A 56,379-nucleotide genomic window follows, 5' to 3' on the forward strand; every position below is an offset into this window, starting at 1 on the left:
GTCAGGATGGCGGGCATCGCGTCGAACGAGGCGAACTGGCCCAGCGCCATCGCCGCCAGGACGCCGCCCAGGACGATGCGGAGGATCACCGGATCACCCTTCTGCGGAGCTTCAGCAGCGCGCCGATGGGACCGCTGCCACGGGCCAGGCGAACGTAGACGTCGGCCAGCGCCGCATGCCAGGGTCCGTCGGCGTAGGTGGGGTAGGGGTGCACGGTGCGGGCGTAGTCCGAGGGCGTCCAGCCCAGGCGCACCGCCGACGCCAGATGGGCGATGGTCTCCCCGGCCCTCGGCGACACCACCGTCGCCCCGACGATCTTCCCGCGCGGGCCCAGCACCAGGGTGGTGAATCCCTCGGTGCGGCCGTCGGCGACCGCCCGGTCGACCCGGTCGTTCTCCAGCGTGTGGACGCGTGCGCTGTCGCCGTACTTTTCGCGCGCCTCGTCGGCGGTGAGGCCGACGCGGGCGATCTCGGGGTCGGTGTACGTCACCCAGGGCACCGCACGGTAGTCGATGGGCCGGCGTACGCCGAGGAGAGCGTCGGCGGCGACCGCTCCGCCCTGCGCGCCGCCCAGGTGGGTGAACGCAGAACGGCCGGTGACGTCACCGGCGGCGTAGATCCGGTGGTTGCTGGTGCGCAGCCGCTCGTCGGTGCGGACATGGCCGGTGTCGGTCAGCTCCACACCGGCCGCCTCCAGGCCGAGGCCCCGGATGTTGGCGCGGCGCCCCGTGACGGCCAGCAGCGCGTCGTACGGGAGAGGGCCACCGGGCCCGTGGACGGCATCGGCGTCGACATTCTCGGCGCGGTAGCCCGTCAGCACGGTGACACCCTCGGTCTCCAGCCGCTCCCGCAACACCTCCGCTGCCCGGGGTTCCTCGCGGGGCACCAGGCGGTCCATCGCCTCCACGAGGGTGACCTGCGAGCCGAGCCGGGCGAACGCCTGGCCCAGCTCGCAGCCGATGGGACCACCGCCCAGCACCACCAGGCGGCGCGGGAGTTCGGCCAGCTCCCAGACGCTGTCGCTGGTCAGCGGGTCGGCCGCGGCCAGGCCGGGGACCGGCACCAGGGCCGGCGAGGAACCCGTGGCGATGAGCGCGTACCGGAAGGAGACCTCCTGCTCGCCCGCGGTCAGGGTTCCCGGGCCGGTGAAGGACGCCGCGCCGTAGGTGACGTCGACTCCGTACGGGGCGAGTGCCTCCGCCGAGTCGTGCGGTTCGATCGCGCCGATCGCCCGTTTCACCTCGGCCATGGCCGCCGTCAGGTCGGCCGGACCGGTCACCGGTGGGAGGCCGTAGGCAGCGGCGCGGCGGGCCGCCTGGACGTCGGCGGCGACGTGCAGCAGCGCCTTGCTCGGTACGCACCCCGTCCACAGGCAGTCTCCGCCCAGCCGGTCCCGTTCGACGAGCAGCGTGCGGGCGCCGAAGCGCCCGGCGGTGCGGGCCGCGGTCAGGCCGGCGCTGCCGCCGCCGATGACCAGCAGGTCGTACCTGTTCATGGTGCGGGCTCTCTCCAGTCGGTGGGCCGCCGTGGGACGGGCGGCGCGCGGTCGTGGGACGTGAGGGAAACCCGCCGGCACAGCCGGGTCCTTCCCTTTCACAGCCCCACGATCACGGTCACGATGACCGTCCCGCGTGATCCGTGCGTGTCCGGCGTGTCCGAAACGGAATGGCGGACCGGCCCGGCAGGGTTCCCGACGGAAAGCACAGGGGCGAGCAGTCCCCATGGGCGGGAGGATCGGATGAGGGGCGAAGGCTGGATGGACGAACCGGACTGGCGGCGCTACGTCGCCGCCTACCACCAGGCGCACCCCGGTATCACCGAGCAGTTCTTCTCCCTGGCCGATGCTTCCCCCTACGCCTGGCTGGCCGAACCACTGCGCGGTATCGAGGGCACGGTCCTCGACCTGGCCTGCGGCTCGGCGCCCACCCGTCAGGAGCTGCCGGCCGCCGACTGGGTCGGGATCGACCTGTCGGCGGCAGAACTGGCCGAAGCGGCCCGCCGGGGCCGCGGCCCGCTCGTCCGAGCCGGCGCGGACGCGCTCCCGGCCGCCTCCGCGAGCGCCGGGGCGGTCTGCGCGGCGATGTGCCTGCCGGTCGTCACCCCCCTGCCGCAGGTCCTCGGGGAGATCCGGCGTGTGCTGCGGCCCGGAGGGATGCTCGCGGCGCTGGTGCCCTCCCAGTCCGGGCTCTCCCCGTCCGGCATGCTCGGCTGGCTCCGGGTGATGGCAGCCCTGCGCTCCCTACGCCAGCCGTGGCCCAACCCGCAGGCCCGCGACGGGCTGGCCGCTGTGCTGCGCACGGCGGGCTTCCGCGTCCGCTGCGACGAGCGACGTGTCTTCACCCTCGCCATCGACTCGGCCGACGCGGCGGCCCTGCTGGCCGATGCCCTGTATCTGCCCGGTCTGACACCGGACCGCTCCCAGGCTGCCAAGCGTTCCCTGGCACGGTGGGCGGCCCCGGGGCGACGCCTGGAGTTGCCGCTGCGCCGCGTGGTGGCCGACCTTCCCGCCGAACCACCGTCACAGGAGCCCACATGAAGCACCAGGCAACCCCCTCCTCCGCTACCGAGCCCACGCCGCCCGACATCGGCCCGGGTTCCGATGCGGGCCCGGACGGGGTGGCGCGGAGGTCGGCGCGCGCGGCGTGGCTGCGGCTGGCCTTCCTCGTGGTCCTGCTGGTGGCGTTCGGGGCCTGGGTGGCGCTGGGAGGCGGGGACCTGTTGCGCGAGGTACGCCAGTGGGTCGACTCGCTCGGCATGTGGGGGCCGGTCGTCTTCGCGGTCTGCTATGCCCTGGCCGTGACGGCGCTGCTGCCCGGCTCCGTACTGACCGCCTCCGCGGGGGCGCTGTTCGGGCTGCCGCTGGGGGTGGCGGCCGTGCTCGTGGGAGCCACGGCGGGTGCGGTCCTGTCGTTCGGCCTCGCCCGCTGGCTGGGGCGTCCGGTCGTGGCCCGCTATGCCGGGTCGGGGCGGCTGTCCCGGCTGGACGCCTACCTGACACGCCGCGGGTTCGCGGCCGTGCTGCTCGTGCGGCTGGTGCCGCTGTTCCCCTTCTCGGTGATCAACTACGGGGCGGGGGTGGCCGGTGTCCGCTTCTCCTCCTATGTCACAGCCACGGCCCTGGGCATCATCCCGGGCACCGTCGTCTACACCGGGCTCGGCGGTTCCCTGGGCGACCCCGGCTCCCTCGGGCTGTGGATCGCGCTGAGTGCTCTGCTGGTGCTGAGCGCGGGCGGCTGGTGGGCGGCACGGCTGGTCCGCTCCCGCAGCGTCGAGGCCGACGCGATGCCGGTAGCCGGTGACGGCCCTGGGGACGCCGACGACGAACGTCTCGTGAGGGAGGAAGTCCGTACCGGTGTGGAGGAAGCCCACCGCGTTTCGGAGCGCGATGGGCGGCATCGGTCCTGCACACCGGTGGTTGATCGCCGCTGATCTGAGACCCGACCGGATTACGGCACAGCGGAGGGGGAATGACGACCGCCGCACAGCGGGTTCCCGTCGCGGCCCCGGTGAACCACCGGCCGGAGCAGGCGAGATCACTCATCAGGGAGAGACATGGCGACGATCGACGTATCCCCGGAGCAGCAGACGCCCCGCTCGTCCGTGGCGGAATCGGTCAGGGACTACTACGGAAAGGTGCTTGCCTCCTCCGCGGACCTGAAGACCTCGGCCTGCTGCACGGACACGGCACCGCCGCCCCACATCGCCGCGGCCCTCGCGCAGGTGCACGACGAGGTCATGGAGCGTTTCTATGGCTGCGGTTCGCCCATCCCGCCCGCACTCGACGGGGCCACTGTGCTCGACCTGGGCTGCGGCAGCGGGCGGGACGTCTACGTGCTGTCCCAACTGGTCGGCCCCACCGGCCGGGTGATCGGCGTCGACATGACCGAGGAACAGCTGGCCGTAGCACGCCGCCACCAGGACTGGCACGCCGAACGGTTCGGCCAAGCCAACACCGACTTCCGCCACGGCTACATCGAAGACCTGGCCACGGCCGGCATCCCGGACGCCTCCGTGGACGTGGTGGTCTCCAACTGCGTCCTGAACCTGTCGCCGGACAAACCGCGCGTCTTCGCCGAGATCTTCCGCGTCCTGGGGCCCGGCGGCGAGCTGTACTTCTCCGACATCTTCACCGACCGCCGCCTGCCCACCCCCCTCCTCGGCGATCCCGTCCTCGTCGGCGAATGCCTCGCCGGCGCCCTGTACACCGAGGACTTCCGCCGCATCCTTCAACGCGCCGGCTGCCCGGATGCCCGCACCGTCACCGCCTCCCCGGTGGAGATCAGCGACCCGGACATCGAGCGGAAGATCGGCTTCGCCGCCTTCACCTCCCGCACCGTCCGCGCCTTCAAGCTCCCCTTGGAGGACCGCTGCGAGGACTACGGCCAGGTCGCCGTCTACCGCGGCACCATCGCCGAGCACCCGCACGCCTTCGACCTCGACGACCACCACCGCTTCCCCACCGGTAAGCCGATGCTCGTCTGCGGCAACACCGCCGACATGCTCGCCGCCACCCGCTACGCGGCCCACTTCACCGTCACCGGCGACAAGAGCCACCACTTCGGCCTGTTCCCCTGCGATCCCGTGGACGGCGCAGCCGCGCCGACCATGGGCTCACCGTCGGGCTGCTGCTGACCAGCACGCCCGACCGCCAGGGTTCGCGCGGGATCGGTGTCCTTCAACGGCGGGCCCGGTCCCGGCCCGGCGGCGTGGTGAGGTGATGAGCGAAGCGCCGTACCCGGGCCGACGCGAGGGACGGGGGCGTCCGCTGGGGATGGTGCCGCAGGGATGCCTTGACCAGCCGCAGCAGTTGCAGACTGCCGCTGCACGCCCAGCAGCAGGCGATGTGGGCGGCCACCCGCACGCGGTGCGCGCCGGTGAGCTGCCCGTCGACGTACGCTTCCACGTCACCGCGCAGCCGCACATGCCGTATCTTCTCCCGGCACTCGGCCCACACTCGCCCCGGCCCGGGAACGCGCTGCCATTTCATACAGCGGAAACCCCTCTCGCCACACGCAGCATTCCAGCCCGCGCACAAGCTCCTCACCCCGCCACTGACCGCAGTGGCGCCCGGGACCGGGAAGCAGAAGGATGAAGAGGATGGAATGCGGATCCGGGGAGAAGGGGTTTCCACGGTGTGGAAGACGAAGTGACAGCGCCGCCTGACCCCGCGGACCTTCGGGGTCAGGCGTTCGCCGCCTATGTGCTGCCGGAGGTGGCGGTACTGCTGCGGGTGGCGATGACGCTGACCGCGCAGCCGGCGGATGCCGAGGACCTCGTGCAGGACACCCTTCTGCGCGCCTACCGGGCCGTGGACCGCTTCGACGGGAAGCACCCGCGCGCGTGGCTGCTGACGATCATGCGGCGGGCCGAGATCAACCGCCACCGCCGCCGCCGTCCCCACCTCCTGGACGACCCGGACACCGATCTGGACCGGCTCAGCACCACGGGCCCCAGCGGGTCGGCGGAAGAGATCGTGGTGGGTGAGGCGTTCGACGAGGTGGTGGACGAGGCCCTGTGCGCGCTGCCGGACAAGCACCGCCAGGTGGTGCAGCTGGTGGACATCGACGGCCTCACCTACGCCGAGGCCGCCCACCTGCTCGACGTGCCCGAAGGCACCGTGATGAGCCGGCTGCACCGGGCACGCAAACGGATACGGGCACGACTGGCCACGGCCGGACTGGCACCGAAACGAGGTGTGATGTGAAGAGGCGCCCATGGTGGCGGCGTGCAGCGGCCGAGCGCCGAATGAACTGCATGCAGGTCGCCCGAGTGCTGCAGTCCTACCTCGACGGCGAAACCGACGAGGTTACCGCACGCCGGGTCTCGGCACACCTGGAGGACTGCCGCCGCTGCGGCCTGGAGGCGTCCGTCTACCAGGAGATCCACAACGCGCTAACCCGCCGCACGGAGCCCGACAGCCAAGCGGTGGAGCGCTTGCAGGAGTTCGGCGCATCGCTCCTGCACGACCCGCCGACCGGAGACGACGACACGGAACACGGCACCACGGCTCCGACAGGTGGCTAGTGGTTATGAACGGTGTCAGTCGGCCCCGCCCGTGCGGCCCGTCGCCGCGGCGACGCCGCCTGGCACGTGGTCTTCGCAGTACGGCGTCCAGCCCGTGTCCTCGCGCACCGCCCAGCCCTCCCCGGGCCGCAGGTAGTGCGCACACGTGCTGCAGGCCGCCCCGAACCGCGAGCGCACCACGGTCCGCTCGCCCGGCGCCCGGCTCATCGACGCGTCCATTCGTACCCGTCGTCCCCGCCGAGCAGGTCGCCGACATCCTCACCGACCTCGTCCAGGTCCAAATCCTGCGGCATTTCGGCCTCGGTCTCGTCCATACCCCCCATGATGCCCGCGCGGATCGCCCCCTCGCGGTGAACTCGCCGAGTAGGACCCGGCGGGGTCAGCGGGGCGCTACTTTCGGAGGATGCTGACGCCCCCGACGACTCGCTACGGTGAGCTGCGGAATCCAGGCACAACAACGGCCCTGACCGGGCCTCAGCTGTTCAAAATTGGGCCATGGTCCAATTTGGGCCTACTGGTGGCCGCATCACCCCAGGTCAGGGATATCCGGTGATTTTGCGGCCGTTGCTACCGGGACCCGGAAGCCCTTGTCGCGCAGGTTCGCCATCATCGGGTCACCGTTGACGCGTTCCGAGCTCGTCGGGCCACTCGGTGGGCTCGACCATGTTCTGCTGCCCGACAGTGAGCACGGACATCAGCACGCCCTTGGCGACCTGTTGCTGCAAGGCCTCGCGCATCCCGCCCAAGCGCGGGGTGATACCGGCCGCCTCGGCGATCGCGTTTTCCGCGTCCGTCGCGAGGTAGGGGTGGGCGGGGGCGGACAGCGCCATCATCAGGTTCAGCGCCTCGTGGCCGAGCCTGTCGCACATCAGGTTCCACGTCTCGCGGTCCCGGCCGCCCCCCTTGTAGTAGTCGACGGCCAGGGTGATGCCCTCCATCAGCTTCGCCACCTTCACGGAGACCTCGGCCAGGAGCCTCTGGATCTGGGCGTCATTCAGGTCGGGCAGCGGGGGCCGCTGGGGAATCTGCATGGCCGCGACGCTGCCGACCCGCGGGACGTCCCCGCCCAGGCTTCCGAGAATCAGAGCGTTGTGGTGAACCGCTCTGCTGATCGATGAACTGCGCGTTTCTCCATTCGGTGGTGTGTGGACTGCTTCTTCCGGGCAGCCAGCTGACGATTGGTCGGTTTGGTGGTGGAGGTGTCGTTCGTGCCGTCGGTGATCGCGTTGCTGGAGCGTCGTGAGGCTCGGGCCCGGGAGGAGCTGAACGCTTGGCAGGAGTTGCTGCGTGAGGCCCAGGAACAGGTCGGCGTCCATCAGGAGCGGGTGGAGCGTGCGCGGATCGGCTGTGAGGAGGTCCTGCGTGCGCTGGCGGAGGAGGCCGAGGCCGGCATCGTGGAGCCGCTGACCGCGGCGGTGCCTGCTGTGTGCGCGCCGGCGCTGCCATCGGCGCCGGAAGTGCCGCAGGAGTTGGAGGTAGCGCGGGTCGAGGTGTCGGAGCCGACGGCGTCGGCCTTGCGGTGGGACTACGATCCGCGTCCGCCGGTGTGGCGGCCGGGTCTGGGCGTGGAGGCGCTGGCCGGGGTGTACCGGCAGGTCTTCGACGTGGTCGCGGGTGCGGGTGGCCCGGTGGCGGTCAAGGCGTTGACGCTTGCGTTGGGGCGGGACGCGGAGCGGTTGAACGAGATTGAGAAGGTCCGTCACCGTGCCTACGCTTTGCAGGCGCGGGGCTGGCTGAGGCGGGTGCCGGGCGGGTTGTTCATCCCCGCGCAGGGCCTGGTGCCGCCAGCCGGTGGGGGCGGAACTCGGGCCAGTGCGCGCGCTGGCGGGCCATCCGCCGCACGAGGGTGATCGTGGCGGCCCACCACACCATCTGCACGTGGTGGTCCTCGCGGCGCTCGTGGTCGCGGTTCAGCCGCCGGGAGCGCGACAGCCAGCCCAAGGTCCGCTCCATACGCCAACCACACTGCACTTATGGATAGTCAAAGCAGTGGTCAGGAAACGATAATCGGACGAGAGGGCTTGCGGCGGTTGGCTGCTGTGGCCGAGAGGCTGATGGCCCGCGCGAGTGGCGGAGGGAGCGTGCCGTCATGGCCGACGACAGTGACAACGGCCCCAGATAGAAGTGCTGCTGAGCTCGGACACGTTGGTGTGGAACAGCTTACCGGTGGTGAATCGGCTGGCTGCGGTGCGGCAGTTGGTGCTGTTGGCGAGTCGTGCGATGGATAGCGCGGCGGCGAGTGAGCGGGGTCAGCGATGACGGCGCTGATGCCCTGGGAGCGGGTCGGAAGCAAGGTTCGAGATCGTCACCTGCAGCGACTCGCGGTGATCTACGTCCGGCAGTCCACCCGCCAGCAGGTCCTGGAGCATCAGGAGTCGACGCGGTTGCAGTATGCCCTGGTGGACCGTGCGGTCGCGCTGGGCTGGGAGGCGGGCCGGGTCCTGGTGATCGACGAGGACCTGGGCAGGTCCGGGTCCAGTGCGGTGGCCCGTACAGGATTCCAACGGCTGGTCACCGAGATCGGCCTGGACCACGTCGGCCTCGTGTTGGGCATCGAGATGTCCCGCCTGGCCCGTTCCGGCAAGGACTGGTACCAGTTGCTCGAGCTGTGCGCCCTGTCCGGGGCGGTCCTGGCCGACACCGACGGGGTCTACGATCCTGCTGACTACAACGATCGGTTGCTGCTGGGGCTCAAGGGCACGATGAGCGAAGCCGAGCTGCACCTAATCAAGCAGCGCATGTGGAGCGGGCGCCTGAACAAGGCCCGTCGCGGTGAGTTGGCGTTCGCACTGCCCAGTGGCTACGTCCGCCGCCCGTCGGGTGAGGCGGTCCTGGACCCCGACGAACAGGTGCAGACCGTCGTGCGCCTCGTCTTCGCCCAGTTCGAACGCCTCGGCACCTTGCACGGCGTCCTTCGCTACCTCGTCGACCACGACATCCAGGTAGGCATTCGGCTGCGCGAGGGCCCGGACAAGGGCACCCTGGAATGGCGCAGGCCGAACAGGATGACGCTGCAGAACATGCTGCACAATCCTGCCTACGCCGGCATCTACGCCTACGGTCGGCGCAGGGTCGACCCGCGTCGCCAGGACCCGGCCCACCCCAGCACCGGCCGGGTCGTCCAGACCCAGGACGAGTGGTACGTGATGGTCCCAGACGTTCTGCCCCCCTACATCAGCATCGACCGGTTCAAGGCCAACGAGGCGAGGTTGGCGGCCAACCGCGCCCGCGCCGATGCCATGGGCTCGGCGAGGACCGGAACCGCACTGCTCGGCGGGCTGGCGCGCTGCGGGCGCTGCGGCAGGCGGATGAGCGTGCGCTATCACGTCCAGCACGGCGAGAGCCTGGCCGAGTACGTGTGCTGCCGGGATGTGACCAACTACGGGAGCGGCAGCGCCTGCCAGCTCATCAACGCCGCCTGCCTGGACGACTTCGTCGCGGGCCAGGTCCTCGCAGCCCTGGCGCCCGCCGCCGTGGAAGTCTCCCTACGAGCCGCCGACCACGTCCTGGCCGAGCGGGCCGATCTGGAACGGCTGTGGTCGCAACGACTGGAACGAGCCTCGATCACCGCCGAGCGGGCCCGCCGCAGCCACCACCTGGCCGAACCCGAGAACCGCCTGGTCGTCCGACACTTGGAAAAGGAGTGGGAGCAGGCCCTGGCCGCCCAGCAGCGGTTGAGCGAGGAGCACGACCGCTTCACCCGCACCAGCCCCAGCACCCTGACCGCGGCCGAGCGGGCAACTGTCACCGCCCTCGCCAGCGATATCGAGGGACTGTGGAACGCGCAGACCACCACGGCCACGGACCGCAAGGAGATCGTCCGCGCGGTCATCGACAAGGTCGTCGTCACCGTGCTCGGCACCAGCGAACAGGTCCAGGTCACCATCGCCTGGGCCGGCGGGACCAGCACTCCAGCGGACATCGTCCGCCCCGTCCAGCGCCTGGAGCAGCTCAGTTACTACCCGCAACTGACCGCCCGGATCCGTGAACTGGCAGGACAGAACATGGGAGCCGACGGCATCGCCGCGCGATTGGAGGCCGAAGGCTTCCGACCGGCCAAGGGCGGCAGGCGAATCTCAGCGGCCACGATCCGCGACCTCATGCGCCGTCTCGACTGCCTGGCAGGCCGCACCCACAAGCGCCGCCCCGCACCACCCGGCGAGGAGCCCGGGCCGCACGAGTGGTGGCTGAACCAGCTCGCAGTCGAACTGGAGATGACCATCTCCACTCTCTACGCCTGGATCCACCGCGGCTGGATCACCGTCCGCAAGGAGAGTTGCTGGCCCCACCGGCTCATAGCCCACGCCGACCAGCAAGAACTCGCTGAACTACGCGAACGCCGCACCCGCCCGCCGGGCTGGTACAGCCGACGCCTGTGGACGGACGACGCCAGCACCACGACCGTTGACACTCCATGAGTGCACTGTGCTTGACACATCTCCACCACCCAGCGGCGCGCCAGCACCTTGAACCCCCTGGTCCCGTCAGCGCGTTTGACTACCTCCACGTCCACCCCGTGCGCCGCGAACGCGGCGGCCAGCTCCGGGCCCTGGTAGGCGGAGTCCACCCAGACGAGTTCGAGGAGTCGTCCGGGCTCGGCCATGAACGCTTCGAGCAGCCCGGGGGCGGCCTTGGAGTCGTGCACGTTGGCGGGGGTGACGGTGACCTCCAGCAGCAGTCCGCCGGTGTCGGTCAGGATGTGCCGCTTGCGGCCGTCCCGGGATTTGCCGCCGTCGTAGCCGCGTGAGGCGGCCGGGCAGGTCTCCGAGCCGTCCACGGACTGGGAGTCGATGATGCCCGCGCTCGGCTCAGGCGCTCGTCCCTGCCGCTCACGCTCGGTGCGGCGCAGGCGCTGGTGGAGCTCGCGGATGTAGCCGTGGCGCCGCCAGCGGCGGAAGAAGTCGTAGACCGCGCGCCAGAAGGGGAAGTCCGCCGGCAGATTGCGCCACTTGACGCCGTTGTCGACCAGGTACCGCACGGCATCGACCATGCTCCGGTGGCAGTGCGCCTCCGGGCGTCCGCCCCTTCCCTCCAGCCAGGCGGGCATCGGCATCGCGACGCGGACCACCGCCCATTCCGCGTCCGTCATGTCGCTGTCGTAGTACGGCGCGCGGTGCCCGCCGGAGATCGCCCCGTACAAGTGCACGTAGCAGTCACAGCCCCGGGTGAGCGCAGTGGACTCCCCGGCACCACAAGTGCTCAACTGGTCAGGCAACGGGCTCCCTTGGCCTGCAGTGGTCTCGACAACCGACTGTCTACCAAGAGGCCCGTTGCTTCATGCCCGAGCAGTTCCGGGCACTCGCGTGCGAACCCTCACCCTCCCCACCGGCAGTCCTAGAACGCCGGACGGTTCACCACAACGCTCTTAGTCAGCAGCCGCGTCACCCGGAAGCCGACCGCTCCCGCCCCCGTGACCGAGCTGCACTCCCTGTACCGCCGTGTCCGTCCCCGCCCTCGTCGGGGACGGACACGGCACCATCCCCGCCTCCGGGAGCCTCCGTGCCCAGCAGCGCCACCACCGAGCAAGCCGCCGCGGTGAAGCCGCCCGCTCCTGCCGACCGTGCCACCGCCCGCGCGGAACGAATCGCCGCCAGCGACGCCGCCTTCCGCGACCTCATCGCCGAACACCGGTTCTCCCCCAGGCACAGGCGGTGCAGCCAGGGCTGCCCGTACTGGCCCTGCGACCCGCTGTGGCGCGCGGCCGCCGTATGCGACGCCGCGCTGGCGCAGCGGTGAGCGCCGCCGACGGCTGGGGACACCGGCAGCACCCGCTGCTGGGCCGCCAGGTCGAGGACGTGGCCACCGGCAAGCTCGGCACGCTGCGCGCCGTGGTGGACACCGACGTGCCCACCCACACCGGACGCCCCCGCACGGTGACGCTCGCGTTCGTGGCACCGCACGGCGGCGGCCAGGAATGGACGACCAGCCCCACCAACGTCCGAGAGGTCCCCTCATGACCACGGTCCCCACCGACCCGCGCCACGACCACGCGCTCCCGCTGCGCCATCCCGGGACCAGCGTCCACCGCCCACGCCGGCCCGCCTACCTCTGCGCCGACGCTGTCGAGCCGTCGGGCACCACCCTCTACTACCCCGACCGCTCCCGCGCCGCCGCCAGGGCCCAGGTCCTGGCGCAACTGGCCCAGGGCCGACGGCTGACCGCCGACCGGCGCGCAGGCCGCGAGCCACGGTGGTGACCCGCGGACAGCAGCCGGAGGTGGGCGACCTGGTCCAGAACGCCGACGGCCACCAGCGGGTAGTCACCGACATCCGACGCGGGCAATGGGTGCTGCGCAGCGTCCACGGCAGCCGTGAGGACCCGCCCGTGCCGCCCGACAGTCTGACCCTGGTGGCACGCCGGGGCGACTGGCGCTGAACCGCACTCCCCTGCTCCAGGCCGGCATCCGCCCGGACCTGTGATCAATCCGGAGTCTCTCCCCGGAGGTGCTGATGTCGAATCTCCACTCACCTGCTCCCGTCAGCCGGTTCGTGCGCCGCCCGTACATCGAACGCTGCGCCCGGTACGAGATCGCGGGCGACCGGCTGTCCACCGGCGGCCTTTGCGACCGCGACTCGGTCGCCGACGTCGGGGCCGGCCACACCGAGCTGGACGTGTGCCTGCGCCTTGGGCACGGCTGGCGCGGCCGGTACGTGCCGGTGGACCGTTGGACCGGACCGGTCGACCTGGAGCACTGGGTGCCTCCGGTGCGCTGGGACTGGTTCGCGTGCCTGGAGGTCCTGGAACACCTGCGCGACCCGCTGCGGCTCCTGGAGGCGATGCTCAACACCGCGGTGAAGGGCGTCGTGGTCACCACCCCCAACCCGGCCGTGGTCGACGTGCTGGCGATGGACCCCACCCACGTCACGCCGATCAGCCGCGAGCAGCTGGCCCAGGCCGGGCTCTACACCAGCCTGCACAACCTCTACGGCGCCGATCAGGACGGCATCTGCGGTGTCTGGTACCGCGAGGGCCTGCACCTGGTCGAGCGGGACGTCGTCCCCGTCTACGCAGGAGAGTCATGATCAAAGAGGGACAGTACACGTTCATCGACGGCCGCGACCAGGTCCTCCCTTACCTGGGGAAGTACGCCGCGAAGCGGGCGGACGTGTTCGAGGTGATCCGGCGTCGGTGGGAGGCGGCCGGCCTGGAGCAGGCGCCGTACCGGCCGCTGCGGATCGAGCTGGAGCTGACCAGCAAGTGCAACGACTCCTGCCCCTCGTGTGGGATGGGCGCGCTGCCGCTGAACAAGGGCATCACCCTGGGCCCGGAGCGGCGGGCCCGGATGGTCGACCAGTTCGACCAGGTCGGCCTGCCCGCAACCGCGATCACCGGCGGGGAGCCGTTCGTGGCCCTGCACGCGCTCCTGCCGCTGATGCGGGCGCTGCGGGAGCGGCACATCGACATCTCCAAGCTCACCACCAACGGCCTGTGGGGCGCCCAGCGGCGGTGCCAGCGCACGTTCGACCGGCTCGAGCAGGCCGGGCTGCTGGACAACGAGCTGTTCGTACCGCTGCTGATGGTCTCCATCGGCGAGCAGACCACCCCGCTGGACTACATCGCCCGGATCCTGCACGAAGCGGTCACCCGCTACAGCGACCACGAGCTGAATATCGCGGTCTCCAGCCTGACCGACCCCACCGACCGCAACCACAAGGTGTACGAGCTGATCGCCCTCTACGAGCGCGCCTACGGCGAATTCCCCCACGAGCGGGTCCACTCCACCATGCGGGTCTACCTCGACAACGAGCGCCTTCCCGAGCAGAAGGAGGTCCAGCGCCCCGGCCACACGACGGTGGAGCGGTGGATGAACGCCTGCTACGACTGCTTCGCGCCCACCGTGGGCACCTACATCCTGCCCACCGCGCTGCTCAAGGAAGACGGGCGGATCTACGCCTGTGCCGCGTTCAACGTCCCCGAGAAGCTGGCGTTCGGGAACCTGTGGACCACGGACCTGCGCAACATTCTGACCCGCACCAACCAGGACGCCTACGTGCGCAAGGTCCGCGCCGGCGGCGGCCTCAAAGCCCTGCACAGTGTCGTGCCCAAGCAGTTCACCACGGGCACGACCTGCGACAGCTTCTGCGGCTCCTGCAGCCTGCTGATCGACCAGTTCGACCACGCCACCGACCGCCCCGCCCCCGCTGCCGGGCTCCTGATACCCGCCGACACCCTGCTCAGCCGCCCGGCGGGTGCGTGATGGACACCCACAAGGTTCTGCGCGCCAACTTGGCGCGGCTGACCACCGTGCCGCTCGACACCGTCGGGGACGATATGAGAGCGGCCCACCTCGAACACCACCTCGGCATCGACAGCCTGGCCCTCCTCCAACTGGTCACCGCCCTGGAACACGACCTGGGCATCGTGATCCCGGACGAGGACACCGGGCAGTTCACCACCGTCGCCGACGTCCAGGACGCCCTGGACCGGCACACCCGCACCCCGAACGGAAAGGTCACCACCCCGTGAGCGAGCGACACCTGAAGCCCGGAGGCCGCGGCTTCCTCATGGTCAACGCACACCCCAACGGCGCTGCTGCCACCGTCGACCAGCTGTGGCAGCAGCTCCCCGACCGCACCGCCGACGGGCGCCGCCCGGTGGTGCTGGTCATCGGATTCAGCGCCGGCTACGGCCTGGCCGCGACCCTGGCCGCCGCCCGCCGCGGCGCGGTCGGCGTCGGCGTCGCCTTCGAGGCCCCCGAACTCCCGCGCCGCACCGCCTCCGCCGGCTGGTACCGCACCGCGCGGACCGCCGAGCTCACCGGCGGCCAGTGGACCTTCCTGAACACCGACGCCTTCGCCGACAGCGCCAAGGCCGACGTCGTCAAACTGCTCACCGAGCAGTACGGCCAGGTCGACCACCTGATCTACAGCATCGCCGCACCCCGGCGCACCGACCCCGCAACCGGGCAGATCCACCACTCCGTCATCCAGCCCCTGGACGGCCTCTACACCGCCAAGTCCCTGGAGTTCACCGACGACGGCCCCGCCATCGGCTCCTCCACCCTCCAGCCGGCCACCGACCAGGAACGCCAGGAGACCGTCAAGGTCATGGGCGGTGAGGACTGGAAGCGCTGGGTCGACGCCCTGGACCAGGCCCACCTGCTCGCCGACAACTTCACCACCGCCGCCCTGACCTACGTCGGCTCCGAGCTGACCGCCGGGATCTACCGGGCCGGGACCATCGGCGCCGCCAAGGAGCACCTGGAAGCCACCGCCCGCGAACTGGACACCCAGCTCGACGGGCCCCGCCGGGCGTACACCGTCGTCGCCGGCGCGGCTGTCACCCAGGCCTCCACCGCCATCCCCAGCATCGCCCTGTACACCAGCCTGCTGCACCGCGTCCTGGGCAAGGACGGCTTCCACTCCACCACCCGGCAGATGACCGCACTGTGGCAGCAGCTGACCGGCGAACAGCCCCTGGACCTGGACGAGACCGGCCGCATCCGCCTGGACGGCTGGGAACTCGCCACCGACGTCCAGGACAAGGTCCGCGCCCTGTGGCAGCAGGTCACCACCGAAAACGTCACCACCAGCGCCGACACCACCTGGTTCCGCCAGCAGGTCGGCCAGCTCTACGGCTGGAACGTCCCCGGCATCGACTACACCGCGACCAGCGAGACCACCGTGCCGTGGCCCGGTAGCGCCAGATAATCCGCTCGAACCCTCAAGACCCCGGCCCCGGCCCCGCCTCTCCCCCGTGAGGCGCACCGGGGCCAGCCTGCGCCCAGCGAGCAAGTGCGCCACCGCGGATGTTCGTGATCGGACCCGGGCAGCTCGGGCGGTACGGGACGATCGGCTCATGGTGACCATCGGGATCAGGATCCAGTTCTTCGAGAAGCCCGCCCAGACGCCGTTCGAGTCCTCGCAGGGCTACCTGGGAGAGGTCTACAAGGAGGAGAGCTACACCGCGCCGTCGGTGCCGGGGATCGGCGAGTCGGTCGGGATCGTCAGCATTACCGTGGGCCCCGAGGGCGTCAACGACCTCTCGCCGCTTTCCCCTGGCCGGCTGTTTTTGCGCGTTCAGGATATCGAGCACTACCCGGAGCCGATCGGTTCCACCCGGCCGCCCAGGAGCATCGTGGTCCTTCACACCAAGATCGGCTACACCGGTGCCCAACTCGAGCGCTTCGTGCGCAACTACAGAGACGCAGGCTGGACGTGGAAGCCCAGCAGCCCCGACCTGCAAGAGGCCTGGAACACGGTCCGCACCCACTGACCAGCCCACCAACCCCTGGGAGGCGCAGCATGGACGCCAGCCGCTCCCCCGCAGTACTGCGCCGCTACGGCCCCAGCGACGTCCCGGCCCTGCTGGACACCCTGGTCGAGGTGTGGGCCGACGCCCACGCCGGACACCGCGACGTCGCCGAAGCCGACCTCACCCCCGAAGCCCTGCATCAGCAACTCACCGCGCACGCGAAGCGGCCCGGCTTCACCCTGATCGCCGCCTACGACGCCGGAGTCCTGGTCGGCTTCGGCTACGCCTTCCCCTGCACCCCCGCCTACTGGTTCGGCACCGAGCTGCTCCCGCAGATCCCGGAGGCGGCCCGCTCCACCGAGCACCTGGTGGGCCTGTGCGAACTCGCGGTCCGCCCCAGCTGGCAGGACCGGGGCATCGGCTCACGCCTGCACCACGCCCTGGTCGAAGCCCTCGCCTCCCGCTACATCAGCCTGCTGGCCATGCCCGGCAACGCCGACAGCCAACGCCTGTACCGGCGGACGGGGTGTCGGTGAGGGGGGTCGGGAGGATGCCGTCGTTGATCAGTGCAGTGACGAGGCGGTCGAAGGTGGCCGGATCCAGGGGTTCTTCGGGCATGCCGCATTGGGCCAGGGCCCTCCAGGTGGCGTCGGAATGGATGGGCGGGTGTTGGTAGCGGGGGCCGGCGGTGAGCATATAGGCGGCCATGTCGCCCAGCCCGGCTAGGGGTGCGACCTGAGGATCGTCGCTGTGTTCCAGGACGGACTGCCACCAGTGCTCGACCGGGGCGGGTTGCAGGTGGTAGCCGGCTCTGGGCAGTGCGGCGAAGACGTCAGTGAGCGGCAGTTGGGTGGGGCGTACCAGGTGGAACGTTCGTCCGGGAGCGTCGGGGTGTCGGCTCAGTTCTACGATGGCGCGGGCGACGGTGTCCACCGCGTCGGCGGGTACTGTGCCGGCCCCGGTCGGCATGGTGCCCAGCGCGACCGCGGCGCGCAGGAGTGGCACGAGCAGGTCGGCGTCGGAGGTGCGGCCGGTGCGGGAATGGCCGTGGACCACGCCGGGGCGCACGACGGTGGTCTGCAGTCCGTGCCCGTGGGCGGCGCGGACGGCTTCCTCGGCTTCGGCTTTGCTGCGCGGGTAGCCGACGTGGGGCAGGACGTGGTGGCAGGGGGGTGTGGTCTCGTCGAGGGGCCGGTCGGTGGGGATGGTGCTGGGGGCGATGGCGGCCAGGGTGGAGACGTGGATGAAGCGCACCGGCCGCCGCGAGGTGCCGGTGATGTGTTGGGCGAAGGCGATCAGGGAGCGCGTGCCGCCGACATTGGCGGGGGCGAGTTTGCGGTAGGGGCCGGTGAGGTGGACCGATGCACCGCAGTGGTGGACGGTGTCGATGGTGGCTGCGAGGTCGGCTCGGTCCCGGTCGGAGAGTCCCAGGTCGGGTGCCAGTAGGTTGCCGCGCACGGCGATGAGCCGCTCCTGGGGGTAGGGGTGACCGGTCAGCGGCAGCATGCGGCTGCGCAGACGGGCGGCGGCATGCTCCGGGCCGGCCGCTCGGACCAGGCAGTACAGCGTGGCGGTGGTGTGCGTCAGCAGGGCCAGGGCAATTTCTGCGCCCAGGCTGCCGGTCGCGCCGGTCAACAGTACGGACCGGGGGTCGGTACCCGGGGCGTGGGTCAGGATGCTGGTCACCGCTGGTTCCCTTCTACTGGGCCGCCGCCGGGGTCGCGCGCATCGGCGGTGTGGGGCCGAGCAGGACGCTGTGCTGGAGGGTTCCGGTGGGGGCGAGGCCACTGGTCATGGGCGGGTTGGCGCGGGCGCCGCCCTGTCTATCTCGCGGTGGTGCGGGTGCGGGTCTGGTGCTTGTTCCAGTAGAGCGGTGCCGGGTGCCGGTGGGCCCGGTCGGGCCCGGTCGGTGGTGTGGAAAGTTGGGCACGCGTTGAACGGGACGCTGCTTGTGGCGTGACGGCGCGGGCAGGCTGCCCGTTCGGACCGGGGGTGCGACCGTGGTCTCGGCGAGGGGGCCGGATCAGGCATCCGGGGCGGATCGCGGCGTGGTGGCATGGGAAAAACGCGGTGTGCCGCGGCTGGCCGGTTACCGGGCCGGCCGGGCGCCGGCGGCGCGTTGCAGGGTGGCGCGGCGGCGGGGTTGCGGTGGTGGGGGCGCAGGCGGGCGCGCAGGGTGGTCAGGGCGGTGTCGGCGCGCCGGGAGTTGAGGTGGGGGTAGTCGTCGAGGAACAGGTGCCAGGTGGCGGCGGCTTGGTCGAGGTGTCCGTGGTCGAGGTGGAGTTCGGCCAGGGTGGCGGTGGTCAGGGCGCGCGAGCGGCGTTCGGTGAGGGGGCGGTTGCGGATGGAGGCGGCCAGGACGGTGATGGCGGCGGCCCGGTCGCCCAGGGCCCGCAGGACGGTGGCTTGTTGGTGGGCCAGGGAGGCGGGGTGGTAGGCGCCGATCGGGCTGTCGGACACGGGGATGCGATCTAGTTGCCGTTCGGCGGTGTTCAAGTGGGCCAGGGCGGCGTGGCGGTCGCCTGCGGCCGCGGCACCGACGGCGGCCTGCCCCTGCAGGAAGGCACGAGTGGCGGCCGGGAGTGCGCGGGGGGCTCCTTCCAGTGCGGTCTCGGCCAGGGTCTGGGCGCGTTGGTGGTGGCCCAGGGCGTGGGCCTGGACGGACAGGGCCCGCAGGGTCACCGCGTAGGCGGTAGGGTCGTGGTTCTCCACCGCGAGTTGCAGGGCGGTGTGGTAGTACGCCTGAGCGCGGTCGTTGTGGTTCTGGTCGAAGTTCATGAAGGCGCACAGGTAGGCCAGTTCGGTGGCCGCGGTGAACAGGGCCCGGCGGGCGGTTTCGGTGCGCGCGGTGCGCAGGTGCGGGGCGATGGCGCCGCCGAGGTAGCCGGTGGCCGCCGCCAGCGCGTGACCGCCGCCGAAGGCGGCGTCGCAGTCGGAGAACACCCGGATCATCGCGGTAGCGGTCGTGGCGGCAGGTGTCCCGGACGGCTCGGCGGCCCGGGCGGTAGGCGGTGGCAGGGGCGCGGCCCTGCCCCAGGCCGGCAGCGCCAGAGCAAGGACGCTGTAGACCCCGCCCTGCAGCGCGCTGCGTCTTTCGGTGTTCAGGTCCACCAGCCGCGTCACCGCGTCCATCTCCCATAGGCTCGTCCCCGGGGGTAGATGCTTCGCCTGGCCGGGGAAGAAGTCCAGGGGCGACACCGGCCCTCCCAGCCGGCGGGTCAGTGCTTCGGCGATCAGAGCGGGAACCGGCGGGCGGGGTCGTGTGCCCGCCATCCAGTGCCCGACCGCGGTGCGGTCGTAGTGCAATGTCTGGCCGGTCTCGGCGCCGATCGTGTTGACCGCGGCGGCGAGGTCCGCCCCGCTCCACCCGGCCTGGGCCACAAGCGCCCGCAGCCTTTCGTTGGGCTGCCGTACCTGCGCCATCGCTCTCCTCCACCCCGGGAGCACAACACCAGGAGGCGACGGGGAGTCGCTCCTTTTGCAGTAACCGGCGGCCTGCGGCCGGTGTCAAGAGTCGCTGCCCACGGCGGTCCGGGGTCGGTCGCCCCGGGGGGCCGACCCTTCGTGTTGGCGCCGGGGCCGGTGCGTCGGGCCGTGGCTGATGAGGCATCCGCCGGGGCCGGTGGCACTCCGGGGCGGCTTTCCACGCTCCGGCGACTTTCCACGCTCCGCCGAGACTCGGGGGCTTCTGCCGACGGGCTGAGCTCGCGCCTACTTGGTGGTGGGGCAGCTGCCCCGAGCGTCCGTCGCACAGCGAGGAGCGCAATCGCCCGCCCGGTCGACACACAACCGGCCGCCGCCGCGTACGGGTGGCCGGTGCCGGCCCGGAAGGAGTCCAAGATGCCCCGCACCATGTCGCTGACCGCCGTGCACCAGGTGTCCGATGAGCTGATCCCCGCTGCGGAGTCGAATCCCGACTGCCGGGTGCTCCTGTCGGGCGGCCCCGCCGCGATCGCCACCTACTGGCTGCTGACGGACGGTGCCCGGCCCGGCCACGGTGACCGGGTGACCGTCACCCACTTGGGCCGTCGGCACCATTTCGAGTTCACCGGCGGCACCGCGGGAACCCTGCCGGTCTTCAACTGGATCTACGTCACCGCCGTCGCCGAGTAGGACGGCATCCCCGCCGGGCATCCCGATCCCGCTGCGCTGGTCCCATTCGTGAGGGAGTCGACCGTGCATGCACCATCCACATCCACCGAGCCGGAAGTGACGGGTACTCATCTTGCCGTGGGCTTTCCCGGGCAGGGCTCCCAGGGCCCCTGCATGGGCGTGCCCTGGTACCGCCACCGCGCCTGGAACCTGGTCAAGGACGCCGAGGAGCACCTGGGCCGCCCGCTGGCCCCGATGCTGCTGGACCCGACCGCGCCCCCGCGCGGGGCCACCGAGACGCAGCTGGCGGTCGTGGTGGTCTCGATGATGGCCTGGTCGCAACTGGAGCGGGAGGTCGCGCCGACAGTACTGGCCGGGCACTCGTTGGGCCTGATCCCGGCCCTGTTCGCGGCGAAGGTGCTGACCGCGAAGGACGCGGTGACCGTCGCGGCCCTGCGCGCGCTGGTCACCGAACACGCCTGCGGCCGGCACCCCGGGGGCATGGCTGCGGTGCTGATGCCGGTCGCCGACGCCGAGGCGGCCTGCGCGGACCACCAGTGCTGGGTGGCCAACGACAACGCCCCCCAGCAGGCCGTCATCTCCGGCACCCGCGAGGGGCTGCACGCGGCGATGGCCGCAGCCCACCGGTTCGGGGCCGCGGACGTCATCGAACTCGAGATCGCCGGCGCGTTCCACAGCCCGCTGATGCGCGAGGCCGCTACCCGGTTCCACGAGCTCCTGCAGGGTGTCGCCTTCACCCCGGCTCGCGCGACGATCGTGCACAACGCCGTCGCCCACCCGCCGGGCAGTGCCACCGACTGGCGCGCGGTGGTGGCCGCCGACCTGGTCACCCCGGTGCGGTGGCGCGAAACCCAACTGCTGCTGGCCCGCTGCGGCCTGACCACCTTCGTCGAAGCCGGCTACGGGCGCACCCTGACCGGCATCGCCAAACGCACCCTGGGGCAGATCCGGCTGGTCAACGCCACCGGCCCCGGACCCGTCGCCGCGCTGGCCCGCACGGTCACCGGCCCTGAACCGCTGGTGTCGCGATGAGCCGCCCGGTGGCGCTGGTGACCGGTGGCTCACGCGGCATCGGAGCCGCGATCGCCCGCCAGCTGGCCGCAGCTGGGCACCCGGTCGCGGTCGCCCACCGCGACAGTGCGGTGCAGGCCAAGCAACTCGCCGACGAGATCGCGGACCAGGGGGGTACCTGTCTGGTCGTGCGCGCCGACATCAGCGACCCGGCCGACATCGAGGCACTGTTCACCACCGTCCGCAAGGAACTGGGGCCGGTCACGGTGCTGGTGAACAACGCCGGGATGCTGCGCGACCGGCTCCTGATAGACATGGACGAAGCCGACTGGGACATCTCCTTGCGGACCAACCTGACCGGCCCGTTCCACTGCACCCGGCTCGCGGTACCGGACATGCTCACCGCCCGGTGGGGGCGGATCGTGAACGTCGCCTCGGTCGCCGCGGTGACCGGCCCGGCCGGACAGGCCAACTACGCCGCCGCGAAAGCCGGGCTGCTCGGGCTGACCCGCAGCACCGCCCGCGAACTGGCCACCCGCGGCGTCACCTGCAACGCGGTCCTGCCTGGGCTGGTCGACACCGCGATCATCGCGCACCTGGACGCTCCGCGACGCGACCAACTGCGCCACCAGATTCCCCTGGGCCGTCTCGGTACTCCCGAGCAGGTCGCCTCGATGGTGACCTACCTGTGCTCCGACCTCGCCGGGTACGTCACCGGAGCGATCATCCCCGTCGACGGCGGCATGTCGATGGGCCACTGACCCACCCCACCGCAGCCACCGAACGCCCCTACCCGCTGACCCCCATGCAAGGAGAACCCCGTGGACATCGAAGCGACCCGCACCCTCGTGTACGGCCTGATCGCCAAGATCCTCAGCACCCCGCCGGAAGAGATCACCCCCGACGCGCGCCTGCGCGAGGACCTGGACGCCGACTCCCTGGACTTCGCCGAACTGACCGTGGCGCTGTCCGAGCACGGCATCCACCTGGACAAGGCCCACGTCCGCGAGAGCGTCACCGTCGAGGCCCTGGTCACCCTCGCCGGTGCGGCATGAGCCGCCCACCGATCCCCGGGCAGGGCCCGACCGTCAACGGCAAGGACCATGCCGGGCGTTGGCGCGTCGCCATCACCGGCATGGGAGTCAAGACCCCCGCCGGCTGCGACCTGACCACCTTCGCCGACACGGTCTTCGCCGGACGGCCCGCCGCCGCCAAGGTCACCCGTTTCGACGCGAGCACCCTGCCCACCCGCATCGCCTGCGAAGTCCTCGGCTTCGACCCGACCCCCTACGCCACAGGCAAGGCATTGCGGCGGATGGACCGGTTCACGCAGATGGGCCTGGCCGCAGCACTGGACGCCTACACCGATGCGGGCAACCCCGCCATCGACCCGGAACGGGCCGGGATCGCTTTCGGTACCTGCATCGCGGGCATCGACATCTGCTACGACATGGTCAAAGTCGCGGAGCACTCGGGACCCCAGTTCGTCTCCCCGTTCTTCGGGTCGATGCAGATGCCCAGCGCGCCCGTCGCCTACATCGGCCTGGAACTGGGCTGGCACGGCCCCAGCATCACGGTGTCCTCCGCCTGCGCGACAGGCGCGGACGCGCTCGCCACCGGCGCGCAGATGATCCGCGAGGGACGGGCCGACCTGGTTCTGGCCGGGGCCTCGGACACCGGCGGTGTCAGCCCGCTGCACATGGGCTCCTTCTGCGCCTCCGGCGCGCTGTCGACCCGCAACCACGACCCCGCCACCGCCTCGCGCCCCTTCGACGCGGACCGCGACGGCTACGTCATGGGCGAGGGAGCCGCGTTCCTGGTCCTGGAACGCTACGACCGCGCCATCGCGCGCGGCGCACGCGTCTACGGCGAGATCAGCGGATACGCGCGCACCTCCGACAGCCACCACATCACCGCCCCCCACCCCAGCGGCCGCTGGACCGCCCTGTGCATGACCTCGGCGATCACCGACGCCGGCCTCGTCCCTGCCGACATCACACAGGTCAACTGCCACGCCACCGCGACCCCGCTGGGCGACGCCGCCGAGGCACAGGCCCTGCTCACCGCGTTCGACAGGACGCCACCACCGGTCACCGGGTCCAAGGGGGTATTCGGGCACCTGATCGGTGCCGCCGGCGCGGCCGAGGCCGTCGTCGCGGTGCTCAGTGCCGGGCGCGGCCAGGTCCCGCCCACCGCCGGCTTCCAGCAACTCGGCGCGGACTGCGCGGGAATCGACGTCGTCGCCGGTGCCGCTCGTCCCGTCGGTATGGGCCCGGTGCTGACCAACTCCTTCGGCGTCGGCGGCCAGAACGCCGCCCTGGTCATCACACCCCCCGCCCCTGGGCAGACGTGATGAGCGAGGCGGACGCGGTGTTTGCAGGTCGGACGGTGGTGGTGACCGGTGGTGGTCATGGGTTGGGGGCGGTGATCGGGAGGCGTTCGCTGTCGCGGGCGCGCAGGTGGTGCTGACGTGGTGGCGCTCACGGGAGCGCGCCGAGCAGACCCGGGACGACCTCGCCGCACGCGGCCACAAGATCCACCTGATTCGCACCAATGTCGCGGACCGCGACAGCGTCCGCGACCTGTTCGCCACCGTCGCCGACCACCACCAGCGCCTGGACGTCCTGGTCAACAACGCCGCCTCCGGCGCATTCACGCTCCTGGCCGACCTGCGCGACAAGGACCTCGACCGCGCCATCGACACCGACTACAAAGGCACCTGGTGGTGCAGCCAAGCCGCCCTCCCCCTCCTCGCAGCCACCGGCGGCAACATCATCAACATCACCGCCCCCACCGGCACCACCTCCTACCTGGGCGGGATCGCCCCGGCCAAGGCGGCGGTGGAATCCCTCACCCGCTACTTCGCCGCCGAATACGGCCCCAGCGGAGTGCGGGCCAACTGCCTGGCCCCCGGACTCCTGACCGGGGAGCGCGCCCGCACATTGCCCGACTTCGACCGCAGAGAGGCGGCCACCGGGCTTGCCACACCACTGCGGGGGATCGGCGACCCCGCCGACGTCGCCTCCGCCGCCCTGTTCCTCGCCTCGCCCTCCGCCCGCTGGATCACCGGTCAGACCCTGGCCGTCGACGGCGGCTACGGCATTCGCCCCGACCACCCCCAGCCCGGAGACACCTCATGAACCAGCCGACGTTTGCGGGCAAGACCGTGGTGGTGACCGGTGGTGGTCATGGGTTGGGGGCGGTGATCGGGGAGGCGTTCGCTGTCGCGGGCGCGCAGGTGGTGCTGACGTGGTGGCGCTCACGGGAGCGCGCCGAGCAGACCCGGGACGACCTCGCCGCACGCGGCCACAAGATCCACCTGATTCGCACCAATGTCGCGGACCGCGACAGCGTCCGCGACCTGTTCGCCACCGTCGCCGACCACCACCAGCGCCTGGACGTCCTGGTCAACAACGCCGCCTCCGGCGCATTCACGCTCCTGGCCGACCTGCGCGACAAGGACCTCGACCGCGCCATCGACACCGACTACAAAGGCACCTGGTGGTGCAGCCAAGCCGCCCTCCCCCTCCTCGCAGCCACCGGCGGCAACATCATCAACATCACCATCTCCGTTCCAGTCAACCCCTACGGTGCGGTCGAGGGACCCGCCAAGGCGGCAGTGGAGGCCCTGACCCGCTACTTCGCCGCCGAATACGGCCCCAGCGGAGTGCGGGCCAACTGCCTGGCCCCCGGACTCCTGACCGGCGAACGCGCCCGCAGCTTTCCCCACTTCGACCAGTTGGAAGCCACTCTCGCCACCGCGACCCCGCTCGGCGCCATCGGCGACCCCGTCGACGTCGCCTCCGCCGCCCTGTTCCTCGCCTCGCCCTCCGCCCGCTGGATCACCGGCCAGACCCTCACCGTCGACGGCGGGTACGCCCTGTGCGCCAACGGCTTCACCCCCGGAGTCATGCCGTGACCAACCAGACCTTCACCGACAAAGTCGTCCTGATCACCGGCGGCGGACACGGCATCGGCGCCGTTACCGCAGCCCAGTTCGCCGCCGCAGGCGCGCACGTCGTCCTTGGCTGCTTCCGCGACCCCGCGGCCGCCGAAGCCACCCTCAAGACACTGCCCGAACACAGTGCCGAGATCATCCAGGCCGATGTGCGCGACCGCGAAGCCGTCCACGACATGTTCGCCACCGTCCGCGCCCGGCACGGCCGCCTCGACATCCTGGTCAACAACGCCGCCTCAGGGGTCTTCCGCCCGGTCCCGGAACTGACGCCCCGCAACTGGGAACGCGCAATGGACACCAACTTCAAAGGCACCCTGTGGTGCACCGAAGCCGCCGTCCCCCTGATGACCGGCGAACACCCCGCCGTCGTCAACCTCTCCTCCGTCGGCGTCGCCATGGTGCTTCCCTACTACGGCGCCGCCGGCGCGTCCAAAGCCGCCATCGAGAACCTCACCCGCTACCACGCCGCCCACTACGGCCCCCTCGGCATCCGGGTCAACACCGCCAGCAGCGGCCTCATCGCAGGCGACAACGACACCGCCCACCTGCCCCGCCAAGTCCTGGAAGCCGCCACCGCACTGACCCCCATGGGCCGCCTCGGCCGCGCCGACGAACTCGCCGCCCTGGTCCTGTTCCTCGCCTCACCCGCCGCCAGCTGGATCACCGGCCAGACCATCTGCGCCGACGGCGGCATGACCACCGGCTACCTCGCCGCCGCCACCAGCACACTGGAAGCCGCGACCTTGCGACAGAGCGCGACCGCACACCGCTGAACCCGGACGGCACGCGTATCGACACCGCTCACAGATCCTCGGCCGTCAGCCCCGGTCCCGTCGCACCGCTCGCCGCCTCCCGGGGATCCCCGCCACGGGGCCGAACGACGACAGATGCGTCCACCCCAGCCCGCACAGGCCCCGGATCATTGGGATGCCCCGCGAGGTTCCAAGCGCTGGAGTGGACCCGGCGCTCCACCACCGCGATCGGTCCCAGCCCCGCCAAGGCAGCCGTCAGTTCCCGCGCGGCGGACAGCAGCCCCGCGACCGAGGCGGTCACCCCCACTGCCGCAGCATCCTTGAGCCAGTGCGCCCGGACGTCCTCCGCCGTGGCCGCGAAGCGCACCGGCAAGCCCAACGCCCCGTAGCGCGCGTCACGTTGCGCCGCCGGGTCCCGGCCAGCCACCAGCAGCACGTCACTGACAGTGGCCACCGCCGACACCGAGGCCCAGTAGTCATCCGCAGCATGGCACAACGTCCCCGGATGCTGAGGAACCAACCCCGGGAACCGCGCCCGCAGCGCGGCCACCACCGCCCCCGAGTCCTGCACCGCGAGCCCTGGAGCCGCGACCACCGCCACCCGCCGCGCATCGGGCACCCGCACCGAAGCCACCTCCGCGACCCCACCCACCACCACAGCGGCCGCCGCACCGTCCGCCAGCCACTCGGACACCGCCCCGCCATAGCCGGCCCGAGAGGCGATCAGGACCGTGTCACCACGCTCCGCGAACCTGCGCACCTCGGCTCTCGCTGCCGCAGCCGCCGCACACGCATCCCCCGCCGCAGCCTCACCCCCGGCTTCCGGCCGGGCCAGGCAGCACGACCGGGCCTCGCTCAGCGCCAGCCGCCGGGTCCGCAGCGCCTCCGCCCAGTCCGACACCTCCTGTGCGGCCGCCCGACCGGCAGCACTGTCATCCGGCGAGGTCACTACCGCCAACCCCCACGCGTCACCGGCACGATCGATGTAAGTGACACCCCGCAATTCACCCACCCCCTCCCCAACCCGGCCCAGCGCCTCATAGCGCACGGCAAGACCGCGCCGACGCAGCCCACCCCCCAAAACCGCGGCCGAGGCACAGGCCACCCGACCGCGCACAGGATGGACGTAGGAGGTCGCCACCACCGCCTCACCGCGGCGGACGGGCACATGCGTAGCGAACAGTTCCTGTAGCCGAGTGCGGTTCATACCCCCAATGTGCCGCCCGCGCGCACTAACACCGGGCTGCACACGCGCACGAACACGAGGTCGGTGGACGCGGGTCCATGCCGCCGGCCGCGCGTCGGCGCGACCCGGCCTTAGCTTGACGTTTGACCTCAGCAAGATCATTTCTTGTCGGGATTTGCTGTTCGGCTGACAACGAGAACGGCCGCCCGTGATCCTTCGGAGTGTCGAGCTTCGAAGTCCCACAGAACGGCCGTTGTGATGAGTGTGCTGGATGGGGTCGACTGCGTCGACCAGTTGGGCGTGTTATCCGGGTTTCGACGGGAACTGTACGACTGCCTGGACGCACGTGGTGACACGTTGTTCGAGCTGGTCGATGCCCTGCTGTGCACGGAGGGTCCGGTCAAGACACTGGTCGAGTTGTCGCTGGCACCTGAGCACCGGCGCGGCCACGGAGCCTTGTACGACGCGTTGAACTGCGGGGTCCTGAACCTGCGGCGGCTGCGCTCGGCGCTGGCCGCGCTCCCGCTTCCCCGGGCGGCCGACGGTCGGATCGTGCTCGCGGTGGACGTCAGCAGTCGCGGAACTGCAGGCGGCGCCCGTCGCCGGGGTGCAGGGCCTGGTGCCAGGTGTCGTGGTTCGGGTGGTGGGAGTTGGCCAGGGTGAACTGCCGCAGGGGTCCGAAGTGGGCCTCGATCGGGTCGGCCCAGGACGCGTTGGTCGGAGTGAAGCACAGCTCGACCTGGTGCTTTTTCGCCCAGGCCCGGATCTTGGCGCCCTTGTGGGCGGACAGATTGTCCATGATCACATATATCGGTGCGCCGTCGCTCTGAGCGGCGCGGATCGACTTGAGTGCGGCCAGGGAGTTCGTGGCGCTCTTGCGGCGGCGGTTGACGCCCCACAGCGTGTCGTCGCCCACCGAGTAGCAGCCGTGGAAGTAGGTCACCCCGTGGGTGCGGTGGTAGGTGGCCGGCAGGCGGTCCGGGTGGCCGGACAGCGCCCAGCTGGATCCGGCGGTGGGGCGGATGCCGAGCGGTCCGAACTCGTCGAACGCGAAGACGCGCTCGGGTGCGTGCTCCAGCAGGTACTCGATCCGGTCCAGCTTGGTGTCGTAGCCGGGGTCGGTGGACTCCTTCCAGGTGCTGGTGCGCTGGAAGGTGACGCCGCGTCGCGCCAGCAGGCCTCGCAGGGCCTCGCGTCGCAGGCCTATGGTCCGGCCCGGGACGGTGGGCAGGTAGTCCGCGAGCTTGCGCAACGACCAGTGGGTGAAGGGCTGGCCCAGGCGGGTCGGTCGGGTGGTGGCCGTCTTGACGACGAAGTCCTCGTCCTCAGGGCAGAGCTGGCGGGGACGGCCTCCCGCCCACTGAGGGTCCAGTGAGGCCAGGCCGATCTCGTTGAACCGGTGGATGACGTCGCGCACCGTGTCCTCGTCGGCCGCCACGAGCTGGGCGATGACCGGGACCCGTTTGCCTCCGGCCGAGGCCAGCAGCATCATCGCGCGGCGGTAGCGCACCGTGTTCATGGTGCCGCGCCGCACGATCTGCTGCAGCTTCTGGCCCTCCTGGTCGGATAACCGACGCACCCTGACTGGCTCTGCCACCATGCCTCCACGAGACCGAAACGGATGAAGCCCAACAGTCCACCGTCCCACACCCCACCGACACGGCGAAGTCACCCGGTCAACGCACTAGACCTGGGCTTCGGCACCACGGCGCCCGGATTCTCCGCCGAGGGACTGGTCTACCGTCGCGACGGCACCGCGGTGAAGGCGCTGCACCCGCGCAGCACCCACCTGCCGATCGGCGCACCGGTGCGTGGCGGCGCGCAGTTCGTGTACTACGTCGAGGCCGCCGCCAATCCGGTGGTCATGCATACCGGCCCCGGCACCCTCAGCTTCGGGCCGACGCCACTGGGCGACCGCGCCGCCTGGCTGCACGACCCCGACGCCTCCCCCAGCGAGCCGCTCTACCGGCTGCGCCGGATGGACCTGGCGGTCTTCGATGCCACCGTGTTCGAGTTGATCCAGGACCTGGACGTGCTGGGCCAGTTGATGCACGAGCTCCCGGCCGGTACCACTCGCCGCTGGCAGCTCCTGCAGGCCGTGGAACATGCCCTGGACGCGGTGGACCTGCAGGATGTCAGCGGCACGGCCGCCGCCGCACGCGCGACGCTGGCCCCTGCCCTGGCCGCGCCCGCGAGTGCCCGGGCCCACCGGATCTCCGCGATCGGCCACGCTCACATCGACTCCGCCTGGCTGTGGCCGCTACGCGAGAGCGTGCGCAAGGTCGCCCGAACCATCTCCAACGTCACCCAGCTGATGGACGACCACCCCAACTTCAAGTTTGCCATGTCCCAGGCACAGCAACTGGCCTGGCTCAAGCAGCATCGCCCCGAGGTCTACGCCCGGGTCCAGGAGAAAGTGGCAACGGGGCAGTTCCTGCCCACCGGGAGCCTGTGGGTGGAACCGGACACCAACATCACCGGCGGGGAGTCACTGGCGCGCCAGTTCGTCCACGGCAAGCGCTTTTACCTGGAGGAGTTCGGCATTGAGACCGACGACATGTGGCTGCCAGATACTTTTGGCTACAACGCCGCACTACCCCAGGTGATGAAGCTGGCCGGGGTGCGCTGGTTCCTGACCCAGAAGATCTCCTGGAACACCACCAACAAGTTCCCGCACCACACCTTCTGGTGGGAGGGCATCGACGGCACCAGTATCTTTAGCCACTTCCCGCCGGTCGACACCTACAACAGCGAGCTGTCCGGCGCCGAAATCGCGCACAGCGAGCGCAACTTCCAGGACAAGGCCCGCACCAACCGCTCGATGGTCCCCTTCGGCTACGGCGACGGCGGCGGCGGGCCCACCCGCGAGATGCTGGCCCGCGCCGCCCGGCTGGCCGACCTGGAGGGTTCCGCGAAGGTCGTCGTCGAGTCGCCGGGCGAGTTCTTCACCGCCGCGCACGCCGACTACCCGGACGCCCCGGTCTGGGTCGGCGAGCTGTACCTGGAGTTCCACCGCGGCACACTGACCAGCCAGCTGGCGACCAAGCAGGGCAACCGGCGCAGCGAGCACCTGCTGCGCGAGGCCGAACTGTGGTCGGCCACCGCCGCGGCGAACCTCGGCGCGAACCGCCCCGGTGCGCCCTACCCTTACGAGGCGCTGGACCGGCTGTGGAAGACCGTGCTGCTGCACCAGTTCCACGACATCCTTCCGGGCACCTCCATCGCCTGGGTGCACCGCGAGGCCGAGGAGACCTATGCCGCGGTGATCGGCGAGCTGGAGCAGCTCGTCGACGACGCCCAACGCGCACTGGCCGGCCCCCCCGGCGCAGACGGGTCTACCATCGTCTTCAACGCCGCCCCGCACACCCGCGGCGGCGTCCCGGCGATGGGCGCCGCACCCCGGTGCCAGGGGCCGTCCGCGACCCGTCCCGCACGCATGGGCGGCGGATTCGTCCTGGACAACGGGCTGGTCCGTGTCGTGGTCGACGACCGCGGCCTGATCACCTCGGCCTATGACCTCACAGCCGACCGGGAGGCACTCGTCCCCGGCTCCCCGGCCAACCTGCTGCAGCTGCACCAGGACTTCCCCAACGAGTGGGACGCCTGGGATATCGACGCCTTCTACCGCAATACGGTGCGCGACCTCACCGAGGTCCAGACGGTGCAGGCAACGGACACCGCCGTACGGATCGTGCGGACCTTCGGCTCTTCCCGGATCGAGCAGACGCTGACCCTGGACCAGGGCGCCCGACGGCTCGACATCGACACCCTGATCGACTGGCACGAACGCGAGAAGCTACTCAAGGCCGCCTTCCCCCTGGACGTGCGGGCCGCCCACTCCACCGCAGAAATCCCCTTCGGCCACGTGGAGCGCCCGACCCACACCAATACCAGCTGGGACGCGGCCAAGTTCGAAGTCTGCGCCCACCGCTTCCTGCACGTCGGCGAACCCGGCTGGGGCGCCGCGCTGGTCAACGACTCCACCTACGGCCATGACGTCACCCGCGACACCCGCCCGGACGGCGGCACGACCACCACCGTGCGGCTCTCGCTACTGCGCGCCTCGCGCTTCCCCGACCCTGAGGCGGACCAGGGCCGGCACCGGCTGCGCTACGGGCTGCTGATCGGCGTGGACGTGCCCGAGGCGATCGAAGAGGGGTACCGCCTCAACCTCGCAGAGCGGATCGTGCCCGGCACCGCCTCCGTCGCGCCACTTGTCTCCGTCGATCACGCCGCGGTTCTGGTGTCGGCCGTCAAACTCGCCGACGACCGTTCCGGTGACATCATCGTCCGCCTCTACGAATCCCACGGCGGAAGGGTCCGGGCAACGCTGACGCCCAGCTTCGCAGCGGCCGCCGTCGTAGCCACCGACCTGCTCGAACGCCCCCTGGCGGACGTCAGCAGCCATACCGTGGAGAACGCGCAGATTCAGCTGTCGCTACGGCCCTTCCAGATCCTGACTCTGCGCCTCACCCCGGCCGCTGCCGCAACAGCAAGGCCACCGCGAACATGAGCAAGAACCCCAGCAGACTGTGCACGCCGCTCCGACGTGACGTGACCGGGCCGCTGCCGCTGACCGCGCCGGCATACGGGCCCGCACCGCCCACCGAAGTTCCGGTAAGTATCTTCACGCTGGGGGCCACCTGGAACGACCAGAACGGTAACACTGTGCAACCCACCGCCTAGGCATCGTGCAGTTCGGCGGGACCCGGGTCGGCTTCGGCGTGGAGTAGAACGGGAGAACTCAGCCGGTGCCGCAATCCGCCCTGCTTCACCTCCCCGACCTGCACACCTGGAGCTACCGGAGCAGCGCCATGGCCATCCGAAGGTGCACAATGCCTCGGCCCGGACCTGTGTGATGGATATGCACATCCCTTTATTTCTTCCGTACCGTGACCGCCGGTCCACACCGAATGGTGTGGGCCGGCGGACCTTTGACCCACCGTCCCCTCATGGGACTTGGTCTACGAGGTGGGCACGGTCCACTTCTGGTTGGCGCCGCCGTCACAGGTCCAGATGTCGAGCTGGGTGCCGTTGGTGGTGTTGAAGCCCGGGTCATCCAGGCACTTACCGGTCGCCGGGTTCACCAGGGTGCCGTTGGTGCGCTGCCACTGCTGGTTGGCGCCGCCGTTGCAGGTCCACAGCTCCACCAGGGAGCCGTTCGCCGTTCCACCGCCGGTGATGTCCAGGCAGAGCCCACTGGCCTTGAGAGTGCCGCCGGTGACAGTCCACTTCTGGGCCGAGGTGCCGTTGCAGTCCCACAGGTCGGCCTTGCTGCCGGCCGTAGTGGAGGCGCCGTTGTCGTCCAGGCATTTGGCACCGTTCACGCCCGAGGTGACCGGACCGGCCGGCGACGGGTTGACGACCGAGCCCGGCGGGGCCGCGACCAGCGCGTCCTCGCCGCCGGCCGTGGTGCTGTAGGTCACGGCCGTGACCGGACCGGCCCACACCAGGCCGAAGTTCCCGGAGCCGTCGGTGTCGTGGGCCACGATCGAGTTGCCCTGGGCTGCCAGGAAGCTGTCGAAGGCGGTGGTCTTGGCGGTCTCGGCGAACGCCCGCAGGTCGCGGACGAAGATGCCCTTGAACGCCGGGGCGTCGGCCCCGCAGCTCGACGGCTCGCACGGATCGTACAAAATGCCGTTCTTCGTCAGCCTGGAGGTCGCCGCCGTGGCGATCGAGGTCGCCGTGGTAAGCAGACCGGTGCTGCCGGTCGCCCTGTAGAGCTCGGTCAGCCCGGCCAGGATCACGCCCTGGTTGTAGGTCCAGGTGGTCTCGTTGTTGTTCGCGCAGGAGCTGGTGAGACCGTCGTTGACCAGGTGCGAGCTGTTGATCATGCCGCTGCCGTTGAACCAGGACCACTCGGCATTGGCCCAGCCCAGGTAGGTGGTGTCACCCGGGATGCGGTTATGCAGTCCGGCCGTGACCTGCAGGAACAGCTCGTTGGGGATGGCGTTCTTGTAGTTCCTGGCGTTGCTCCAGTACACGCCGCCGCCGCAGGTGGAGTCCCAGTAGCTGTGCATGTAGTCGGCGTCGTTCCTGGCCATCTGCAGGTAGGAGGCGTTGCCGGTGATGTCGTAGGCCTGGATCCAGGCCAGGGCCCACCAGCCGGTGTCGTCGACGTAGTCGTTGGTGAAGTTGTTCTGCTTGTTGTCGTTGAACGTCGTCGCGTAGGTCGACTGGTACTGGGTGTCACCGGTGGTCTGCTGGTAGGTCAAGATCGTGCTCAGCGCCACCGCCGACGTCCACCAGCCGTCGCCGATCAGGCCGGTCTTGGCGTCGTAGGACTTCATCAGGGCCGCGGCCCCGGCAGAGGCGGGGGTCGTGGCGGCCTTAGCGGTACCGGTCACCCCCGCCATCAGCCCGAGCCCGAGGGCAACGGTGGCCGCGGCGGCGACCAGCCGCCGCAGGACAGGCCTGCGTGTTTCGGTGCGCTTCATGTGCTGGGTACCGTCCACTTCTAGTTGATTCCGCCGCTGCAGGTCCAGATCAGCAAGGGGTGCGGTAGGCGGTGCTGCTGCCCGGGATGCCGAGGCTCTGCCCCGATGCCGGGTTGACGTGTGGTTAGCAAGCGCTGCTACAGCTGGGCGGCGCCCGGCGCGGAGTCGCACCGCACCCCTCGCCCCGTGCTTCAGGCCGACAGGGACCACGTCGGCAGGGACTTGGTGCGCCAGGTGGCATTGGCCACCCCGGCCAGCGAGCCGTACCAGGCGAACACCGCGGTGGCCAGGCCGGCCCAGCCTCCTGCCTGGGTGATCCCGGCATGTTCGCCCAGAGCGCCGATCGTGAGCAGCAGGAAGGTCACGGACAGCGCCGCGAACACTGCGAGGACAACGGCGTTGACTCCGGTCGCGACCACCGTCATGTACACCGTGAAGATCGTCCAGGCCAGTAGGAACAGGCCGGTCGCCTGATGGGCGTGCGCGGGCGGCAGTTTCGGGGCGACGAACTGCACATACGCCGCGAAGGACAGCCAGAACGAGCCGTACGAGGTGAAGGCCAGCGCGCCGAAGGTGTTGTTCCGGCGGAACTCCCACATTCCGGCGAGGAACTGTGCTGCTCCGCCATACCAGAGCGCGAGCGGTAGGACTACCGCCTCCAGTGCCTTGTCGCCGACGATCCCGGCGTTGAAGCAGGACAGCACGAAGGTGGTGAGGGCGAAGGCGCCCAGGCCGAGCGGGCCGGGATCGGCGATCGCCGGTGCGGAGGGTTCAACAGGACTCGAAGTCGTGGGCATGTATATGTTCCAATCCTGGTTCTGGTTCCTAGAGCGGTGCAGGGGTCCGGATGGGGTCGCTTCCCGGTCGCGAGATCGGCCAGGGCGCTGTTGTTGAAACGCCGGTGACCTTGATGATTCTGGGCCGGTCGACCAGGGCGCGGTGGTGCCTGCCTGTGCGGCCGCGTTCAGCGTGTGCTTGGCGCTTGCCGTGGTGCTGGACGCTATCTCCTTGACCGGTACCGACGCTTCGAGAGCGGATGCCGCTGCGACCGACCCGAGGTGCTTGAGGTAGCACATGTGTGTTTCCCGCGTTATCTAAGGCTCATCCGCCCGGCATGGGCATGGGCATGGGCGTGGCGATGCGGCCGGTACCTGGTGATGTGATTCCGCGGTTCTCAGGCGAAGGTTGCTCCCGTCCGGTCACACCTCAGGCGCCGGGTGCGGACCACTTCTGGTTCGTCCCGCCGTTGCAGTCCCAGATCGCGAGCTGGGTGCCGTCGGTGGTGGAGGACGCGGGGTCGTCCAGGCAGCGGCCGGAGGCGGGGTTGCGGTAGCCGCCGTTGTAGGCCTGCCACTGCTGGTTGCCGCCGCCGTTGCAGTCCCAGATCTCGACTTTGCTGCCGTTGGCGGTGCCGGCGCCGGTGACGTCCAGGCATTTGCCGAGCGCGCGCAGGGTAGCGTCGGGGGACGCGGTCCAGGACTGGGCGGTGGTGTTGTTGCAGGACCAGATCTGCGCGGCGGTGCCGTTGGTACTGCCGCCCTTGTTGACGTCCAGGCACTTGCCGGTGATGCCCGAGCGCACGGGGGCGCCGGCGATGGTGACTGGTGCCTTGATCCAGCCGGCCGCGTCGGCGGTCTGGATCCCGGTGTTGAAGGCGTCGGCCATCTTCTGGTATCCGCCGTCGTTGGGGTGGAGCTGGTCGGACAGGTCGGCGGTGGTCAGGGCGCTCATGTCGACCAGGCGGACGTGTTTGCCCGCCGCCTGCTCGGTCTGCACGATGCCGGGGATCGCCTGGTTGAACGCGGGCCGGTTGGGCTCCTCGGTGCTGTTGGTGGACACGATGAGCGTGCCGACCAGGACGGTGGCGTCGGGTGCGTCGGCGGTGATCTGGTCGATCAGCGCGTGCAGTCGGGTGCTGGCGGTGGGGACCTGGTAGTTCTGGTTCAGGTCGTTGGTGCCGATCTCCAGGGTGATGACGTTGGGCCGGTACTGGGCCAGCACGGAGTCGGCGATGCCGGCGATCTGGTCGATCCGCCAGCCGGAGTGGCCCTCGTTGTCCGGGTCGGACATGGTGCCGTTGCGCTGGGTGCCTACGAAGTCCAACGTGTGTCCCTCGCCGGACAGTTCCTTTCCCAGGTCGCCTCGGTAGCTGTTGCCCGTGCTGCTGCCGATGCCCCAGGTGATCGAGTCACCCAGCGGCATCACCCGCAGTGAAGCGGGCGCGGCAGCTGCTGCCTGGGCGTCGGGGCTGCTGGCGTCTGCCGGCAAGGCAGCGCCCACACTGAGCGCAGCCGTAGCCACTGCCACCAAGCCTGCCATGTAGTACCTCATATTCTTTTCCTCTTCTATTGGGGCGGCGGACGAGATGCTTGCACGGTCGCCAGCCGTGGCTGTCCTACCGGCCGGCCGGCGGGGCGGCCGCGCCGTTCACGACGAGGTGGGAACGTTCCACTTCTGGTTGGCGCCGCCGTTGCAGTCCCAAATGTCGAGCTGAGTGCCGTTGGCGGTGGTGGAGGCGAGGATGTCGAGGCAGTGGCCGCTCGCGGGGTTGACCAGGGCCCCGTTGCTGACAGTCCACTGCTGGTTTCCGCCGCCGTTGAAGTTGCACAGGTCCACGAGGGAGCCATTGGCGGTGGTGGCTCCGACGACGTCCAGGCACAGGCCGTTGGTGGTGACTGAGTCGTTGCCCACGGTCCGCTGCTGGGCGGGTGCGTCATCTAGGTACTTGGCCGTGTTGAGGTCAGAGGTGACCGGTCCGGTCACAGTGCCGCCCCCAGTACCCGAGCCCGGGGTGATGGACAGGTCGTCGAATTGGTCGGTGCGACAGCCCTGGATGCCCACCCCCGCCCGCCCGGACTGGAAGGAGCGCGTCGGTGAGCGAACCGACCCGAGTGCCGTCTACCTTGCCGCTGATCGTCGAGCCCTGGAAGTAGGGCTTCAGCTACCGAATCGGAAGTAGAGGGTGCGCGAGTAGGTGCCCGTTGCCGTGTTCTGCTGACTGGCCGGTCCGAGCTGGGCCGTCGTGTGGAACTTGTTACCGATGGCGGGGATGGCGTCGAGGAAGGACACGTCGCCGCTGGGGAAGGGCGCGGTCGCGTGCACCGGGTCAGCTGGCCAGGTGGGCGTGAACAGGCGCAGGAAGACGTCCTCCTGTGCGGAGACCATGGTGATGGTGCCTTCCGTGGTGTGCAGCGTGGCCCAGTAGAGCTTGGCGTGGTAGCCCTTGAACTCCGGGTAGATGAATCCGGTGTCGCCGGTGACGGTGTCGTTGTAGTCCTTGGTCCACACGTCGGTGGTGACCCCGCGCAGGCGGTTCTTCCAGACACGGTAGGGGCCGCGTCCGAGCCAGGTCACTCCGGTCACCTTGGAGGTGGGGTAGTCGAAGTTGACGCCCAGGAAGTCGTAGGTCCCGGTGAGGTGGTAGGTGTAGTCCAGGCGCAGCCAGGCGTTGGTGTCCAGGCGCCAGCGTACGGATTGCAGGTCGCCGGTGTAGGTGGCGGTGACGGTCTGGGCGGCGCCGTCCTGGGCGTGGGTGAGAGCGGTGAGTGTCGATGTGCCGGTGGCCAGGGCAGGTCCGTTGGCCAGGGAGAAGGTTTGTCCGGCGTGGGTCACTGTGTTGAGTCGGCCGCTGGTGCGGGCGATGCTCACCGTGGTGCTTGCGGCGGTCATGGAGACGGTGCTGGTGGTGGTGGTCGAGGTCACGGCGGGGGCGCCGGTCGCTGGGGTGACGAGCCGGGTGGTGTAGTCGGTTGCTTTCTTGATCGTCCAGACCCAGGTGTTGATCTCCGCACCGGACGGGTCGGTGGCGGTGAGCATCAGTGCGTCGGCGCCGTTCCAGTTGGCGGGAAGTCCCAGGGACAGTGTCCCGGTGGCGCCGGGGGCGATGTTGGGGCTGGGACTGGTGCCGTGGGCAGTCACTGTGTGTCCGGTGGTAGTACCTGGTGCCGGATAGGTGACAAGCTGCCAGCTGAATGAGCAGGCGGTGGTGTTGGTGAAGGCGTAGTGGTTGGTCAGTCGGGTGGTGCCGTTGAAGGCGGCGGGGAAGGTGTTCTCGTAGTAGGTGGGGCTGGCCAGCTGGATCGGTGACCAGATGTCCTTGATGGTGGAGAAGCTGCCCTCCTTCTCGCGGAAGGGGCCCACGATGCCGTCTGGTCCGCGGTTGCCGTTGGTGTCGATGGTGCCGCCGCCGTCGTCGCGGCGGATGCCCTCGTCGATGAGTGACCAGATGAACCCGCCGGCTGAGTGTGGGGCTGCGGTCATCAGCTGCCAGTAGTCGTCCAGGCCTGCGCCCGCGCCGCCGTCGTAGAGGCTGTGCAGGAATTCGGTGGGCATGAAGACTGTGGTGCCGGTCAGTTTGGACTTGACGGTGTCGTAGGTCGGGTAGTGGTTGGTGTCGATCTGGCTGAAGTTGGCGGACGGGTGCAGGACCGATCGCCCCTGGGGGTCCCAGCTGGCGAACGCGCTGTCCATTGCGGTGTTCCAGCCGCCCTCGTTGCCGTTGTCCCAGAACAGGATGGAGGGGTGGTTGACGTCGCGGGTGACCATCGCCTGGACCAGGGGGGTGCCCGCTGCGGTGTCGTAGGGGTGCTGCCATCCGGCGAGTTCGTCCAGGACGTACAGGCCCAGTTCGTCGCACAGGTCCAGGAAGTAGGTGTCGGGGGGGTAGTGGGACATCCGTACGGCGTTCATGTTCATCGACTTCATCAGCACGATGTCCTGCCTGGCAAGCCGAGGGCTGGAGGCGCGGCCCAGGGTGGGGTAGAAGGTGTGCCGGCTCACGCCCTTGAGCAGGACCCTGGTGCCGTTGACGTAGAGCCCGTCGCCGGGTCGCACCTGCACCGTGCGGAAGCCGAAGCGCTCGGTGATCTGGTGCACCAGGGCTCCGCCGGCATCAGTGAGCTGGACTGCGACCTGGTAGAGGTTGGGGGCTTCAGCGCTCCACACCCGGGCCCCGGTTACGGTGGTCGACAGCGTGGTCCTGGTGGTGCCGGCGGCCACCGATGCGGAGACGCTGCTGACCGCACTGCTGCCGTCGAGGTTCTGGATCTGGGCGGTCACGCGTCCGGAGCCCACGCTACCCGCGAGGTGCACGTCCAGCGTGAAGGCACCGCTCGTGTCGGCTTTGACGGCCACCCTGTCGACGCGTGCGGTGGGGAACGCCTGCAGGTAGACGGGTCGGAAGATGCCGCCGAAGTTCCAGTAGTCGCCCTCGCGCTCTGCCTGGTTCACCGACGTCTCGGCGGAGTCCTTGGTGACCGTCACCTCCAGCAGGTTGGACTGCCCGGGAAGGATCAGCGCCGTGACGTCGTAGCGGAACCGGTAGAAGGCGCCCTGGTGCACCGGGCCGGCTGAGCGGCCGTTGAGCAGGACGGTGGTATCGGTCATCGCGCCCTCGAAGACCAGGAAGACCTGCAGGCCGGCCCAGGCGGCGGGCGGGGTGAAGCTGTGGCGGTAGTGCCCGTTCTCGCCGGGCGTCAGCGTGCCACCGTAGTTGTAGCTGCCGTAGCCGGAGAACTCCCAGTTCGAGGGAGTAGGCACCGTGCCCCAACTGTTGCTGCGCCGGCCGCCGGTGACCATGAAGTCCCACGGCACGGTACTGTCGGCATCGGTACCGGTCAGGTACATGGTCTGGGTGGCGGCCGCGCCGCCGGCCGCGGCGGACGCGGGCAGGCCGCGTACCGCCCCGGCGGCGGTGAGTCCCGCGGTGACGCCCAGGGCCAGGAAAGTGCGCCGTTGCAGTTCCATGGGAATACCTCCGGTGAAGGGCCCGGCACCGCTGTCGGCGTCCGGTAGGCGGACCAGCGGGCGGTCGCGTCTATTCGCACCGACGCAGTCCGGGGTCCTGGATGGGGGGTGCGCGGCCCCGGGAGCCGGCAGGGCGAGTTTGCGCACCCCGCCGGTGCCCGAAGGTCGCGCGCCGTTGTCGTCCGGTTCGGCTACGGCAGTGCCCAGTGCTGGTTGGCACCGTTGTCGCAGTCCCAGATGTCAACCTGAGTCTGGTTCGCGGTGCTGAAGCCCGGGTCATCGAGGCAACGTCCGGAAGAGGCACTGACCAGTTCGCCATTGGCCTGGGGTGTCCACTGCTGGTCGGTGCCGCCGTTGCAGTCCCAGAGCTGGACCTTGGTGCCATTGGCTGTGCCCTGGCCGGTGACGTCGGCGCACTTGCCGTTGATGTGCAGGACGCCGCCGCTGTAAGTCCAGTTCTGATTGGCGCCGCCGTTGCAGTCGTAGATCACCACCGCGGTGCCGTTGGCGCTGCCGTTGTTGTCGTCCAGGCACTTGCCGTTGATGCCAGAGGTGACCGGGCCGCTGCCCCCGGTGCTCGTTCCGCCCGGGCCGAAGCCGATGACGTGGCCGTCGCGGGTGCCCACGAAGACCCGACCGGCGTCGGAGGCGGGAACCACGAACTTCGCCGCGGTCCCGATCGGTGCGGAGAACCGCAGGTGCAGCTGCCCGCCCTGCGGCACCGCGTCGTACGCCTGCAGGGTGGCCCCGGTGCCGCTGGAGTCGCTGGTGTGCACGATCCACACGATCGCGGACCCTGCGGTGGTACCGGTGGAGGTGACCAGAGGCGAACCAGCTCCCAGGCCGAACGTGGCCGCACTGGTACCGGCGGAGGTGAGCTGCGGCAGGCCGTTGGCGTTGACCGAGCGTTTCAGCGCCCGCAGCGGGCCGCCGTTCTCCACGTCGTAGACGTAGCCGCCGTCCCCGCCCCAGACCGCCGGGTGGTCCCACATCCCGTTGAACGGACCGGCCACCGGTCCCACCGACGCGTCCGTCCCGCCAGGGCCCTGCCCCATGCCGCCCAGGTTGTCGCGGTCCAGCAGGAACACCCGGCCGTCCTTGCCGACCTGCACGAGCAGGTGCGGGTGCGCAGTCGTACCGAAGCTGTCCGGCAGCGCCACCGGGCCCCCCGAGCCGAAGTCCGAGTCGGCCGCGGACAGCTGGGTGTTGTTGGTGGGGCTGAAGAAGTCCTTGGCGGTCAGCGATCCGTCGCCGTTGACCTGCAGGCGCACCACCGAGTCACCAAGCCCCGCCGGCGGACTGCTGCCGGGACCGCGGGCTGGGTCGACGCCGTTGCCGCTGGTGAAGATGATCCGCCCGGGCCCGTCGGAGACCAGGCCGCCGCCCGACTGCCAGATCGCGGCTTCACCGTCTGCGGTGCCGGCCTCGGCCGACCACAGGGTCGACATCACCGGACTGGTGGTCTTCACACAACGTAGCCACGTAGGGGCCCTTGTCGCACGAACTGCCGAACGCGGCGTAGACCACACCGCCCAGCAGCAGCAGCCCCGGGCGCTGCAACGCGGTCGACACATTGAACGGATGCGCCTTGTCGTTGCTCGGCAGACCGGCGATCGCGACCGGCCAGCCACTGCGCTCGGCGCCGGTGGCCAAATCCACCGAGTGCATGTAGTAGTGCGGCCCGTCGTTGACCTTTGCCAGAAAGAACACCGACTTGGTCGCCGGGTCGTAGACCGGGGTGCTGGTGATCCCGATTTGCGGGGTCAGGTCCCCGCAGTCGGCCCACGGCGCCAGCGGTGCGCCGACGTTGCGCGACCACAGCACCGCTCCAGTCGCAGCGTTGATCCCGTAGACGTTGTTCGCCTCGGTGGCCGCCACCAGGGTTCCCCCGACCACCAGCGGCTGCCCGTAGACCTGGCCGGTGACGGGTGTGGAGAAGATCTGCCCGAAGCCGGTCCCGGGAACCGAAGCCGGACTCAGAGCCGCCTCGTTCGGGTCCCACCCCGTGCGGAAGTTGTCGTAGGACACGGTGGTGTCGTCCGCGAACGCCGTCTGGCACACCAGCGCCGCAGTCGCCATCAGCGCCATACTGGCGAACGCCCGCGCGGCTGAACGACGAAACATGAATCCTCGTAACATGAAACTCCTCGATGGATTCGCGCCCGCACTGGGACGCACTGAAACAGGCACGGGTCGCGGGGGCAGGCCACGGTCGGCAGTTACCGACATGGGCTTCCGCATGCCTGAGCCGGAGCCGGACCGTAGAGGGGCCGGCAGGGCTGGCTGAACGGAAGAAGTGATTTGACCGAGCGCCAGAGGCTCATCAGATCTAGTTAGTTCGATGCGACGAAGACGGATCGGCCTCGGTGGACCATTCGACTCCGACTCGACCGTGCGGCCGACGTCGGCTAGCAAAAGGGAGGTGACCGGCACGTGTCAACCCTCTCGACCGGATTGCCACACGGGCAATCTTTGCGCGATGACACCGTTGTCAGGAACTCACCCCTGCGGTACAGCTCACTCCTTACCGGACTGGGGGGAATCGAGGTGGCAGTAGCCAGCGCCCGGTGGAGAGTTTGCGGCGCGACCCCTTGACTGCTCTCCAAGGGCCCCCTACCGTCGGGCCCGTATCGTATATGAGATCTCCTCTGGGCTGCTTTCGGTACGCCCTGCGTGCTGATCAGTCCCTTCCCGTGCCTTGGAGTGCTGCCTGTGTCCGATGCTCTCGTGCAGTCAGGACGTTCCCTGCCCGGCTCGATCCCCTCCCGCCACCGAGGCGGTCCTGGCGGAGATCAAACACGCCATACTGGTCGGTGAGTTGAAACCGGGTCAGGCTTTGGTGGAGACCGAGCTGGCCGAGCGCCTGGGTGTGTCGAAGACTCCGGTCCGGGAGGCACTCAAGACACTCGCCGGGTCAGGCCTGGTCGTGATGAGTCCCTACAAGGGGGCCTCGGTGCGCGCAGTGGACCGGGCCCTTGCACTCAGCGTCTACGACATGCGGCTGCTGCTGGAACCGGTGGCCGCGGCGCGGACCGCAGCCCGCGCACACCATTCCTGGCTGGAGGCCGTGGCCTCGCTCGATCGCGCCGACCGGGCGGCGGACACCGCCGAGCGCTCCTTGGCGAACCGGGACTTCCACCGATCCCTGTACGCGGGCTGCGGGAACCCGCTCCTGGTCCGCTCGCTGGAGGACCTGCGCGATCAGACGGCCCTGGTCTCCAGTGCGGCGTGGGCTGCCCGGCCGTCGTGGGAACTGGAGGCACGCGAGCACCGGGACATCCTGCGTGCAGCGCAGGACGGGAAGCTGGACCTGCTGGCCGACTTGATGCGCAGCCATATCAGTGCGTTCGTGGCCCGCAACTTTCCCGAGGAAGAGGCGGGGTAGCGTCGAGATGACATCGGATGCACTGCCGCTGGATGCTCTTCGCGCACGGCTCGGCACGGTGGTGGCCATCCCCGTGACGCCCTTCGATGCCCAGGGCCGCGTTGACTGGGACAATCACGCGCACCTGGTGCGCCGGCTGGTCGACCACGGGGTGGAGGTGCTCACTGCCAACGGCAACACGGGGGAGTTCTACACGCTCACCCCGGCCGAGGGGCGTCGCGCAGTGGAGTCCACCGTACTGGCGGCCCAGGGCCGTGCCGAGGTGATGGCTGGTGTGGGCCTGGATGTGGCCGGAGCAGTTGCCGCTGCCTTGCATGCCCGCGACGCGGGGGCCGGATCGCTGATGGTGCACCAGCCCGCCCATCCCTACCGTTCCGCCGAGGGCTGGATCGACTATCACCGCGCTGTCGCGCAGGCGGTGCCTGAGCTGGGCGTCGTTCTGTACATCCGTGACGAGCGCGTCACCGGCGCGCATATCCGCACCCTCGCGGACCAGTGCGGGAACATTGTCGGAGTCAAGTACGCCGTCCCTGATCCCGTGCGCTTCGCCTGCGTGGCCAGAGACGCCGGGCTGGAACGGTTCGCCTGGATAGCGGGCCTGGCCGAACTCTCCACACCCGGGTACTGGGCCACCGGCGCGGTCGGCTTCACCTCAGGACTGGTCAATGTGGTCCCGCGGTTGTCGCTCGCGCTTCTGGAAGCGCTGCGAGGTGGGGACTTCCCCAAGGCCATGCTGATCTGGGAGTCGGCGCGGACCTTTGAGGAGCTGCGCGCCGCTGACGCGTCCGCCGACAACGTCAGCGTGGTCAAGGAGGCGCTGGCTCAACTGGGGCTCAGCCACCGCACGGTGCGCCCGCCCTCACGGACCCTGCCGACGGTGCTACGCGACCGCATCGGCGAACAGATCGCAAAGTGGCGGACGGAGGACTGGCTATGAAGACCCCCGCGCTGACAACTGGAGGCGCTGCCGCGCCGACCAGACAACTGCGGAGCGCGGCCTGGTTCGGCGCCGCCGACGACGTCACCGGCGGGGGCCTTCGGGCCTTCAGCCATCGCTCGCGGATGCGTCAGCTCGGCTACCTCCCGGAGGAGCACCTGGGAAAGCCGGTCATCGCGATCCTCAACACCTGGTCCGACATCAACCCCTGCCACATGCACCTGCGTGAACGCGCTGAGCAGGTCAAGCGTGGTGTGTGGCAGGCGGGCGGCTTCCCCCTGGAGTTCCCGGTGGCGACCCTGTCGGAGACATTCCAAAAGCCCACCCCGATGCTCTACCGCAACCTGCTCGCCATGGAGACCGAGGAACTGCTGCGCTCCTACCCGGTGGACGGCGCGGTGCTGATGGGCGGCTGCGACAAGACCGTCCCCGCCCTGCTGATGGGTGCCGCGAGCGCCGGTCTGCCTGCCCTGGTCCTGCCGTCGGGCCCGATGCTGCGCGGCCACCACCGGGGCCAGCCCCTTGGCAGCGGAACCGACCTGTGGGCCTACTGGGAGGAGTACCGGGCGGGACGGATCGGTGAGTGCGAGATGTCGCAGGTCGAGTGCGGTCTGGCGCGGTCCCCGGGCCACTGCATGACCATGGGCACCGCCTCCACCATGACCGCCGCCGCCGAGGCCCTGGGCATGGCACTGCCCGGGTCCTCGGCGATTCCTGCGGTGGATTCCGCCCACCACCGGATGGCGGCCGCGGCAGGTCGGCGGATCGTGGGACTGGTCAAGGAGGACATTACCCCGGCCGCGGTGATGACCCGGGAGGCCTTCGAGGACGCGGCCGCGACCGTGCTCGCCCTGGGCGGCTCCACCAACGCCCTGATCCACCTGATCGCCATGGCCGGTAGGCTGGGGGTCCCCTTGTCCCTGGAGGACTTCGACGCGATCGGCCGCCGCGTCCCGGTACTCGCGGACGTACGACCGGTAGGCACCTACCTGATGGAGGACTTCTACTACGCCGGCGGCCTCCCCGCGCTCCTGCAGCAGCTGAGCACGGTCCCGGGCACACTCCACCCGGACCGGATCACCGTGGCCGGCCAGCCGTTCGCCGACTACTTCGCCGACGCAGAGATCCACGGCCCCGCCATCCGAACCCCGGCAGACCCGCTCTCCCCGCACGGCGGGGTAGCGGTGCTGCACGGCAACCTCGCCCCGGGCGGCGCGGTGATCAAACACCTGGCCGCCACCCCGGCACTCCTGCGGCACACAGGTCCCGCCGTCGTCTTCGACTCCTACAGCGCCCTACTGCACGGCATCGACGACCCGGAGTTCGCCATCACGAAGGACACCGTCCTGGTCCTGCGAGGCACCGGCCCCCTGGGCGGCCCGGGCATGCCGGAGTACGGCATGCTGCCCATCCCCGCCTATCTCCTGAAGCAAGGCGTGAGGGACCTGGTGCGGATCTCCGACGCCAGGATGAGCGGAACCAGCTACGGCACGTGCGTCCTGCACATCGCCCCCGAGTCCCATGCGGGCGGACCCCTCGCACTGGTGCGCACCGGCGACCTCATCACTCTCGACGTTCAGCAGCGACTACTCCAACTCGACGTCGAACCAGCCGAACTGGAACTGCGCCGCCGCGCCTGGACACCACCGGCTCCGGTCTTTACCCGCGGCTACGGCGCCCTCTACGCCGATCACGTCACCCAGGCCGATGAGGGCTGCGACTTCGACTTCCTCGCCACACCGGGCCGCGACCCGGCACCCGACCCACGCTAAAGCCGCACCACAGCCTAGTCGAGACGCGTTCGCCACCACACCAACGAAGGGCTTCATCCGCCATGCCCGACAACAGCGAAAGCACACCGCACCTGCCCGGCCTCTCGCGCCGCCGAGTCCTGTCCACACTCGCCGCCGGCGCGGCCGCCGTCCCCGTCCTGGCGGCCTGCTCCGCCCCCAGCAGCCCCGCGGACACCGCCCCCACCGCACCCGGCCACCTGGCCAGCGCCCCGGCCAAACCGGTCACCCTCAACATCCTCGACGTAGCGGGGAACCTGGCGCTGACCAAGCCCATGATCGAGGCGTTCAAGACGGCACACCCCGAGGTCATCGCCCACGTCACCTACACCACCGGAACCGCACCGCAGCTCGCCTCCAAGGTCCAGGCCCAGCAGCAGGCCGGCAACGTACAGATCCACCTGGTGCTCACCGGCACCGACGGCCTGGCCGCCGGCATCCAGAAGAGCCTGTGGTACGACCTCAAGCCCTACTACCACACATTCTTCCCCGACCTGATGGCCAACTACCAGGCACCTGCCGCAGCCATGACGACCCTGGCCCAGGACCAGGGCATCGAACTGGTCTGGTACCCCTCGGGGCCCCTGCTGGAATACGACCCCGCAAAAGTCGCCACCCCGCCCGCCACCACCGACGCCCTGCTCAGCTGGGCACAGGCCAACCCCGGGAAATTCCAGTACGCGCGCCCCGCGAACTCCGGACCCGGCCGCACGTTCCTGATGGGCCTGCCCTACCTCCTCGGCGACTCCGACCCCACCGATCCGACCAACGGCTGGGCCAAGACCTGGGCCTACCTGACCGAGCTCAACAAATACGTCAGCGCCTACCCCGCCGGGACAAACAGCGACGATGAAGAATCTCGCCGCCGGCACCGTCCACATGGTCGCCTCCACCACCGGCTGGTACATCAACCCCCGCGCCCTGGGCACCGTCCCGCCCAGCATGAAGATCGCCAAGTTCACGACCTTCACCTGGGTGTGCGACGCCCAGTACGGCACCGTCCCCAAAGGCGTCTCACCCGACGAACTCACCGCCACGCTGCGCCTGCTGGCCTGGATGCTCACCCCCCAGCAGCAGGCATTCGCCTACGACACCGGGTACTTCTACCCGGGCCCAGCGGTCAAGAACGTGCCACTGAGCAAGGCCCCGGCCTCCTCCCAGCAGGTCGTCGCCCAGTACGGCGACGCGGACTTCGACACCTGGATGACCCAGTACCCCATCAAGAACTCCCTGCCGGCGACCACCCAGGTCACCGCCTTCGATCTGTGGGACCGCAGGATCGGATCAACCAAGTGAACGCGGTGAGCCCCATGACCCGCACGGCCCCCGACCCGCAGCCTCCAGTCGGCAGCCGCCCCGACTCCCAGTTGCACGAGCTGCACCTTGAAGGCGTCAGCCGGGCCTACGGAACGCATCTCGCCCTGCACCCGCTGGACCTGACCCTGCACGGCGGCGAGTTCCTCGCCCTTCTCGGCCCCTCGGGCTGCGGCAAGACAACAGCCCTGAACTGCCTGGCAGGCCTGCTCCCCCTCACCGCCGGGCAGATCATCCTGGACGGGCGGCGCATCGACACCCTGCCCCCCGAAAAGCGGGGCTTCGGCATGGTCTTCCAGAACTACGCCCTCTTCCCTCACCTGACGGTTCGCGCCAACATCGCCTTCGGCCTGAAGATGCGCAAGGTCCCCAAAGCGGAGAGCGAACGCCGCGTGAACGCGGTGCTGGACCTGGTCAGGCTCACCGAGCAGGCCCGCAAGCACCCCGGGCAGCTCTCCGGCGGTCAGCAACAACGCGTCGCCATCGCCCGCGCCATCGTCCTGGAGCCACCCCTGGTCCTCATGGACGAACCGCTTTCCAACCTGGACGCCACCCTGCGCCTGGAGATGCGCACCGAGATCCGCCGCATCCACCAAGAACTCGGCCTCACCACCGTCTATGTGACGCACGACCAGGAGGAGGCACTGTCCCTGGCCGACCGCCTGGTCGTCCTGGACCAGGGCCAGGTCAGCCAGATCGGCACCCCCGCCGACCTGTACGAACACCCCGCCAACGTCCATGTCGCCGCATTCATGGGCTACCGCAACCTGCTCCACCTGGAGATAGCGTCCGCAGACGCCCAGGGCGCGCTCGCCCGCGGGCGCGGCCTGGCGCTGCGCGGCACCCCGGTGGCCGGCCGCGCCCTGGTACCGGGCGAACCGGTCGTGCTCGCGATCCGGCCCGAGGACATCCACCTCACCCAGCACACCGAGCACGCAGACATCGAAGCCGTCGCCGAGATCGTCGAATACCACGGACGGCAACTCCACGTCGAAGCCCTCACCCGAGGCGGCGACCGCATCCACTTCAAGACCCCCACCCAGGTACACCCCCTCGACAGCGTCTCCCTCACCATTCCCGCCGACCGGGCCCTGGTCTTCCCCCGGAAGCCGCACGAGGCGACCACGTGACCAACACCACCCTGACACCGCCCGGACCCGCAGCCGATCCCCCCGCGCGGGAACGCGCCGCCCTGCGCCACCGTCTGGCCGCACGCGGCCTTGACCGCACCCTCCTGCTGCTCATTCCCGCCCTGCTGGCCGTGTTGGCGCTCTTCTGCTACCCCTTCCTCTACGGCCTGCAGCTCTCGTTCCAACCCGCCAAGGGCGACTTCCTCGCCTCCTACCGCGCCTTCTTCAGCAACTCCTTCGCGGTCGGGTCCATCGCCACCACCTTCAAACTTGCCCTACCCGCCACGCTCATCAACGTCGGCGCCTCGGTCCCCCTGTCCTACCAAATGCGCCGCGACTTCCACGGCAAACGCCTGCTCCTGGCGCTGCTCGTCGTCCCGATCACCCTGGGCACGGTCCTTACCGCAGAGGGCATCCTAGAATTCTACGGACCCGTCGGCTGGTTCAACCAGACCCTGCAACTCCTGGGACTCACCAAGACACCCGTACAGCTGACCTTCAACTACTGGGGCGTACTGCTCTCGCTGATCATCAGCGGCTTCCCCTTCGCCTTCCTGCTCACCCACTCCTACCTCTCCGGCATCCACCCCGCCCTGGAGCGCGCAGCCGCGACCCTGGGCGCAGGCCCACGGCAGCGCTTTCGCCACATCACCTTCCCGCTCCTGCTGCCAGGGCTGATGACGACGTTCTGCCTCACCTTCGTCCTGGCGTTCGCCGTCTTCCCCTCCGCGCTCATGGTCGGCGACCCCGACGGCAGGACCCACGTGATCTCCATCGAAGCCTACGAAGCCGCCCTGGAACGCTTCGACTACTCCCAGGGCTGCGCCGTCGCCATGGTGATGACCGCCTTGATGCTCGCCGTCATCGGCATCGCAATGGGACTGCGCTCACGCCTGTACCGCGGATCGACCGGAGGCAAGGGATGACCACCACCCCGACAGGTACCGCACCTCGACAGGCGCCGTCCCGCCCGCCAGCCACACGCAAAGGCGTGGCCCTGCGCCCTGGGACCTGGCTGGTCTGGGCCCTCCTCGCGTTCTTCTTCGTGAACCTGCTGGGTGTCATCGGCTCCGTCGTCCTGGACTCCTTCGGCCGGACCTGGTTCAAAGGATGGCTGCCGCACGGCTACACCCTGTCCTGGTACAGCCAGTCCTGGAACGAGTTCAACCTCGGCCAAGTGCTGTGGGTCACCATCGAAGTCAGCTTCCTGGTAGTAGCCCTGTCCCTCCTGCTCGCAGTACCCGCCTCCTACGCCCTGGCCCGCCGCGACTTCCCCGGCAAACGCGCACTGACCATATTGTTCGTCCTGCCCATCCTGGTCCCGCCCATCGCCTACGGCATCCCCCTGGCCACCGTCCTGTACAAGTTCCACCTGGCTGGATCCCTCACTGGTGTCGTCCTCGCCAACCTGGTTCCCTCCATCCCCTTCGTCGTGTTCACGATGACGCCCTTCATCGAACAGATTGACCCCGGAATCGAATCGGCCGCCCGCATGTGCGGTGCATCCACCCGCGCAGTCCTGACCCGCATCCTCACCCCCCTGCTCCTGCCCGGCATCCTGGCCGCCAGCATCCTGGTCCTGGTGCGCACCTTCGGCATGTTCGAACTGACCTTCCTCACCTCGGGCCCCACCAGCCAGACCCTGATCGTGTCCCTGTTCTCCGCCGTCTTCTCCGCCGGCATCCGCACCCCCCAGTCCATCGACGCCATGGCCGTCATCTACACCGCCACCATGGCCCTACTGCTCCTCATCGCCCTGCGCTTCGTCAATCCCACCCAACTGGTCGCCCGCACCCCGGACTGACTTCGTCCCTGCGAGCACACCCGGCAGAGCACCCCTTGGCCCCGCGAACAGTCCCCGCGCCGAAACACCCCTGGAGGCATAGTGCCCAAAGCTGACTGCCCATCACCACGCACCCCGACAAGGTGATGCGCACCGTTCTAGTCACCGGGGCAGGTGGTGCGATCGGCGGAATCCTCCGACGGGGGCTGCCGGAACTCGGCTGGCACGTGCGCGGGCTTGACCTGATCCGACCACCCGACGCAGACCCGGACTGGAGGGTCGGCGACATCACCGACCCCCTCACGCTCCGCACTGCCATGAACAGTGTTGACGCCGTGGTGCACCTTGCCGGCATCCCCGGCGAGGCACCTTTCACCGACCTTCTGCACGCCAACATTGACGGCACCTACCAGGTCTTCGAAGCCGCCCGCCAAGCAGGAGTACGCCGCATCGTCTACGCCAGCAGCAACCACGCAGTCGGCTTCCACCCGCGAGCGGCATCCATCGGCATCGGAGTCCGCCCACGCCCCGACACCCTTTACGGCGTCACCAAAGCCTTCGGAGAAGCACTCGGCTCCCTCTACGCCGACCGCCACCACATGGAGGTGGCCTGCGTCCGCATCGGTTCCTGCTTCCCGGAACCGACCACGGTACGCATGCTCTCCACCTGGCTCAGCCCCGACGACACGATAAGACTCACCCACGCCCTCCTGACCGCCACCGATCTCCACTACGAGATCGTCTACGGCATCTCCGCCAACACACGCGCCTGGTGGGACCTGACGCCCGGCCGGCACCTGGGCTACCACCCACACGACGACGCGGAGCACTACGCCACCGCCGTGCTCGACGCGTGCGGCCCACTGGGGCCCGATGATCCTGACACACTCTATCTAGGCGGCCGCATGACCCTCGGCTGACTCACAGCTGCCACCGCCTACGGGACAGAGCCCGGTGAACAGTGAGCCCGTTTCATCCTGAAGTGGCTGGTAGGGGGTCTGGTGTGGTGACGGCTGGGTGTACTCGTGCTGGCAGGGGAGCATGATCGCCGGGCTTGATCGTCCGCCACGGATCCTTGGGTGACTGTCTGTTCTTCCCGTATGCCGGGTGCGGGTCGCCTACGATCCGTAACAAGAGCACTACTCGAGCAGCAGGGGGCTCAGTGGACCCGGTACTGCAGCGGATCAGCGCGCGGCGCGCCTACCTCGCCGAGCAGGTCGAACTGCTGGGCAAGCAGCTGACGGAGGCCCAGGCCGAGCTGGCCCGGGTCGTCTCGGCGGAGCAGGTCGTGGGGCAGTTGCTCGCCGAGCACGGGGCGGCCGGGGAAGAGGATCCGGCCATGGTCGCCGGCGTGGAGCCGTCACGGGTGGTGCCCTACCGCAAGGATGCGGCCGGACCTGGTGATCTGTCGGCCGAGTACCAGCGGGTGCTGGCGGAGATGGCGGAGGCGGGCGCCCCGGTGCGGTGCAAACAGCTGTGCGAGCGGCTGGGGATCGGCACCGAGCCGCGCAAGGTGGAGGCGATGCGCGCGCGGACGAAGCGCCTGACGGACCGGGGCTGGCTGCGCGAGACGGCTCCGGGACTGTTCACACCGCCCAGCTGATCCCCCCGCAGGCCCGGTCGGTGCCGAACGGCTGGATCGGGCCGTAACAGCGTGGCCCCCGGCGGGTGTTGGCGTCGTGTGACCAACAACAACAGCCCGGCCGAGGGCTCACCCCCACTGATTTACCAAGTCAAACTCTCCCTGTCCACCAGCGTGGTGAACCACGTCGCAGGCCTGATACGGGCTCGGCGCAAGGCGATCGACTCGCGCTGGCGCAAGCTCGACCCGGGGCGGCAGGCCCTGCTGGTCCTGGCGTTCCTGCGCCATGACCAGCGCCTGGCCGACCTGGCCGGCGGCAACGGCATCTCGGCGGCGACCCTGCGGCGCTGGGTGATCGAGGTGATCGGCCTGCTGGCTGAGCAGGCCCCGCGGCTGGACCGCGCCTTGAAGAAGATCGCCGCGAAGGGCGGTGTCGTGGTGCTGCTGGACGGCACTCTGGTGCGCACCCGACGCCGGACCGGGGACCGGGACCGGCCCAACTACTCGAGGAAGCACAAGGCCCACGGCCTGCTCTTCCTCGCCCTGACCGACGAGAAGGGCAACCTGATCTGGATATCATCGGCCGCACCGGGACGCTCCAGCGAGATCACCACCGCCCGCCGCAACAAGATCACCGCGCAGCTGCGCAAGGCCGGCCTGGGCGCGATCGCCGACCTCGGCTTCGTCGGCCTGGACGACGACCCCGAGAACCCCGTGATCATCACCGGCCGCAAGGCTGCGCGCGGCAAGCCGCTGACCGCCGCCCAGAAGGAGGCGAACCGCCTGGTCAGCCGCGAACGCGCGGCCAACGAGCACGGCTTTGCGAACTTGAAGGCATGGCGCGTGCTGACGAAGGTCCGCATGAGCGCGGCGTACGCGACCACGCTGCTGCGGGCTTTGCTGGTACTCACCGGCCTCCAGGCCACCCGCTGACAGATGATCAAGCCCAGCGATCATGCCGCCCTGCCAGCACGAGTACACCCAGCGGTCACCACACCAGACCCCCGACCAGCCACTTCAGGATGAAACGGGTTCAGTGCGCGCAGGACTGCGCCAGACCATCACCATCGCGTCCCGATCAGTTCGATCGCGATGTGGAACTGGCTGCTGACGGTGACAGCGGCCGTGACATCCTCCCCGACAAGACGGGGTGGAATGTCATGGCGCCAGGATCTCAGGTGGACTTGGCTCGCAGCGGGCGCAGGGCTTCGGCGACCCGGGTGAGCTCCTCGAACATGGCCGCGGCTGAGGAGGTCATGACCTCGTTGGGGATCAGGCCCTCCTCCTCGCTGATGAACTGGTGAACGAACGGAATGGAGACAGCCTCGGCGAGCGGGGTCATCTTGAGGGTGGTCACCACCTGCTTGATCATCTGGGCGGCTCTGGTTCCGGCCGACACCCCGCCATAACTGACCAGTCCGACCGGCTTGTACTGCCACTCGGTGTGCAGGTAGTCGATGGCGTTCTTCAGCTCGGCGTTGTAGCCGTAGTTGTACTCCGGCATCACGAACACGAAGGCGTCCGCCTCGGAGACCTTGCTACTCCAGTCACGGGTGTGCTGGTGGGTGTATTGGCCCAGCCGCGGGTGGTGCGGCTCGTTCATGAAAGGCAGGTCCACCTCGGCCAGGTCCACCAGCTCGACCTCAGCGAAGCCGCCGTGCGCCCTGGCCTCCTGCTCGATCCACCCAGCCACCGTTGGTCCGACCCGCCCCGGACGGCTACTCGCCACGATGATCTCCAGCTTGGCCATAGTGGTCTCCTTCATGGGTTGCTCGCCTTTCGCCGTTCTGACAGTTTTGGGGTCTCAGGCGGCGGCGTTGGTGCTGGCGGCGGCCCATGCCTGTTGGACGGCGCGGATTTCCTGCTCGGTGGGCTGACCGAGGCTGTCGCTCAACTCGGGTTCCTGGGTTGTCAAGGGGGTGCGGTTCACGGTCGTGGGAGCTGGTGTCCGCTCAGGCGGCGCTCGGCGTCGGGTGGAGGGTGGTTTCGCGCACGACGGTCCGGGCTGCGTGCCGAAGGTGCTTGAGGAGGTTGTGGGTCAGTCCCCACAGGCCCAGTTCGGTCTCGACCATGTCGCCGCGGTAGTTGAGGTGGCGGCCCAGGCGGTTGAACAGTTGAGCGAAGACCGGTTCGATGGTGCCCGACCTCAGCTTGTACAGCTGCTTGGCCTGGTCAGTGGCCATGTGGTCGGCCATCGGCTGCCAGCCGTCCGGCACGGTCTTGCCGGTGGTCGGCTCGCCACCGCTTTGCGCGGCTCCGTTGTGGACCGCCACGTACAGGTCGACCTCGGTGGGGGCGGTGAAGTTTTCGGTGGAGGCGTACCCCGCGTCGAACAGCCCCTTGCCGATGCCCTCGGTGATCCCGGCGGCGTCCAGGTTGATGCGGGCCGCTTTGAGCAGGGGGTGCAGGGCGGCTACGTCGACCGGGTTGTCGTGGAGGAGCATCGCCACGATGATCTGACGCCGGCTCGCGAGTGCCTGCAGGTTGTAGGCCTGCAGGTAGCCGCCGCCGGTCTTGGCGGGCATGGTCCGCGAGCGGGGGTCGGTGGTGTTGGCCTTGGGTACCGCGCCCTTGTGCCGGTCGGCCTCCGCGCGGTGCAGGGCCCGGTCGGCCCGTTCCACCGCGCAGCGGGCGGCGATCACCGCGGGGGCCCGGTCCAGGGGCAGCGGTGGCCTGCCGGGGCCTGCCTTTCCTCCCGAGGCCTTGGCCAGCTGCCCGGCCCGGCGCCGGTCGATCATGGCCTGCTGGGTCGCCAGAACCTGGGACAGATGCTCCTTGGCGGTGTTCGCGCAGGTGGTGGCCCTGTCGAGTGCGGTGCGGGCTCCAGCGGTGTCGCCGTGCCGGTGCGCCAGCGCCTCCCGGGCAGCTCTGGCGCGTTCGAGCTTGTCGAGTGAGCCCGTTTCATCCTGAAGTGGCTGGTAGGGGGTCTGGTGTGGTGACGGCTGGGTGTACTCGTGCTGGCAGGGGAGCATGATCGCCGGGCTTGATCGTCCGCCACGGATCCTTGGGTGACTGTCTGTTCTTCCCGTACGCCGGGTGCGGGTCGCCTACGATCCGTAACAAGAGCACTACTCGAGCAGCAGGGGGCTCAGTGGACCCGGTACTGCAGCGGATCAGCGCGCGGCGCGCCTACCTCGCCGAGCAGGTCGAACTGCTGGGCAAGCAGCTGACGGAGGCCCAGGCCGAGCTGGCCCGGGTCGTCTCGGCGGAGCAGGTCGTGGGGCAGTTGCTCGCCGAGCACGGGGCGGCCGGGGAAGAGGATCCGGCCATGGTCGCCGGCGTGGAGCCGTCACGGGTGGTGCCCTACCGCAAGGATGCGGCCGGACCTGGTGATCTGTCGGCCGAGTACCAGCGGGTGCTGGCGGAGATGGCGGAGGCGGGCGCCCCGGTGCGGTGCAAACAGCTGTGCGAGCGGCTGGGGATCGGCACCGAGCCGCGCAAGGTGGAGGCGATGCGCGCGCGGACGAAGCGCCTGACGGACCGGGGCTGGCTGCGCGAGACGGCTCCGGGACTGTTCACACCGCCCAGCTGATCCCCCCGCAGGCCCGGTCGGTGCCGAACGGCTGGATCGGGCCGTAACAGCGTGGCCCCCGGCGGGTGTTGGCGTCGTGTGACCAACAACAACAGCCCGGCCGAGGGCTCACCCCCACTGATTTACCAAGTCAAACTCTCCCTGTCCACCAGCGTGGTGAACCACGTCGCAGGCCTGATACGGGCTCGGCGCAAGGCGATCGACTCGCGCTGGCGCAAGCTCGACCCGGGGCGGCAGGCCCTGCTGGTCCTGGCGTTCCTGCGCCATGACCAGCGCCTGGCCGACCTGGCCGGCGGCAACGGCATCTCGGCGGCGACCCTGCGGCGCTGGGTGATCGAGGTGATCGGCCTGCTGGCTGAGCAGGCCCCGCGGCTGGACCGCGCCTTGAAGAAGATCGCCGCGAAGGGCGGTGTCGTGGTGCTGCTGGACGGCACTCTGGTGCGCACCCGACGCCGGACCGGGGACCGGGACCGGCCCAACTACTCGAGGAAGCACAAGGCCCACGGCCTGCTCTTCCTCGCCCTGACCGACGAGAAGGGCAACCTGATCTGGATATCATCGGCCGCACCGGGACGCTCCAGCGAGATCACCACCGCCCGCCGCAACAAGATCACCGCGCAGCTGCGCAAGGCCGGCCTGGGCGCGATCGCCGACCTCGGCTTCGTCGGCCTGGACGACGACCCCGAGAACCCCGTGATCATCACCGGCCGCAAGGCTGCGCGCGGCAAGCCGCTGACCGCCGCCCAGAAGGAGGCGAACCGCCTGGTCAGCCGCGAACGCGCGGCCAACGAGCACGGCTTTGCGAACTTGAAGGCATGGCGCGTGCTGACGAAGGTCCGCATGAGCGCGGCGTACGCGACCACGCTGCTGCGGGCTTTGCTGGTACTCACCGGCCTCCAGGCCACCCGCTGACAGATGATCAAGCCCAGCGATCATGCCGCCCTGCCAGCACGAGTACACCCAGCGGTCACCACACCAGACCCCCGACCAGCCACTTCAGGATGAAACGGGTTCAGTGGTGCTCTACTGCAGGCCTGCCCGGCCACCGATGCCCAGCCGGCTGGGGCGGATCGGTGGCGTCGGTACCGGGTCTGCCGTCCTCGGTGGTGAGGTGGACCTCTGATGAGTCCAGTCACGCAGGGGCCCGTTCGCCTCGATGCGGGTGAGCGCGGAGGCGAGCCACTGCAGCAGGGCGTGCTTCTTCCCTCACCGAGGCCAGCCAGCTCGCCCTGGACCAGGGCGACGCCGAACCCACCGAGCCCTGACACCCGGGCCGCCGGCCCACGCCGCTGCCGCGGGTGTCCCCGCCTTCGGGGACTACCCGGCGGGCACCGGCGGGATCGCGACCTGGACCGTCACCAACAGCCAGAGGACGTTCGACCGAGCGGACCGCCCTGCGCCTGGTCCAGCAGGACGGCACGTGACTGGTGGCCCAGTCCGCCACCGTCCACGACAGCGACCTGCGCCCGGGCGACTCCACTTGCGCCGCCCTGTCCGCACCTGCCG

54 protein-coding genes and 4 pseudogenes (1 of these 58 only partly in view) are annotated in these 56,379 nt (G+C 69.8%); 40 read left to right on the forward strand and 18 right to left on the reverse strand.

The features are described from left to right. A protein-coding gene (locus tag ACXKR8_RS00910) for a MauE/DoxX family redox-associated membrane protein (RefSeq protein ID WP_458270995.1) crosses the window boundary here: on the reverse strand, positions 1–89 show its beginning. It extends 373 nt beyond the left edge of the window; 89 of the gene's 462 nt are visible here — the first part of the coding sequence; its start codon is at positions 87–89; the stop codon falls past the left edge of the window. Continuing rightward, a complete protein-coding gene (locus ACXKR8_RS00915) occupies positions 86–1,495 on the reverse strand; it encodes a dihydrolipoyl dehydrogenase family protein (RefSeq protein ID WP_458270996.1) in 1,410 nt (469 codons plus the stop codon). Before ACXKR8_RS00915 ends, ACXKR8_RS00910 begins: the two co-directional genes overlap by 4 nt. A gap of 261 nt (positions 1,496–1,756) precedes the next feature. On the opposite strand from ACXKR8_RS00915, the gene ACXKR8_RS00920 reads away from it, so the two are divergent. The 3 genes from ACXKR8_RS00920 to ACXKR8_RS00930 all read left to right on the forward strand — a co-directional run bounded on the left by ACXKR8_RS00920 (position 1,757) and on the right by ACXKR8_RS00930 (position 4,632). Further along, the gene (locus tag ACXKR8_RS00920) at positions 1,757–2,536 is read left to right on the forward strand and encodes a class I SAM-dependent methyltransferase (protein ID WP_462100219.1); all 780 of its coding nucleotides are present in this window, start codon (positions 1,757–1,759) and stop codon (positions 2,534–2,536) included. Next, a complete protein-coding gene (locus ACXKR8_RS00925) occupies positions 2,533–3,429 on the forward strand; it encodes a TVP38/TMEM64 family protein (RefSeq protein WP_458270998.1) in 897 nt (298 codons plus the stop codon). The genes ACXKR8_RS00920 and ACXKR8_RS00925 overlap by 4 nt, the downstream gene beginning before the upstream one ends. A 123-nt stretch (positions 3,430–3,552) precedes the next feature. Beyond that, positions 3,553–4,632: a methyltransferase domain-containing protein gene (locus ACXKR8_RS00930; RefSeq protein WP_458270999.1), complete on the forward strand. Its 1,080-nt coding sequence runs from the start codon at positions 3,553–3,555 to the stop codon at positions 4,630–4,632. 43 nt (positions 4,633–4,675) lie between these two features. Here the strand turns inward: ACXKR8_RS00930 and ACXKR8_RS00935 are convergent, their stop codons facing one another. Further along, a complete protein-coding gene (locus ACXKR8_RS00935; RefSeq protein WP_462100220.1) occupies positions 4,676–4,921 on the reverse strand; it encodes an anti-sigma factor family protein in 246 nt (81 codons plus the stop codon). A gap of 225 nt (positions 4,922–5,146) precedes the next feature. Here ACXKR8_RS00935 and ACXKR8_RS00940 point away from each other — a divergent pair, with 225 nt between their 5' ends. Together ACXKR8_RS00940 and ACXKR8_RS00945 are read left to right on the forward strand one after the other, a co-directional pair. Further along, positions 5,147–5,704, forward strand: coding sequence for an RNA polymerase sigma factor (locus ACXKR8_RS00940; protein WP_458271001.1), 558 nt, complete (start codon positions 5,147–5,149; stop codon positions 5,702–5,704). Positions 5,705–5,754: 50 nt separating this feature from the next. Then, the gene (locus ACXKR8_RS00945) at positions 5,755–6,024 is read left to right on the forward strand and encodes an anti-sigma factor family protein (protein ID WP_458271002.1); all 270 of its coding nucleotides are present in this window, start codon (positions 5,755–5,757) and stop codon (positions 6,022–6,024) included. 614 nt (positions 6,025–6,638) lie between these two features. Here the strand turns inward: ACXKR8_RS00945 and ACXKR8_RS00950 are convergent. Beyond that, positions 6,639–7,055 (reverse strand): hypothetical protein, encoded by a 417-nt coding sequence (locus tag ACXKR8_RS00950; RefSeq protein ID WP_458271003.1) that lies wholly within the window; start codon positions 7,053–7,055, stop codon positions 6,639–6,641. A 156-nt stretch (positions 7,056–7,211) separates the two neighbouring features. Between ACXKR8_RS00950 and ACXKR8_RS00955 the strand changes: the two genes are divergently transcribed. After that, positions 7,212–7,874, forward strand: a complete 663-nt coding sequence (locus ACXKR8_RS00955) for a hypothetical protein (protein WP_458271004.1) — start codon at positions 7,212–7,214, stop codon at positions 7,872–7,874. A gap of 417 nt (positions 7,875–8,291) precedes the next feature. Further along, positions 8,292–9,461 (forward strand): annotated as a pseudogene (locus ACXKR8_RS00960) (recombinase family protein); the annotation flags it as partial. A gap of 794 nt (positions 9,462–10,255) precedes the next feature. Here the strand turns inward: ACXKR8_RS00960 and ACXKR8_RS00965 are convergent. Further along, the gene (locus ACXKR8_RS00965) at positions 10,256–11,239 is read right to left on the reverse strand and encodes an IS5 family transposase (protein ID WP_458271005.1); all 984 of its coding nucleotides are present in this window, start codon (positions 11,237–11,239) and stop codon (positions 10,256–10,258) included. A 284-nt stretch (positions 11,240–11,523) separates the two neighbouring features. Between ACXKR8_RS00965 and ACXKR8_RS00970 the strand changes: the two genes are divergently transcribed. The 10 genes from ACXKR8_RS00970 to ACXKR8_RS01015 all read left to right on the forward strand — a co-directional run bounded on the left by ACXKR8_RS00970 (position 11,524) and on the right by ACXKR8_RS01015 (position 16,754). Further along, entirely contained in the window at positions 11,524–11,760 is a 237-nt protein-coding gene (locus tag ACXKR8_RS00970) for a hypothetical protein (RefSeq protein ID WP_458271006.1), read from the forward strand. Continuing rightward, a complete protein-coding gene (locus tag ACXKR8_RS00975) occupies positions 11,757–11,981 on the forward strand; it encodes a hypothetical protein (RefSeq protein WP_458271007.1) in 225 nt (74 codons plus the stop codon). Before ACXKR8_RS00970 ends, ACXKR8_RS00975 begins: the two co-directional genes overlap by 4 nt. After that, positions 11,978–12,220: a hypothetical protein gene (locus ACXKR8_RS00980; RefSeq protein WP_458271008.1), complete on the forward strand. Its 243-nt coding sequence runs from the start codon at positions 11,978–11,980 to the stop codon at positions 12,218–12,220. The genes ACXKR8_RS00975 and ACXKR8_RS00980 overlap by 4 nt, the downstream gene beginning before the upstream one ends. After that, a complete protein-coding gene (locus ACXKR8_RS00985) occupies positions 12,217–12,399 on the forward strand; it encodes a hypothetical protein (RefSeq protein WP_458271009.1) in 183 nt (60 codons plus the stop codon). Before ACXKR8_RS00980 ends, ACXKR8_RS00985 begins: the two co-directional genes overlap by 4 nt. Before the next feature lie 74 nt (positions 12,400–12,473). Beyond that, positions 12,474–13,046 carry a methyltransferase domain-containing protein gene (locus ACXKR8_RS00990; protein ID WP_458271010.1) on the forward strand — a complete coding sequence of 191 codons (573 nt, stop codon included), beginning with the start codon at positions 12,474–12,476 and terminating at the stop codon, positions 13,044–13,046. Continuing rightward, positions 13,043–14,221 carry a hypothetical protein gene (locus tag ACXKR8_RS00995; RefSeq protein WP_458271011.1) on the forward strand — a complete coding sequence of 393 codons (1,179 nt, stop codon included), beginning with the start codon at positions 13,043–13,045 and terminating at the stop codon, positions 14,219–14,221. Before ACXKR8_RS00990 ends, ACXKR8_RS00995 begins: the two co-directional genes overlap by 4 nt. Next, positions 14,221–14,490, forward strand: coding sequence for an acyl carrier protein (locus ACXKR8_RS01000; RefSeq protein WP_458271012.1), 270 nt, complete (start codon positions 14,221–14,223; stop codon positions 14,488–14,490). The genes ACXKR8_RS00995 and ACXKR8_RS01000 overlap by 1 nt, the downstream gene beginning before the upstream one ends. Further along, positions 14,487–15,674, forward strand: coding sequence for an enoyl-[acyl-carrier-protein] reductase FabV (fabV, locus tag ACXKR8_RS01005; protein WP_458271013.1), 1,188 nt, complete (start codon positions 14,487–14,489; stop codon positions 15,672–15,674). Before ACXKR8_RS01000 ends, fabV begins: the two co-directional genes overlap by 4 nt. Before the next feature lie 148 nt (positions 15,675–15,822). Continuing rightward, positions 15,823–16,239 (forward strand): hypothetical protein, encoded by a 417-nt coding sequence (locus tag ACXKR8_RS01010; protein ID WP_458271014.1) that lies wholly within the window; start codon positions 15,823–15,825, stop codon positions 16,237–16,239. A 29-nt stretch (positions 16,240–16,268) separates the two neighbouring features. Further along, entirely contained in the window at positions 16,269–16,754 is a 486-nt protein-coding gene (locus ACXKR8_RS01015; protein WP_458271015.1) for a GNAT family N-acetyltransferase, read from the forward strand. On the opposite strand, the gene ACXKR8_RS01020 is transcribed toward ACXKR8_RS01015, so the two are convergent. Together ACXKR8_RS01020 and ACXKR8_RS01025 are read right to left on the reverse strand one after the other, a co-directional pair. Continuing rightward, positions 16,687–17,904, reverse strand: coding sequence for a thioester reductase domain-containing protein (locus ACXKR8_RS01020; RefSeq protein WP_458271016.1), 1,218 nt, complete (start codon positions 17,902–17,904; stop codon positions 16,687–16,689). The genes ACXKR8_RS01015 and ACXKR8_RS01020 overlap by 68 nt on opposite strands. 105 nt (positions 17,905–18,009) lie before the next feature. Then, positions 18,010–19,641 (reverse strand): tetratricopeptide repeat protein, encoded by a 1,632-nt coding sequence (locus tag ACXKR8_RS01025; protein WP_462100221.1) that lies wholly within the window; start codon positions 19,639–19,641, stop codon positions 18,010–18,012. Between the two features lie 417 nt (positions 19,642–20,058). Here ACXKR8_RS01025 and ACXKR8_RS01030 point away from each other — a divergent pair, with 417 nt between their 5' ends. The 8 genes from ACXKR8_RS01030 to ACXKR8_RS01065 all read left to right on the forward strand — a co-directional run bounded on the left by ACXKR8_RS01030 (position 20,059) and on the right by ACXKR8_RS01065 (position 26,073). Then, positions 20,059–20,331 (forward strand): DUF5988 family protein, encoded by a 273-nt coding sequence (locus tag ACXKR8_RS01030; RefSeq protein ID WP_458271018.1) that lies wholly within the window; start codon positions 20,059–20,061, stop codon positions 20,329–20,331. A gap of 117 nt (positions 20,332–20,448) precedes the next feature. Further along, positions 20,449–21,363, forward strand: a complete 915-nt coding sequence (locus tag ACXKR8_RS01035; protein ID WP_458271019.1) for an ACP S-malonyltransferase — start codon at positions 20,449–20,451, stop codon at positions 21,361–21,363. Continuing rightward, on the forward strand, positions 21,360–22,103 hold the full coding sequence (locus ACXKR8_RS01040) for a 3-oxoacyl-ACP reductase family protein (protein ID WP_458271020.1): 744 nt from the start codon (positions 21,360–21,362) through the stop codon (positions 22,101–22,103). Before ACXKR8_RS01035 ends, ACXKR8_RS01040 begins: the two co-directional genes overlap by 4 nt. 60 nt (positions 22,104–22,163) lie before the next feature. Beyond that, the gene (locus ACXKR8_RS01045; protein ID WP_458271021.1) at positions 22,164–22,397 is read left to right on the forward strand and encodes an acyl carrier protein; all 234 of its coding nucleotides are present in this window, start codon (positions 22,164–22,166) and stop codon (positions 22,395–22,397) included. Then, the gene (locus ACXKR8_RS01050; protein WP_458271022.1) at positions 22,394–23,695 is read left to right on the forward strand and encodes a beta-ketoacyl-[acyl-carrier-protein] synthase family protein; all 1,302 of its coding nucleotides are present in this window, start codon (positions 22,394–22,396) and stop codon (positions 23,693–23,695) included. Before ACXKR8_RS01045 ends, ACXKR8_RS01050 begins: the two co-directional genes overlap by 4 nt. Continuing rightward, positions 23,682–24,482, forward strand: coding sequence for an SDR family NAD(P)-dependent oxidoreductase (locus tag ACXKR8_RS01055; RefSeq protein ID WP_462100746.1), 801 nt, complete (start codon positions 23,682–23,684; stop codon positions 24,480–24,482). The genes ACXKR8_RS01050 and ACXKR8_RS01055 overlap by 14 nt, the downstream gene beginning before the upstream one ends. Then, a complete protein-coding gene (locus tag ACXKR8_RS01060; protein WP_458271024.1) occupies positions 24,479–25,261 on the forward strand; it encodes an SDR family NAD(P)-dependent oxidoreductase in 783 nt (260 codons plus the stop codon). Before ACXKR8_RS01055 ends, ACXKR8_RS01060 begins: the two co-directional genes overlap by 4 nt. After that, positions 25,258–26,073, forward strand: coding sequence for an SDR family NAD(P)-dependent oxidoreductase (locus ACXKR8_RS01065; RefSeq protein ID WP_458271025.1), 816 nt, complete (start codon positions 25,258–25,260; stop codon positions 26,071–26,073). The genes ACXKR8_RS01060 and ACXKR8_RS01065 overlap by 4 nt, the downstream gene beginning before the upstream one ends. Positions 26,074–26,101: 28 nt before the next feature. On the opposite strand, the gene ACXKR8_RS01070 is transcribed toward ACXKR8_RS01065, so the two are convergent. Beyond that, complete coding sequence (locus ACXKR8_RS01070) at positions 26,102–27,259, reverse strand: hypothetical protein (RefSeq protein WP_458271026.1); 1,158 nt, start codon at positions 27,257–27,259, stop codon at positions 26,102–26,104. Positions 27,260–27,496: 237 nt separating this feature from the next. On the opposite strand from ACXKR8_RS01070, the pseudogene ACXKR8_RS01075 reads away from it, so the two are divergent. Continuing rightward, positions 27,497–27,814, forward strand: a pseudogene (locus tag ACXKR8_RS01075) (transposase); the annotation flags it as partial. A 31-nt stretch (positions 27,815–27,845) separates the two neighbouring features. Here the strand turns inward: ACXKR8_RS01075 and ACXKR8_RS01080 are convergent. Further along, positions 27,846–28,835, reverse strand: a pseudogene (locus ACXKR8_RS01080) (IS630 family transposase); the annotation flags it as partial. A gap of 24 nt (positions 28,836–28,859) precedes the next feature. Here ACXKR8_RS01080 and ACXKR8_RS01085 point away from each other — a divergent pair. Continuing rightward, on the forward strand, positions 28,860–31,751 hold the full coding sequence (locus ACXKR8_RS01085) for an alpha-mannosidase (protein WP_458271027.1): 2,892 nt from the start codon (positions 28,860–28,862) through the stop codon (positions 31,749–31,751). Positions 31,752–32,202: 451 nt separating this feature from the next. Here ACXKR8_RS01085 and ACXKR8_RS01090 read toward each other — a convergent pair whose 3' ends face one another. The 7 genes from ACXKR8_RS01090 to ACXKR8_RS01120 all read right to left on the reverse strand — a co-directional run bounded on the left by ACXKR8_RS01090 (position 32,203) and on the right by ACXKR8_RS01120 (position 41,499). Then, positions 32,203–33,675: a glycoside hydrolase family 76 protein gene (locus tag ACXKR8_RS01090; RefSeq protein WP_458271028.1), complete on the reverse strand. Its 1,473-nt coding sequence runs from the start codon at positions 33,673–33,675 to the stop codon at positions 32,203–32,205. 191 nt (positions 33,676–33,866) lie between these two features. Then, positions 33,867–34,472 (reverse strand): acetate uptake transporter, encoded by a 606-nt coding sequence (locus tag ACXKR8_RS01095; RefSeq protein WP_458271029.1) that lies wholly within the window; start codon positions 34,470–34,472, stop codon positions 33,867–33,869. A 409-nt stretch (positions 34,473–34,881) separates the two neighbouring features. Then, positions 34,882–36,006, reverse strand: a complete 1,125-nt coding sequence (locus ACXKR8_RS01100) for a ricin-type beta-trefoil lectin domain protein (RefSeq protein ID WP_458271030.1) — start codon at positions 36,004–36,006, stop codon at positions 34,882–34,884. Between the two features lie 96 nt (positions 36,007–36,102). Next, the gene (locus tag ACXKR8_RS01105) at positions 36,103–36,366 is read right to left on the reverse strand and encodes an RICIN domain-containing protein (protein WP_462100222.1); all 264 of its coding nucleotides are present in this window, start codon (positions 36,364–36,366) and stop codon (positions 36,103–36,105) included. A 246-nt stretch (positions 36,367–36,612) separates the two neighbouring features. After that, entirely contained in the window at positions 36,613–39,420 is a 2,808-nt protein-coding gene (locus ACXKR8_RS01110; RefSeq protein ID WP_458271032.1) for a glycoside hydrolase family 2 TIM barrel-domain containing protein, read from the reverse strand. Between the two features lie 191 nt (positions 39,421–39,611). Further along, entirely contained in the window at positions 39,612–40,889 is a 1,278-nt protein-coding gene (locus ACXKR8_RS01115; protein WP_462100223.1) for a ricin-type beta-trefoil lectin domain protein, read from the reverse strand. Beyond that, positions 40,825–41,499 (reverse strand): outer membrane protein assembly factor BamB family protein, encoded by a 675-nt coding sequence (locus ACXKR8_RS01120; RefSeq protein WP_462100224.1) that lies wholly within the window; start codon positions 41,497–41,499, stop codon positions 40,825–40,827. Before ACXKR8_RS01120 ends, ACXKR8_RS01115 begins: the two co-directional genes overlap by 65 nt. A 640-nt stretch (positions 41,500–42,139) precedes the next feature. Between ACXKR8_RS01120 and ACXKR8_RS01125 the strand changes: the two genes are divergently transcribed. The 11 genes and pseudogenes from ACXKR8_RS01125 (at position 42,140) to ACXKR8_RS01175 (ending at position 52,274) form a co-directional block, all read left to right on the forward strand. Further along, positions 42,140–42,805, forward strand: a complete 666-nt coding sequence (locus ACXKR8_RS01125) for a GntR family transcriptional regulator (RefSeq protein ID WP_462100225.1) — start codon at positions 42,140–42,142, stop codon at positions 42,803–42,805. Between the two features lie 7 nt (positions 42,806–42,812). Next, positions 42,813–43,742, forward strand: coding sequence for a dihydrodipicolinate synthase family protein (locus ACXKR8_RS01130; protein WP_458271035.1), 930 nt, complete (start codon positions 42,813–42,815; stop codon positions 43,740–43,742). Continuing rightward, positions 43,739–45,514, forward strand: coding sequence for an IlvD/Edd family dehydratase (locus ACXKR8_RS01135; protein ID WP_458271036.1), 1,776 nt, complete (start codon positions 43,739–43,741; stop codon positions 45,512–45,514). Before ACXKR8_RS01130 ends, ACXKR8_RS01135 begins: the two co-directional genes overlap by 4 nt. Positions 45,515–45,807: 293 nt before the next feature. Continuing rightward, positions 45,808–46,296 (forward strand): annotated as a pseudogene (locus tag ACXKR8_RS01140) (extracellular solute-binding protein); the annotation flags it as partial. A gap of 85 nt (positions 46,297–46,381) precedes the next feature. Further along, positions 46,382–46,828 carry an extracellular solute-binding protein gene (locus ACXKR8_RS01145; protein ID WP_462100747.1) on the forward strand — a complete coding sequence of 149 codons (447 nt, stop codon included), beginning with the start codon at positions 46,382–46,384 and terminating at the stop codon, positions 46,826–46,828. Between the two features lie 14 nt (positions 46,829–46,842). Further along, entirely contained in the window at positions 46,843–47,976 is a 1,134-nt protein-coding gene (locus ACXKR8_RS01150; RefSeq protein ID WP_458271038.1) for an ABC transporter ATP-binding protein, read from the forward strand. Continuing rightward, on the forward strand, positions 47,973–48,902 hold the full coding sequence (locus ACXKR8_RS01155; RefSeq protein ID WP_458271039.1) for an ABC transporter permease: 930 nt from the start codon (positions 47,973–47,975) through the stop codon (positions 48,900–48,902). Before ACXKR8_RS01150 ends, ACXKR8_RS01155 begins: the two co-directional genes overlap by 4 nt. Positions 48,903–48,967: 65 nt before the next feature. After that, positions 48,968–49,780, forward strand: a complete 813-nt coding sequence (locus ACXKR8_RS01160; RefSeq protein WP_458271040.1) for an ABC transporter permease — start codon at positions 48,968–48,970, stop codon at positions 49,778–49,780. A 125-nt stretch (positions 49,781–49,905) separates the two neighbouring features. Further along, positions 49,906–50,679 carry an NAD-dependent epimerase/dehydratase family protein gene (locus ACXKR8_RS01165; protein ID WP_458275275.1) on the forward strand — a complete coding sequence of 258 codons (774 nt, stop codon included), beginning with the start codon at positions 49,906–49,908 and terminating at the stop codon, positions 50,677–50,679. 242 nt (positions 50,680–50,921) lie between these two features. Further along, positions 50,922–51,362: a hypothetical protein gene (locus ACXKR8_RS01170; RefSeq protein ID WP_458271041.1), complete on the forward strand. Its 441-nt coding sequence runs from the start codon at positions 50,922–50,924 to the stop codon at positions 51,360–51,362. A gap of 78 nt (positions 51,363–51,440) precedes the next feature. Next, positions 51,441–52,274 carry a transposase family protein gene (locus ACXKR8_RS01175; protein WP_458271042.1) on the forward strand — a complete coding sequence of 278 codons (834 nt, stop codon included), beginning with the start codon at positions 51,441–51,443 and terminating at the stop codon, positions 52,272–52,274. A 241-nt stretch (positions 52,275–52,515) separates the two neighbouring features. Here ACXKR8_RS01175 and ACXKR8_RS01180 read toward each other — a convergent pair whose 3' ends face one another. Together ACXKR8_RS01180 and ACXKR8_RS01185 are read right to left on the reverse strand one after the other, a co-directional pair. After that, positions 52,516–53,091, reverse strand: coding sequence for an NADPH-dependent FMN reductase (locus ACXKR8_RS01180; RefSeq protein WP_458275276.1), 576 nt, complete (start codon positions 53,089–53,091; stop codon positions 52,516–52,518). A gap of 202 nt (positions 53,092–53,293) precedes the next feature. After that, positions 53,294–54,313, reverse strand: coding sequence for a hypothetical protein (locus ACXKR8_RS01185; protein ID WP_458271043.1), 1,020 nt, complete (start codon positions 54,311–54,313; stop codon positions 53,294–53,296). A 119-nt stretch (positions 54,314–54,432) separates the two neighbouring features. Between ACXKR8_RS01185 and ACXKR8_RS01190 the strand changes: the two genes are divergently transcribed. Further along, positions 54,433–54,873, forward strand: a complete 441-nt coding sequence (locus tag ACXKR8_RS01190) for a hypothetical protein (RefSeq protein WP_458271041.1) — start codon at positions 54,433–54,435, stop codon at positions 54,871–54,873. Positions 54,874–54,951: 78 nt separating this feature from the next. Beyond that, positions 54,952–55,785 carry a transposase family protein gene (locus ACXKR8_RS01195; RefSeq protein WP_458271042.1) on the forward strand — a complete coding sequence of 278 codons (834 nt, stop codon included), beginning with the start codon at positions 54,952–54,954 and terminating at the stop codon, positions 55,783–55,785. Positions 55,786–56,379: the final 594 nt, after the last annotated feature.

It is taken from the genome of Streptacidiphilus sp. PAMC 29251 (genome assembly GCF_054208735.2).

Bases quoted from the DNA above. Each gene is read 5' to 3' on its own strand.
- ACXKR8_RS00915 (WP_458270996.1), bottom strand. From the start codon at position 1,495: ATGAACAGGTACGACCTGCTGGTCATCGGCGGCGGCAGCGCCGGCCTG.
- ACXKR8_RS00920 (WP_462100219.1), top strand. From the start codon at position 1,757: ATGGACGAACCGGACTGGCGGCGCTACGTCGCCGCCTACCACCAGGCG.
- ACXKR8_RS00925 (WP_458270998.1), top strand. From the start codon at position 2,533: ATGAAGCACCAGGCAACCCCCTCCTCCGCTACCGAGCCCACGCCGCCC.
- ACXKR8_RS00930 (WP_458270999.1), top strand. From the start codon at position 3,553: ATGGCGACGATCGACGTATCCCCGGAGCAGCAGACGCCCCGCTCGTCC.
- ACXKR8_RS00945 (WP_458271002.1), top strand. From the start codon at position 5,755: ATGCAGGTCGCCCGAGTGCTGCAGTCCTACCTCGACGGCGAAACCGAC.
- ACXKR8_RS00950 (WP_458271003.1), bottom strand. From the start codon at position 7,055: ATGCAGATTCCCCAGCGGCCCCCGCTGCCCGACCTGAATGACGCCCAG.
- ACXKR8_RS00980 (WP_458271008.1), top strand. From the start codon at position 11,978: ATGACCACGGTCCCCACCGACCCGCGCCACGACCACGCGCTCCCGCTG.
- ACXKR8_RS00990 (WP_458271010.1), top strand. From the start codon at position 12,474: ATGTCGAATCTCCACTCACCTGCTCCCGTCAGCCGGTTCGTGCGCCGC.
- ACXKR8_RS00995 (WP_458271011.1), top strand. From the start codon at position 13,043: ATGATCAAAGAGGGACAGTACACGTTCATCGACGGCCGCGACCAGGTC.
- ACXKR8_RS01000 (WP_458271012.1), top strand. From the start codon at position 14,221: ATGGACACCCACAAGGTTCTGCGCGCCAACTTGGCGCGGCTGACCACC.
- ACXKR8_RS01010 (WP_458271014.1), top strand. From the start codon at position 15,823: ATGGTGACCATCGGGATCAGGATCCAGTTCTTCGAGAAGCCCGCCCAG.
- ACXKR8_RS01015 (WP_458271015.1), top strand. From the start codon at position 16,269: ATGGACGCCAGCCGCTCCCCCGCAGTACTGCGCCGCTACGGCCCCAGC.
- ACXKR8_RS01025 (WP_462100221.1), bottom strand. From the start codon at position 19,641: ATGGCGCAGGTACGGCAGCCCAACGAAAGGCTGCGGGCGCTTGTGGCC.
- ACXKR8_RS01030 (WP_458271018.1), top strand. From the start codon at position 20,059: ATGCCCCGCACCATGTCGCTGACCGCCGTGCACCAGGTGTCCGATGAG.
- ACXKR8_RS01040 (WP_458271020.1), top strand. From the start codon at position 21,360: ATGAGCCGCCCGGTGGCGCTGGTGACCGGTGGCTCACGCGGCATCGGA.
- ACXKR8_RS01050 (WP_458271022.1), top strand. From the start codon at position 22,394: ATGAGCCGCCCACCGATCCCCGGGCAGGGCCCGACCGTCAACGGCAAG.
- ACXKR8_RS01060 (WP_458271024.1), top strand. From the start codon at position 24,479: ATGAACCAGCCGACGTTTGCGGGCAAGACCGTGGTGGTGACCGGTGGT.
- ACXKR8_RS01070 (WP_458271026.1), bottom strand. From the start codon at position 27,259: ATGAACCGCACTCGGCTACAGGAACTGTTCGCTACGCATGTGCCCGTC.
- ACXKR8_RS01085 (WP_458271027.1), top strand. From the start codon at position 28,860: ATGAAGCCCAACAGTCCACCGTCCCACACCCCACCGACACGGCGAAGT.
- ACXKR8_RS01090 (WP_458271028.1), bottom strand. From the start codon at position 33,675: ATGAAGCGCACCGAAACACGCAGGCCTGTCCTGCGGCGGCTGGTCGCC.
- ACXKR8_RS01095 (WP_458271029.1), bottom strand. From the start codon at position 34,472: ATGCCCACGACTTCGAGTCCTGTTGAACCCTCCGCACCGGCGATCGCC.
- ACXKR8_RS01100 (WP_458271030.1), bottom strand. From the start codon at position 36,006: ATGAGGTACTACATGGCAGGCTTGGTGGCAGTGGCTACGGCTGCGCTC.
- ACXKR8_RS01110 (WP_458271032.1), bottom strand. From the start codon at position 39,420: ATGGAACTGCAACGGCGCACTTTCCTGGCCCTGGGCGTCACCGCGGGA.
- ACXKR8_RS01120 (WP_462100224.1), bottom strand. From the start codon at position 41,499: ATGGCGACTGCGGCGCTGGTGTGCCAGACGGCGTTCGCGGACGACACC.
- ACXKR8_RS01125 (WP_462100225.1), top strand. From the start codon at position 42,140: ATGCTCTCGTGCAGTCAGGACGTTCCCTGCCCGGCTCGATCCCCTCCC.
- ACXKR8_RS01130 (WP_458271035.1), top strand. From the start codon at position 42,813: ATGACATCGGATGCACTGCCGCTGGATGCTCTTCGCGCACGGCTCGGC.
- ACXKR8_RS01135 (WP_458271036.1), top strand. From the start codon at position 43,739: ATGAAGACCCCCGCGCTGACAACTGGAGGCGCTGCCGCGCCGACCAGA.
- ACXKR8_RS01145 (WP_462100747.1), top strand. From the start codon at position 46,382: ATGAAGAATCTCGCCGCCGGCACCGTCCACATGGTCGCCTCCACCACC.
- ACXKR8_RS01150 (WP_458271038.1), top strand. From the start codon at position 46,843: ATGACCCGCACGGCCCCCGACCCGCAGCCTCCAGTCGGCAGCCGCCCC.
- ACXKR8_RS01165 (WP_458275275.1), top strand. From the start codon at position 49,906: ATGCGCACCGTTCTAGTCACCGGGGCAGGTGGTGCGATCGGCGGAATC.
- ACXKR8_RS01180 (WP_458275276.1), bottom strand. From the start codon at position 53,091: ATGGCCAAGCTGGAGATCATCGTGGCGAGTAGCCGTCCGGGGCGGGTC.
- ACXKR8_RS01185 (WP_458271043.1), bottom strand. From the start codon at position 54,313: ATGCTCCCCTGCCAGCACGAGTACACCCAGCCGTCACCACACCAGACC.